Genomic DNA, 57,671 nt, shown 5'->3' with positions numbered 1-57,671 from the left:
GTCGCAGCAAAGATCAGGCCTGGACATCGAGATCGTCGTCGGACAACCGCAGGTGCATCGCGCGGAGGCCATCCGGCTCGGGGACTACCTACTCGGCCTCTACGCCTCCGAGACGTATCTGAACGAACACGGGACGCCACAGGTGCCGGCCGACCTCTCCGCACACCCGTTCATCTATTTCATCGACTCGATGCTGCACGTCGACGATCTCGATCTGGCCCCCAACTTCACCCCGACGATGCGCGAATCGGTCACTTCCACCAACGTGTTCGTTCACGTCGAAGCCACCAGAGCATCAGCGGGCATCGGACTGCTGCCGTGCTTCATGGCAGACCGTCACCCCGACCTCCACCGAATCCTGCCCGACGCCATCGCCGTGAAACTGACCTACTGGCTCGTCACCCGCACCGAAACACTGCGACGACCGGAGGTGTCGGCAGTGGTCGACGCGATCCGCGCGGTCGTCACCGAGCAGCGCTCGGCTCTGTTGGGAGAGAGCTGACAGATGGCCGCGTCATATTTGTGTCATGACTGAATTCGCAGGCGTAAAGGATCCGTAAGGATCGTCTTCGGGCCAGTTTCGACGGCGTAAACATATCGGTGACCGGAGGGTCATAAGCCCTCCGACCAGCGCTGATGAAGCGTTGGACCGCCAGCGCTGAAGATGCGTTGGACCGCACTATGTCGAAGAGGCTTGAACGTTCATGGCTGATTTGGGTTATCTCCTCGTCACGGCCGCGGGGTTCGGTGTGTGTGCACTGATCCTGCGGGCGTTGGCGACCACTGCCACTACGAAGGCGAAGGCGAAATGACGCTCGACGGAACCATCAACGTCGTACTCGTGGTGATCGCCGCCTCGGTGGTCATCTATCTGTTCGTGGCACTGCTCGACCCGGAGAGGTTCTGAGAACATGACCGCAGCTCTGGCAGCATCGCTCCAGATCCTCGTGGTCGTCGTCGTTCTGGCGATCGCGTACGTACCTCTCGGTGACTACATGGCGAAAGTTTTTGCCACCGAACATGATGTCGATACAAGAACAGAGAGCCTCGGTGCCGCAGGGAGTACAGCCACCCTGCAGCGCACCCGCGGCGGCACAACCGTGTGGGCAGATCTTCGTGTCGAAAAGCTGATCTACCGCCTCTGCCGGATCGACCCGCGCTCCCAGCAGACCTGGGTCGGATACGCGCTCTCGCTGCTCGGCTTCTCCGCTGCGAGCGTCCTCTTTCTCTATGTGCTGCAACGCGTTCAGGGCGTGCTCCCGCTGAACGGAGGACTGTCGGGAGTGAGCCCGTCGGTCGCGTTCAACACTGCGATCTCCTTCGTCTCGAACACCAACTGGCAGTCGTACACACCCGAGACGACGATGTCGAACCTGACGCAGCCCTTGGGCTTGGCGGTGCAGAACTTCGTTTCTGCCGCAGTCGGCCTCGCTGTCGCCATCGCCGTCGTGCGAGGTTTCGTGCGCGTGCGGACCGGCGGTGAGATCGGCAACTTCTGGGTCGACCTGGTCCGCGGAATCCTCCGGATCCTGCTACCTCTGTCGTTCGTCATCGCACTGATTCTGCTGAGCCAGGGCGTCATTCAGTCCTTCAGCACAGGTTTCGCCTCGACGGGACTCGATGGGTCGTCGGTCTCGAACGCTTTGGCTCCTGTCGCATCGCAGGAGGCGATCAAGGAACTGGGCACCAACGGTGGCGGGATCCTCGGCGCGAACTCCGCGCACCCGTTCGAGAACCCGACCCCGTTGACCAACGTCGTCGAGATCATCTCGATCCTGCTCATCCCGGTGGCACTGACCCGCACCTTCGGCACAATGGTCGGTGACCGTCGCCAGGGCCTGACCCTGCTCGCGGTCATGGCGGCGCTGTTCGCAGCACTCCTGACGGTCACTGCCGTTGCAGAATCCGGTGCGCGCGGCGTCGCCGCGCAGGCAGCAGGTTCGATGATGGAAGGCAAGGAAGTTCGATTCGGCATTCCCGGATCGACCCTCTTCGCCGTCGCGACGACGGGAACTTCCACCGGCGCAGTCAATTCCGCACACGACAGCATGTCCCCACTCGGCGGCGGAGCCGTCCTGCTCAACATGCTCTTCGGCGAAATCGCTCCGGGTGGTGTCGGAACCGGCCTGTACGGACTGCTCGTGCTCGCGATCATTGCGGTGTTCGTGGGTGGACTCCTCGTCGGCCGTACACCCGAGTACCTCGGCAAGAAGATCGGGCAGCGCCAGATCACCCTCGCTGCACTGTCGGTACTGGTGATGCCCGCATTGGTTCTGATCGGCACCTCGATCACCGTGATCCTGTCCTCCACCACCGGCTTCCAGGGCAATTCGGGTGACCCGGGTACGCCAGGATCGATACACGGATTCACCGAGGTCCTCTACGCCTACGCCTCCGCCTCGAACAACAACGGCAGCGCGTTCGGCGGGTTGACCGTCACCAGCGACTGGTTCCAGACCTCACTGGGTATCGCGATGCTGCTCGGACGCTTCCTGCCGATCATCTTCGTACTGGCACTGGCCGGTTCGCTCGCCACATCCAAGCGCACCGCTCCGAATCCCGGCACTCTCCCCACGACCGGACCGCTGTTCACCGGACTGGTACTCGGAACCGCCGTTCTCGTTGCGGCACTGACATTCTTCCCGGCCCTGGCTTTGGGCCCGATCGCAGAGGCACTGCAATGACCGTCACCTCATCCCGCCTCGTCGACGACGAATCCGACGTCGACGACTCCCCCACCCCTGTCCGATCCGGATATTTCAGCCCCCGACAGATGTGGACGTCACTACCGTCCGCGTTCGCCAAACTCGACCCTCGGCACCTTGCCCGCAACCCGGTCATGTTCGTCGTACTCATCGGCTCCGTCGTCACCACCGTGCTCGCGGTCCTCGATCCTTCGGTGTTCTCCTGGCTCGTAGCGGCGTGGCTGTGGTTCACGTTGTTGTTCGCCAACCTTGCCGAGTCCGTGGCCGAGGGCCGTGGCAAGGCCCAGGCCGCGAGCCTGCGTGCGGTCAAGCGAGACACGGTCGCGCGCCGTCGGACGTCGAACGGGACCATCGAAGAGGTTCCCGGAACCGAATTGAAGGTCGGCGACGAGGTCGTCGTCTCCGCCGGCGAGATCATTCCAGGAGACGGTGATGTCATCGAAGGCATTGCGAGCGTGGACGAGTCGGCCATCACCGGCGAATCCGCGCCGGTCGTCCGCGAATCCGGCGGTGACCGTTCCGCGGTGACCGGCGGCACCGGAGTGCTCTCCGATGAGATCGTCGTACGAATCACCGCCGCTCAGGGCGAGACGTTCGTCGACCGAATGATTGCCCTCGTCGAGGGTGCATCGCGCCAGAAGACCCCGAACGAGATCGCGCTGAACATCCTGTTGGCTTCGCTGACGATCATCTTCATGCTGGCCGTCGTCGCGATCGGACCGATGGGCGCGTACGGCGGCGAGGAGCAAGACCCGATCAAACTGATCGCGCTGCTGGTGTGTCTGATTCCGACGACCATCGGAGCGTTGCTGTCCGCCATCGGAATTGCCGGTATGGACCGACTGGTTCAGCGCAACGTCCTGGCGATGTCGGGCCGCGCCGTCGAGGCAGCGGGCGACATCGACACGCTCCTGATGGACAAGACCGGCACGATCACCTTCGGCAACCGCCGTGCCACCGGGCTTCATCCCGCACCCGGCACGACGGCAGGCGAACTCGCCGCAGCAGCACGGTTGTCCTCCCTCGCCGACGGCACACCCGAAGGCCGCAGCATCGTCGATCTGTGCGGAGTCGAATACTCGTTGCCCCTGCACGCCACGGACACCGAGAAGACCGGCGAATTTGTCGCCTTCACTGCCCAAACCCGCATGAGCGGAATAGATCTCGACGGCACCCAGGTTCGCAAGGGAGCCTCCGATTCGGTGCTGGCATGGGTCCGCAGCAACGGCGGTCCCTCGATCGCCCTGGAGATCGACGACATCTCGAACAGCATCGCCGAAATGGGCGGAACACCACTGGTGGTCGCTACTGCGCCCCAGGGCGGTCCCGCGCGCGCACTGGGTGTCATCGAACTCTCAGACGTCGTCAAGCCCCACATCGCGGAACGATTCGCTCAGTTGCGGGCCATGGGCATCAGGACCGTCATGGTCACCGGTGACAATCCGCGGACGGCGAAAGCCATTGCAGCCGAGGCAGGTGTCGACGACTTCCTCGCCGAGGCCACACCCGAGGACAAGCTTGCGTTGATCCGCAAGGAGCAGGAAGGCGGCCGACTGGTCGCGATGACGGGCGACGGCACCAACGACGCCCCCGCTCTGGCGCAGGCCGATGTCGGTGTCGCGATGAACACCGGCACGTCGGCCGCAAAAGAGGCCGGCAACATGGTGGATCTCGATTCCGATCCGACCAAGTTGATCGAGGTCGTCGAGATCGGTAAGCAGTTGTTGATCACCCGCGGTGCGTTGACGACGTTCTCCCTCGCCAACGACCTCGCAAAGTACTTCGCGATTCTGCCGGCGATGTTCAGCGTCGTCTACCCACAACTCGACGGCCTCAACATCATGCGGCTCGCCACTCCCGAATCGGCGATCCTGTCCGCGGTCATCTTCAACGCTCTTGTGATCATCGGACTGATTCCGCTGGCGCTCAAGGGGGTTCGTTATGTCCCGTCGAGCGCTTCGACACTGCTGCGCCGCAATCTGCTGCTCTACGGAGTGGGCGGCGTCATCACCCCGTTCATCGGGATCTGGCTCATCGACCTCGTCGTTCGTTTCATCCCAGGGATAGGCTGACATGCGTTTCGTACAAAGATTTCTCGGTCAGATCGTGGCAGGACTGTCGGTACTGCTGGCGCTGACGGTCATCGTCGGTATCGGGTATCCAGCGGCGGTATGGGCGGTGAGCCGCATCGGATCCAGCTCTGCCGAGGGGTCGCCGCTGCGTGACGCGAACGGGTGCGTCGTCGGTAGCAGTCTGATCGGGGTCGACCCGCAGGTCGAAGAGGGAGCGCCGGATCCGTTCTTTCACAACCGGGTTACCGGATCCGTCTCCGACGAGGACGCCTTTGCCGTGAGCGACCCGGCCGCGTCGTTGCCGACCAACCAGGGTCCCAGTAGCGAAGCACTGGCGGCATTCATCGAGGAACGCCGTGCAGTCATCGCCGAGCGTGAAGGCGTCGACCCGGCCGCTGTGCCGGTCGACGCGGTCACCGGATCCGGCTCGGGTATCGATCCCGATATCAGCCCCGCCTACGCGGCGATTCAGATTCAACGCGTCGCGCAGGTCAACAACATGAGCGTCGACGCGGTGACGGCTCTGGTGGCCGAACACACCGACGGCAGGCAGCTCGGGTTCCTCGGCAACGAGACAGTGAACGTGCCGGAGCTCAATGTCGCTCTGGGACTGACGGCACCGGGGTGCGGTACGAGCTGAACCTCGACGGTCAAGGGCAGCAGGTAGACGACATGGGAAAAAAGACCGGCAAGCGGGGGTCCGGCGGACTCGATCGCGGTGAACTCCGCATCTATCTCGGCGCCGCGCCGGGGGTCGGTAAGACCTTCGCGATGCTCGGTGAAGCGCACCGCAGGCAAGAACGAGGATGCGACGTGGTCGCGGGCGTGGTGGAAACCCACGGCCGCGCCCGCACCGCCGCACTACTGGACGGCATCGAACTGATTCCTCCGCGGATAGTCCACTACCGCGGATCGATCGCTCAGGAACTCGATGTCGCAGCGATCATCGAGCGTGAACCTTCGCTGGTGCTCGTGGACGAACTCGCCCACACCAACACCCCGGGTAGCGCCCACGAGAAGCGCTGGCAGGACGTCGAGGAATTGCTGGCAGCGGGAATCGATGTGGTCTCGACTCTGAATGTGCAGCATCTGGAAAGCCTCAACGATGTCGTCGAGCAGATCACCGGTGTGCCGCAACGAGAAACCGTCCCGGATTCGGTGGTACGGGCAGCGGAACAGATCGAATTGGTCGACGTGGCTCCAGAAGCGCTGCGTCGCAGACTCTCCCACGGGAACATCTATGCAGCCGAGAAGGTCGACGCAGCACTGAGCAACTACTTCCGTCAAGGCAACCTGACTGCCCTGCGCGAACTGTCGTTGTTGTGGATCGCCGATCAGGTCGACGCTGCGTTGGCGAAATACCGGAGTACACATGACATCACCGACACGTGGGAGGCACGCGAGCGTGTTGTCGTCTCGGTGACCGGTGGACCGGAGTCCGAAACCCTGTTGCGTCGCGCAAGCCGGATCGCCTCCCGATCCAGCGCGGAACTGATGGTGCTGCACGTGATCCGCGGTGACGGCCTCACCGGCGTCTCGGCACCGCAGATGGGGAAGGTCCGCGTACTCGCAGCGAGTCTCGGCGCAAGTATGCACAGTGTCGTCGGTGACGACGTGCCGACCACGCTGCTCGACTTCGCACGAGGGGCCAACGCAACCCAGCTCGTCATCGGAACCTCGCGGCGGTCTCGCTGGGCCCGAATACTGGACGAGGGCATCGGCGCTGCGGTCATTCAGAACTCGGGCAAGATCGACGTGCACATGGTCACACACAACCAGATCAGTCGAGGTTTTCGGCTCGGGCAGCTGATTCCGCCCAACCCGAAGCACCGACGAATTCTGTCCTGGGTTGCCGCGGTGGTCGTACCCGTTGTCTCGGCCCTGGCGATGCTGCTGGTGGATCCGTATCTCGATCTCGGTGGCGAGAGCGCCCTGTTCTTCATGGTCGTGCTTGCCGTTGCGCTCTTGGGCGGCGTTGCGCCCGCGGCGCTGTCTGCGTTGATCGCAGGATTGTTGCTCAACTACTTCTTCGCCGACCCGCGGTACAGCTTCACCATCGCCGAACCCGACAACTTCGTCACCACCGTGGTGCTGCTCATCATGGCGGTGGCAGTGGCATTTCTCGTCGACGCGGCCGCCCGACGCACCCGCGAAGCTCGGCGAGCGTCACAGGAAGCCGAGCTCCTGACACTGTTCGCCGGAACTGTGTTGCGCGGCGGCGACATTCGAACGCTGTTGGAACGAGTCCGCGAGACGTACTCCCAGCGCGCGGTCTCGATCATCAGAGGTGCCGGTGTCATCGTCGAATCTGTCGGTGATTCTCCACCCGCCGTGCCCGATGACGCCGACACCGCGATCGACACCCCCGACGGTTCCTTCACGTTGCTCCTGTCCGGTACCAAGACCGGTGCGCACGATCGACGTGTGCTCAGCGCCGTAGCCAACCAGGCCAGGGGCCTGATCAGGCAGACCGAACTCGCCCAGGAGGCCAGCGCCGCAGCAGGACTGAAGGAAGCGGACCGTCTTCGGCGGGCGCTGCTGTCTGCGGTCAGCCACGACCTACGAACACCGCTCGCCGCGGTCAAGGCTGCGGCGTCGAGTCTGCGTGCAACCGATGTCGAGTTCTCTGCCGAGGACACCGCTGAGCTGTTGGCGACCATCGAGGAATCGACCGACCAGCTGACGGGTCTGGTGGGCAACCTGCTCGATTCATCGCGGTTGGCCGCGGGTGTTATTCAACCGAGCCGGTCCATCGTGTACGTCGAGGATGCTGTGGACGCAGCGCTCGTCGGAACGCACACTGGTCGCGAGCTCGTCATCGTCGATGTCGACGACGTCGCTGTCTCTGCCGACGCGGGTCTGCTCGAGCGCGTGCTGGCGAATCTGATCGACAATGCGCTGCGACACGCACCCGGATCGCCGGTGCGGGTCGGGGCCGCCTACATCGGCGACCGAGCGGTGATCACCGTTGCCGACAGCGGCCCTGGGATCGCTCCCGGAAGCGAAGAGGCTGTGTTCGAGTCCTTCCAACGGTCGGGCGACCGCGACAACACCACGGGCGTCGGGCTCGGACTCTCCGTTGTGCGTGGGTTCGTCGAAGCCATGGGAGGTTCGGTGACGGTGTCCGACACCGCCGGTGGCGGGGTGACCATGACCGTCGAGTTGGCCCGAGCGGAATCGACTGCCAGAGTCGACTTCTCCGAGCAGACCCATGGGTGAATCCCGGTCCGCTATCAAGGTTCTGGTTGTCGACGACGAACCGCAGATCGTGCGCGCATTGCGCATCAACCTCACCGCCCGCGGTTACCACGTCGTCACCGCGGCCACAGGGACCGGCGCGCTACGCGCCATTGCGTCCGAGCACCCCGATGTCGTGATCCTCGACCTCGGACTGCCCGATATCGACGGCCTGGACGTGCTCGCCGGTGTGCGAGGATGGAGCGAGATTCCGGTGATCGTGCTGTCCGCGCGCACCGACAGCGGCGACAAGATCGAAGCCCTCGACGCCGGTGCCGACGACTACATCACCAAACCGTTCGGGATGGACGAATTTCTGGCCCGGCTGCGCGTTGCCGTCCGAAGACGAGCCATCAGAACGTCCCCTACGGACCCGCTCGTGACCACCTCGTCCTTCACGATCGATCTGGCCTCCAAGAGGGTGACCAGGGACGGGGAGATCGTGCATCTCACGCGCACCGAATGGGGAGTCCTCGAGATGCTGGCCCGCAATGCAGGCAAGCTGGTGGGGCAGAAAGAACTACTCCGAACTGTCTGGGGCCCAGGGCACGATCACGGCTCCAATTATCTGAGGATCTACATGTCTCAACTTCGACGCAAGCTGGAAGTCGACCCGGGCAAGCCTCGGCATCTCATCACCGAGACGGGAATGGGGTACCGACTCGTGGAATGAACCGGACCGGAGAAGGCATCTCGGGGAGCAGATCCAGATGGTGGGCTTGTCCGTCGGACAGTGTCAGGACGCTCGGGCAGTCTCCGGGACCGTCGGCGATCGCGAGAACGTCACCGACCCGAACATCCGCCGGGAGCGACACTGTCGAGTCGATCACGCACCGACGCAAAGGATCACTGCCGTCGGCGAGTACGAACAATTCGTCGCCGGCCTGGCTGTGACGGTTGGCGATGACCGCCGCGGCCGGACCGGCCGGGGCGCAACCGGTTCCACCGTCCACCACCACGACGGCTCGTTGCGAATCCGTCCGGTCGATAGACCGGACACGGCACACCGTCACCATGGACGCGTCGGTGATCGACTCCCCGGTCTCGACGGCAAGCTGCGGACGCGGAAAGCGATGCCGAATGCAGCCTTCGTCGACGGCGTCTTCGACGACGTCGGACAGGAGCGCAGTATCGAGTCCCGTCCGGGAGTCGATCCGTAGATGCAGTCGATTGCCGAGCACACCGTGATCTCGGTAGGCCTGAGCCATCACCCCGAGCGACTCGACGATCCGTGCGAACACCCCGTCGAGAGTGGACGCGCTGCATTCGACACCGTCGAATACCGTTGCAGGGCAGTCGACAACCTGAGCGATGACATTCTCCGCGTATTCACGATTGCCATCGGTGCTGACCAGAGTCGACTGTGCGACGGCTACGGTACGGTCCGCATCCGAAATCCGGTGAAGACCTGCGGCGACGACGATTCGGCCCGCTCGCTCACCCACCGGAAGTGACAGAAGGAGATCTGCAGCCTGCGCGCTCTGCGCACGGCCGACGATGTGCGAGGGATCGACACCGAGCTGCCGGGCGGACGACAACGCTGCCATCGACTCGACGACCAGCGTCAAGTGCTGCTCCCCTATCCAGCGCGCCACAACCGGGGCCAGCACACTGCTTGGCCTGTAGAGCATTTCGGCTGTGAACGACCCGAGCGCGATGCGATTGCACCTACCGCGCAGGCTGGTTTCGTCGATCACGCACACCGGCGTCGAGTAACGATCGGCGATGTCGTCGAGGAACATTCCTGCCACCGTCACTCGACCGTGCCGATAGTGCGTCGTACTCGGCCACACGGCATGGTCCAATCGCGACGACAGTGCACCTCTGAGCGACGGCAGATAATCCAACAATGTCATCGAACACATCTCCTCGTCGATCCTGGACCGAGTGCGGGCCTCCAGTCGATCATCGTCCCGATAGGAGGCGAACAGCCCGGCCTTGACGGGAAATTGACGCTGCGGACGATGACCTTGACACCGCGGTAACAGATGCGCCTCGACCATCTGCACCCCGTAAGAATCTCGGTAGGTCGCGTCAAAACTCCGTCAACGAACTGCCCGAGCGGTTCGTGCGGGCGTATATCTGGGTGCATGACACTCTCGCTCGAAGCGACCGATCACTCGACACAACTGCACAATTCGATCCACCTCATGCGTCGGGTCATTCCAGGGGTCGGTTTCGGTATTCGCGCGGCCGAGCTCGGCGACCGAGCTCTCGCCACCTGGGTACGGAACTCCGGTGTCACCGTCCTCGCGCACGATGACGACGAGCTCGATCGTGTGCAGCTCAGCGGGATTCGACCGACCCAAATAGTGTTTCGATGCGGAGCCGGCACCGACGGTATCCGCAGTGCCGTGCACCGCGGGGTGTTCCGTTTCGTCGTCGGTACGGAGCCGCAGATCGCTCGATTGACAGAGTGCGCTCAACGAACGAAATATGTCTACCTCGACAGCGATGCGCCGGCAGCACTCTGCAGTCACCGAGTGGAGGTGGTCGGCCTCCACAGCGACGTCAGCAACTCCGGCGACGCGGACGAGTGGGCCTCGGCGGCCGAAAGACTGCTGCGCCGAGCATCCGAGTCCACGACGTGCGGATCGCCGGTGCACCGGATCATTCTGAGCGGCGGATCGACCGAGGAGTGGATGACCTGTTCCGCCCCGTACCTGACGTCCGTCGTGCGCTCTGTGGACGCTGCACTGGATGAGGGGTGCACCCGATGGAATCTGCCACGGCCTGCCGTCTCGGTGATACCGGCGCAGGCGGCGGCCCACTGATGCTCCGGGAGGCGTATACCGTCGAGTGGACAGAACTTCCGTCCCGAGAAGGAGCGTCCACTCGATGGCCGATATCGATTTCTACTTCGATCCGGTGTGCCCGTTCGCCTGGATGACCAGCAAGTGGGTCCGCAAGGTCCAGGCCCAGCGCGAGTACACCGTCGACTGGCGGTTCATCTCGCTGCGCCTGCTCAACTCCCACATCGACTACAACGCGCACTTTCCACCGGAGTACGAGGCCGGGCATACCGCGGGTCTGCGACTGTTGCGGGCCGCTGCCTCTGTTCGTCGTGAGCATGGGTCGGACGCTGTCGGGCCGCTGTATCAGGCCCTAGGAACCCACATCTTCGACACCGAGATGGTGCCCGACGACGCTGCGAGCCACGGACATCGCGGCACCGCGGCATTCCTCGGACCGATCCTCGAAGAAGTCGGGCTGCCCACCCATCACACTGCAGCACTGGACGATTCGACGATCGACGACGAGATCCGGGCCGAAACCGATCATGCTCTCTCGCTGACCGGCAAGGACGTCGGCACACCCATCATCGCGTTCGAGCCGCCGGACGGTGTCGCGTTCTTCGGTCCGGTGATCAGCCGACTCCCCAGCGACGAGGAGGCAGTAGCACTGTGGGACAACGTGATCGGCCTCGCTCGCTTCCCCGGCTTCGCCGAGATGAAGCGAAGTCTGCGTGAGCTTCCTCAGTTGAAGGCTCTAGGGGTCCAGGAGGACGAGGCAGGAGTGCAACAGGACTGGCACGCAGGTAGCCGACGACAGAAGAAGTGATGTGTCGGCCGGATCAGCCGCCTCGCACGTCGTCCATGTCGCCGACGTCCGGAGTTCCGGCGTCGAGGCCGTAACGCAGGTAGACGGTGCCTTTGCCGCCGACGGCCGGAGGCTCGAGCAGCGTCAGGTTGCTGGGCACGGTGCCGTCGGCAAACACTCTTTTTCCCGCCCCGAGAACGATGGGATGCACCCATAGGTCGAGTCGATCGAAGAGCTTCTCGCGCAACAGAGTCTGAACCAGATCGAGACTTCCGACGACCTTGATGTTGTTGTGTCTCTCTCGGATCTCACGCACAGCATCGGCCAGGTTCGATCCCAGTTGTGTCGAACCGTCCCACCGCAGATCGGGTGTGCCACGCGAGGCCACGTATTTGGGGATCGCGTTGAACAACGTGGCAAACGAATCGTTTTGGTTCGGCCAGTACGCAGCGAAGATGTCGTAGGTGCGTCGACCGAGCAGGAGCGCATCCGTGCCCTCGTATGCGGCGACAACTTGCGCCCCGGAGACCTGGTCGAGCAGAGGAACCTGCCAGCCACCGTAGGGGAAATTCTCTGGATCTTCTTCGGGGCTTCCGGGTGATTGTGCGACGAGGTCGAGGGTGGCGAAAAGCTCCAACGTGATGAGGCCCATGATTACTCCTGGTTCGGTGAGGATTTCCTTGAGACGAAACCTTTTTCAGCCCAATACTTTCCGCAAGCTCTCGGCAAATTCTGTCGGCTTTCCGGTCTGACCGAATTCTCCGCCGAGGAATCCCGAGTGGCCGCCGGGAAAAACGATCGGCTCCGATCCGAGCAGCGCCGCAGTCGAATACGCTGCGCGAGCTGCGATGTGACCGTCCTCGGGACCGCCGGATTCTTCCCCTACGCCGATCACCACAGTGGTGGGTGCTGCACGTAACGCATCGACGTCCGGTGCAAAGTCCACTCCGCCCCCGCGCATGTTGGACATCAGCGCATCGTCGCGGGTTCCGTCGTCCTCGGCCGAGAGACCGAACTGCGCCGGGTCCGGTGCCGGGCGATCGAAGTAGGTGTCGTCGATGGGTCCCGCGTGCATGAGCAGAGACATGAATTCGGCCATTGCCGGCCCGCGGCCGTGAGCGTCGTAGGTGGCCACCATGTTCGCGCACACTGTCGAGATGTTCTCGCGGTCCGGCAAAGCGCCTCCGGCGGGTGGTTCGTGGGCAACCAACGTCCGAACATCGGACGGGTACTTGCTGACGAGCACCAGCGCATTGACCGCACCCCCGCTCGAGGCGAACACATCGACAGGCACGTGGCCGACGGCGGTGAGCACTGCATGCAGGTCGTCGGCATGTTCGCCGAAGGTGACCGCGGCGGTCGTGTCGTCACGTCGACTACGTCCCACATTTCTCGGGTCGTACGTGACGACCACCCGGTCGCCGAAGTGCGATGCCAACGTGCCGAACCCACCCGCATCCATCGGCGAGCCGATGAGCAACAGGGGTGTGACCCCGGGCTCGAGCTCGCCGATCACGTCATAGGTCAAGGTCGCACCGGGAACGGAAACTGTCTGTGTCGTCATGCTCGTGTGGACCTCGGTCCGAGCGAAAACTCACCGGACGGTGTCGCCTAGTCGTAGAGAACCGCCGTGCCCGTCCTTCTCAACTTCTCGAGACCGTCTCGGAAACGCTGCAGGTATTCGGGCGAATGTCCGACCCAGTCGGTCGTCTCCTCGACTATGCGCACCGGTTCTGCGCTGCGATACGAGTGCGTCGGGTTGCCGGGAAACTTCTTGTCCGTCACGTTCGGGTCGTCCTCCACACTGCCGGTCGGCTCCACGATGTAGACCCGCGGATCCCCCTCGCCGACGGCCATCTCCGCCGCGAGCACAGCACCGTCCAGCACCTTGGTCATGTAGATGTAGTTCGAGATGTGCTCGGGGCGGTAGTTCGAGCGATACCCGGGGACCAAGAACTCACCGGCCTCGAGATCGGCCTTGGTGCCATGAAAGTAACTCTGGTCGCTCCGCAGGCTGCGCTCCTGGCAAGCACCGGATTCGTGGACGCGAAATCGCTCCGGTGTGTCAGCCATGTCTGCCATAGAAAACTCCTCCGTGTCGGTAGCCGGAGGATTGTGCACCGCCGACGGGGTCTTGCCGCAAGCCCCCACCCCGGCGATACACTGAAGGCAGCGCAGACGCGTTCGTTTATGGATTCCGCTCTGCCAGGCGAGGGCTCACAGTCCCGACTCGAACCTGGATGTGGCCTCCGCGAACAGCACGAGTCGACAGATCCTGAAGCAATGGCGTCATCGCCGTCCACGGATGAGCCTCGATATCCGACCCACCGAGTCGACACGCAAGCTTCGCCAGCGGGGTCCACACCGCCGCCCGGCCCACGGGCCGCTGCATGTCGACGACAGCCACGACGCCGCCCACTCGCGTAGCCGCGATCATCGCATCGAGGGCCGTCCGCCACGGCGTCATCAGCGAGAGCGCGTAGGTGCTCAGAGCCGCATCGAACGGGGCCTGTTCCCCCAGATCCGCCGACGTCATGGCGGTGGCGTCGGTCGCGATGAGCGTGACGTTGGTCCAACCGGCCCGGTCGGCTCGCCGTCGGGCCTGTTCGAGCATCTGCGGGCTGGCGTCGACCCCGGTGATCGAACCGGTCGTGCCGATCATCCGCTGCAACCCGGCGAAGTTCAGCCCCGTTCCGCAGCCGAGATCCAGAACATGGCTTCCAGCAGGCAGATTCAGCAACTCGAACGCAGCCTCCCGTCCTGCGCGATACACCGGCCATTCGAAGGAGATCACGTCGTACAGGCTCGCCGACGTCGTGTACTTGGTCGGTCGTTTCATCGTCGGGTCCGTTCAAGGGCGGGGCATAGTGGGAGGTATGGGAATCCGTCGTTCGTCTTCGAGTGTGCCCGAGAACCGCGCCGACGTGGTTGTGGTGGGCGGCGGTACCGCAGGCATCGTGGCGGCGAAGACCGCGGCCGGCTTCGGCGTTCGCGTCGTATTGATCGAGCGGGACCGCACCGGCGGCGACTGCCTGTGGACGGGATGCGTGCCGTCCAAAGCACTACTCGCGGCGGCTTCGGTGGCACAGACGGTTCGATCCGCGTCCCGGTTCGGCATCGTCACCCAGCCGCCGAGCGTGGATTTCGCGCTCGTGATGCAGCACGTGCACGGTGCGATTGCCGAGATCGCGCCGATCGATTCACCGGAAGCCCTTACCGAGGCTGGGGTCCATGTGATCAGCGGCGACGCTGTCTTCACCGGTCCGAACACCGTCTCCGTCGGTACGCGGACGCTGCATTTCGGTCAGGCAATCGTGACCACCGGCGCGCATCCGACGGTGCCTTCGATCGACGGCATCGAGCGCGTGGACTACCTGACCAGCGACACCCTCTGGCATTTGAAGCGCTTGCCGGAGCGTCTGCTGATCGTCGGGGCCGGATCGGTGGGTTGCGAAATGGCGCAGGCATTGTCGCGTCTCGGGTCGCACGTGACTCTGGTCGGGCGCTCAGCGACGATTCTGCCCCGCGAGCACCCTGAGGCCTCGTCGATTCTGACGCAGGCACTGACAGACGAGGGTGTGCGGGTGCTGACCTCGACGGCCGTCGTACGCATCGACGACGGCTCGGCCGTGACCGACACGGGCGTCGAGCTCGCTTTCGACCGAGTTCTGATCGCCACCGGACGGACTCCGCGCACCGCGTCCCTCGGCTTGGACACTGCCGGAGTGTCGTTGGACGACAACGGATTCGTGCGGGTCGACGCGCATCTGCGGACCACCAATCCCCGCATCTGGGCGGCCGGAGATCTCACCGGCCACCCGCAGTTCACGCACACCGCCGGTGTGCACGGCAGTCTGGCTGCGAGCAATGCGGGACTCGGTCTGAACCGTAAAGTGAGTACGCAGGGAACCCCGCGGGTGACGTTCACCGATCCCGAGATCGCCTCGGCGGGAATCGATATGCGGACCGCTCGCAGTCGCGGACTACGGCTGCAGACCCTCGACCACCACCACGTCGACCGTGCCGTCACCGAAAGAGCGACGAACGGATCGACAACGCTGGTGCTCGATGCCAAGCGTCGCATCGTCGGGGCCTGTGTGGTGGGACCGCGAGCGGGCGAGACGATCGGGGAGCTGATCATCGCCATCGAGCAGGGGCTGCGTACCCGCGACCTCGCCGGGGCAACGCACCCGTATCCGACGTACAACGACGGGCCGTGGAACGCGGCGATCGCGGACGTGAAGGCGCAGTTGGGTTCTCCGGTGATTTCCCGAGCAACGGCCGCACTGGCGAAGGTGCGCGGCACATGGATTGTCAGGAAAGGGCGCGATACCCGGCGATGATCCGTTGGGTGGAGCTCAACGCGACCACCGCCGCCCAGACCACGGCGATCTGCCACGATATGCCGGGAAGCAGCAGCCAGAGACTGTGCACCGCAATGGTTTCGGCACCCTCGGCCAATCCCCCGAGGAACGACAGCGAGCGGCCGTCGTCGATGGTGCGACCGGTGCGCTCGGCAATCGAGGAGAACGCAAGAAACGCCGTGCCGTTGATGTAATACGCCAACAGCACCAGTAGAAACGGCCACCACGGGGCGTCGTACGCGGCCGAGGCACCCACCGCGACACCCACCACGGTGGTTCCGTACACCACGAAATCGGCTGTGATGTCGAAGAATCCGCCTGCCCCGGCAGTTGTCACCCGCCTGCGCGCCAGCGGCCCGTCCAGACCGTCGGCGCTGCGGGAGACGATCCACAATGCCAACGCGAGCAACCAGAATTGCAGGCCCGCGGCCACTGCACTACCCAGGCCGAGTACGAGTCCTGCGGCGGTGATGCGGTCCGGGGTGATCGCGGGGCGGTCGAGGGCGGAGGCGCAGCGATCGAGCGGGCCTTCGAGGTGCCGGCGCAGAAAGCTGTCGATCATTCGGCAGCTCCGGTCAATCCGAGACGTCGGGCCAACAGCGCCGAGCCGGCCGCGATCGCCAGCACCGCGAGCAGTGCTACGGCGAACGGCCAGGACAGCGGCGAGGTCCCGTAGGCCCCGAGCGCGGTGTACGCGACGGTCGCGGGCACGATCCCGACCATGGTGCCCACCACGTAGTCACGTTGCCCCACGGCACTGACTCCGGCCGCGTAGTTGACCAGGGAAAACGGCAGCGGCACCAGACGCACGAGCAGAACCGACACCAATCCGCGTCGTCCGAGCATGGCGTCGAGCCGGCGGAGCCTGTCCCATTCGGTGCGGGCCACCTGGCCGCGTCCCAGCGCCCGCGCTCCCCAGTACCCGAGATACGCCCCTATCGTGGCGGCGAACACCACGACGGTGGCGCCCACAGCCAATCCGAACAGCAGTCCCGACGCGATGGTCAACGTGCTGGCAGGGAACGGGGTTGCCGACAGGACGGCATAGAGCACGACGAACAGCGCGATGCCCCACGGCCCGGCCGATGCCACTCGGTCACGGATGAACGATGGATCGGGTAGGTCGACGGTCCCGAGCACGATCACCACGGCGATGACGACCACGGCAGCCGCGAGCAATTTCAGGGTGGTGCCGCGGCGACTGCGCGTCGGGCGGTCCTGCGTCACGGTGTGTGCCTCTCGTCCGGCGGTCAGGATCCATTGTGCACACGACCGGTGTGCCCGCGTGTTCAGCGGTTGTCCCATACGACCGATTACGGTGGTGAGGGCAGCGTCGACGACGGCTGCTTCGGCTGATCTGGAGGGCCCACGGTGATTCGATCGGTACGGCGCGCAGTAACGATTGCGGCGAGCGCAGGGCTGCTGCTCACCGCCTGCGCTGCGCCGGATTCGGAAGCACCGATTGCCGAGGCGCAGTCGTGGAGCGAGATCGAACAGCAGGCACAGGGGCAGACCGTCTCGCTGTGGATGTACGGCGGCGACGAGCAGGGCAATGCCTATGTCGACGACGTGCTCACGCCCGCGGCGGCCGAAGCGGGCGTCACGCTGCGCCGCGTGCCGGTGGAATCGACGACCGACGCCGTCAACCGCATCCTGTCCGAGCGGCAGGCCGGGGTCACCGACGGCGAAGTGGACCTGGTGTGGGTCAACGGCGCGAACTTCGGCACCGGTAAGCAGGCCGGGGCGTGGCTGTGCGGCTGGACGCAGAATCTGCCGAACATGGAGCTGACCGATCCCGAGGATCCGCTGTTGCTCGACGACTTCGGCACCCCGGTGGAGAACTGCGAATCACCCTGGCACAAAGCTCAATTCACCCTGGTTTACAACGCGGCAGCGATTCCCGATCCGCCGACGACATTCGACGGCGTGCTCGATTGGGCTCGCGCGAACCCGGGCCGCTTCACCTATCCCGCTCCCCCGGACTTCACCGGCTCGGTGTTCGTGCGTGAGGCGTTGATCAACGCCTCCGGCGGTGTCGACGAGGTTCCCGCGCAGTTCGATCAGGACTCCTACGACCGCCTGGCCCCGGCTATGTTCGATCAGTTGAACGAGCTCGCCCCGTCCCTGTGGCGCGAGGGCACGACGTATCCGCAGTCCTCCTCCGAGCTCGACGCCCTCTACGCCGGTGGCCAGGTCGACATGACCATGACGTACGGCCCCGCAACCCTCCCGAAACTCGTCGCCGACGGCACCTTCCCACCGGAGACCCGCGTCCTGACTCTCGACGAGGGAACCGTCGGGAATGCGAGTTTCCTTGCCATTCCGTCGACGTCGGGGAAGTCGGCCGCGGCGCAGGTGGTTGCCAATCTCGCGTTGTCGCCCGAACAACAACTCGCGACGTCGACGCCGGACGTGTGGGGTCAGTTCACCGTTCTCGATCTCGACAAGGTGCCTGCTGATGTTCGGGCGCGTTTCGACGGTCTGGCACCGTCGGATGTCGTCCCCTCCTACGAAGAGCTCTCGGCCAATGCCCATCCCGAACTCTCGGCGGACTGGGTCTCGCCGCTGGACGAGGGTTGGCGTCGAAGCGTGCTCGCCGGTCAGTGAGCGCGTCCACGAAGAGTTGGCGCGGAACGGCTGCGGTGCTCCCCGCCGTCGTGCTGGTCGTTCTCGTCGTCGGCGGCGGTCTCGGAACCGTGGTGCTGCAGAGCCTGGGTCTGATGCCGTTGGTCGGAACCCCCGAATTATCGGTCGACGCGTACTCCGCTCTGGGCGGCGACCTCTGGCGCTCGGTGGTGCTGACGCTGTCGATTGCCATCGTCTCGACGGCATTGGCCACGGTGATCGGGCTTGCCGCGGCGCTGACGGCTTTGTCGGGTGGACGCGCCGCGTTGGTCGCTGCCGGGTTAACGGTCACGGTGCCGCACCTGATCGGGGCAGCGGCGATGGCCCTGTTGCTAGCGGATTCGGGAATGCTGCCCCGCATCCTCGGCATGACCGACGGCGGCTGGCCGGAGGTGGTCGGCGGGCGGTGGTGGATCGCCGTTGTCGCCGAATACGCCTGGAAGGAATCGGCTTTCGTGGCCGTCGTCGTGGCCGGAACGCTCGCCACCCGGGTAGCTGCGTTCGACGAGACGGCTGCGACCTTGGGTGCCGGTCGGTGGGCTCGGCTCCGTTTGGTCACGCTGCCGTTGGCTCGGCCCGCTCTGATCGCATCGGCGGCCATCGCGTTCGCCTACACGGTCGGATCGTACGAGGTGGCCCGTATTCTGGGTCGCCCGTATCCGGAGCCGTTGTCGGTGATGGCAATTCGACTGTTCACCTCAATCGATCTTCAGACGCGTCCGCAGGCAGCCGCTGCCGCGACGATCGCTACCGCGCTGACGGTGGTCGTGGCCGCAGTGGCACTGCACTATCTGCGCAGATCGGCGGTATGGAAGTGACTCGGGTCTTTCCAGCGTTCGGTCGGGCCGTGCTGGTCCTGTGGTTCCTACTGCCGCTGATTCCGGTTGTCTTGTGGGCCAACAGCAATCGCTGGTCGTTTCCCGGTTCGGTTCCCCAGGAATGGGGATTCGACGGCGTCCGCAGCGCCCTCGATGCCGGGGGCGTCGATGCGTTCGTGCGGTCTACCCTGCTCGCTCTGGCCGTCGCCGCCATCGCAACGCCATTGGGTGCGTTGGCCGCTCGCGTACTCGTGAACGGTACTGTGCGTTTCCCCGCTCTCGTGGCCGGGATCCTCTTCGCTCCGCTGGCCCTGCCCCCGTTTGCCGTGGCCTTGGGACTCGATGTCCTGGTGCTGCGATCACGCATTCCGAGCACGATGGCGGTGATAGCGCTGCTGACCGTTGCGGCCATTCCGTACACGACGTATCTGATGCGAGTGGCGTTCGGCGCGTACGACATCGGCTACGAGGAGGAAGCACGCACTCTCGGTGCGTCGAATGCCATGGTGCTGCGGCGAATTCGCATTCCGCTGCTGGCTCCGGCGTTGGCGGGGGCGGCGTTGCTCGCATTCCTCGTGGCGTGGAGCGACTACGTGATCACCCTGCTGATCGGTGGAGGCAGACTGGTCACCGTGCCCATTCTCGTCGCCTCGTTCGCCGCCGGGACCGGCAACGATTCGGTGGTGGCTGCACTGTCGGTCGCCGCCGTGGTGCCGCCGTTGTTGCTGGTGCTCATGCTGGCCCGGCTGCGTCGTAGGAATGCCCGATGAGCGTCGAACTGTCCGTTCACGGACTCACGAAAGTGCATGCCGGTCAATCGGTTGCGGCTCTGGATTCGTTGGATCTCACCGTGTCACCGGGATCCTGCACGGCGATTCTAGGGCCGTCGGGTTCTGGTAAGAGCACAGCGTTACGGCTCATCGCGGGCCTCGATTCACCGACTGCCGGGACGGTGCGCATCGACGGCCTCGAGGTGAACGGCGTTGCGGCCGAGAACCGCGGGGTGGGGATGGTGTTCCAGCGTCCGATGTTGTTCCCACACATGAGCGTGCTGGACAACATCGGCTTCGCCTACCGCGCTGCCGGGGAGAGTCGAAAGCACTCGCGCGAACATGCCCGGGAGTACCTCGACCTCGTGCATCTGGGCGACATCGGTGATCGAGCAGTGTCCGGGGTATCGGGCGGGCAGGCCCAGCGGGTGGCGTTGGCGCGCTCGCTTGCCGGCTCACCGCGAGTGTTGTTGTTGGACGAGCCCTTCAGTGCGCTGGACCCGGTGTTGCGCACCGAGATGCACGACCTGGTACGCGAATTGCGTTCGACGCTGGATCAGACTCTGCTGCTCGTCACTCACGATCAGCAGGAAGCGGCCGTGCTGGCCGATTCGCTGGCGGTGCTCATCGACGGGCGATTGGAGCATCACTCCGATATCGCGACGGCCTACACGCGCCCGAGCACGCTTGCAGTCTCGCGCCTGATGGGTGGGATGAACGAAATCGAAGGGCAGTGGGATGGGGTTGGGATGCATCGTTCCCAGCTAGGTGAGCTTGAAGTGAACGGTGTAGATCTGCCGGCCGGGCCGGCCGTGTTGCTGTTGCGACATGAGCTGATCACGCTAGATGACAACGGGATTCGTGGGGTTGTTTCGGGTCTGCGGCCTACCGGATTTCGCAGCATTGCCGATGTGACCGTTGGATCCTTGACCGTGAAGGTGGAGTTGGCGGCGGGATCCTCGGTGCGGGTCGGGGATGCGGTGGGATTGAGGATTCCAGGTGGGGCGAGATTTGTTGTTAGATAAGGATCTTTGCACGCCTCTCGACTGGTCGGACCAGCACTCATTCCATCGAGTGAGACTCTGTTGATTGGGCTCCTCTCTACTCCCGGATCATATTTCGATGCATTCACCCCTTCGTCCGTCAAGGAAGTCAGACACTACTTTCGCGACATTAATTTTCGGCCTATCGGTATCGTCTTAGCAAACCTGTCACCGGTTGCAAGACCCGTCACAGTCCCTAGCTCTTCCGGTATGATTTTCGACCACAATTCTTTGGCAGCCCCGATCACATCATCGCGAAAACTACTACCGTTTGCAACGTGGAACGCTATTCCGAGCGCAATACATTCGAACGATGTACTTGAAAATCCCCCTCTGAAAGAATTTTTTCCGTCGTCCCACTTTCGGAATACCGACTCAGACCCAGCTTGGTCGATAGCATCGAAAGTTTGCATGAATGTAGACTCCAACAGTTTCGCGCCTGCCGGGAATTTCTCAGCAAAATCGATGACCCAATTGTCCAATTTGGTTGGAAAGTCTCCAAGACCACCACGCTTTCCTTTGAGTTCTCGATTGTGAAGCATTAGGAAACGTAAAACCAATTCGAGATCAAATTGCTCGTCCAGCAACCGATCCCCCAGCGATAGCGACTGGACAAAACTCTCATGCTGACTCAGTTTATGTATCCAAGTAAGTACATCAGAATTGACCCCAGCAATGAGCGCCGTACGAATTTCTTGCGGAGTAAGCGTTGAGCCGTAGCTATTCAGGCGCTGAAATAGATCAAACTTCGCCTTGGGATCTGAACTGCGCTTGATGACCCTGAGATCCAGTCTGGCCAACCTGATGTCGAGCATCTGCGCATCCGAAAGGCCTCTTTTACCAGCCGCTCCCCAGCTTCTTCCTTCAAGATCAGGGAGGTATGTGGTGGCCGTCAGTTCGAGCGGACCGTTTGGGGTACCCGACGAGGGAAGTAGACCCTGCAGTTGAAGTAAGGTACTGACTCGCTGCAGACCATCCACGAGCTCCCACTTCCCCCCAGAGTCCTGCGCGACGAAAATAGAGGGTATCGGGATTCCGAGCAAAATACTCTCTACCAAACGGCTTTTCTGCTCGGTCGACCATCGAAACAATCGTTGAAACTCTGGCCGGATTATCAGAATCCCCTCCTTGTAGAGATTCGTCAATTCGCTTACAGACATGCTGATCGTATCTGCCGACACCTCGCGGCGCGCCGCCGATACCTGACTCTCAAGATCCGTCATCCAATTTCTTCTTCCGCTATGTCATAAGCTACCTCAGTTAGTCCTGGGTAAGCTGACGCTCGAGACACTCCTAGGAGCTGCAGCTGCGATCGTAAGACTTTCCGCTCGGCCGTCAACGAGATACTTTTCAGAACTCGGCCATCGGTGACGATCTCATCTAACGGCTTTACTGTCTTTCCTCCGACTGTGAACGCGCCATGCTGGGCCGCAATCCGCTCGCTGTTATGAGTGCCATAGATTGCAACCGGAGCGGGGGCGAAAAGAGTTTCGTCGACACCAGGCTCCCAGTTTTCGGATTGCTTATCGCTTGTTGCGAGAATTCCTACAGGCAAGCCGTCGAGCCGTGGGTTAGTCTGATTCAGCAAGACTGGGTCGAGAATCCAGATGTTTGGAGTACAGCTGCCAGTTCCACACTCACAGCGAGTTGGATCGTGTTCTAGAGAAAAGAAAACGGCCATGAGAAGGCTTGTTGTCCAGTCCAGCAACCTAGTGGGAACACCATAGTGCTGCATGGCAAATAAATGCTCCCAGTCGCTCTGAGGGTAACCCGCAGGCCAGTACGGAAGGCTCCGCTGGCGAAATCGGGTGAGCAGCCGCGTTTCGGCATCCAGCACCTGCCTCGCCATGATAGGGGGGTCTACCGCCGATTCAGTAAGTCGACGCCACAGGGAGGGCATAAGATGCCTTGTCGAGCACCCCTGACCTCGAAACCAGAACTGCTTCAGGGGCTCAAGTCCTGTCACGACTCGGACCAGCTCAGGTATGTCCCAGACTGCGGATTCGTCGTTAACCACGACCGCAGCTTACGCGTAACTCAACCTACTACCCAGAAAACAACTTTTCTGTCCGGGTTAACCTTAGGGTTGGATACAACAGTTCAGAGTTGGAGAGCTAGGACCCCAGATTCTCAGCTGCCACAGTACACTCAGCGAAATTCGCCAACCGCGGCCGTCAGCCAACCGATGGGTTGGGGGACTCCCAAATACTCGCGTATACCTCAGACACCAACGGCCACACTTCGTCTAGACCGTCCTCCACGGAGTCGACAGCAGTGGCGAGGTCGCCGAAGATGACGAACTCGTGGGGTATTACACGACGGGCTGAATCGCGACGACCGAGGGGATCTGGAAAGCGCAGCGCGACTTCCCCGCCTTCGCGGCACCATGCGGTCGGCGCGTCTCGGAGGTCTTTGAAGGCGCGTTCGTAGGCTGGCAGCGGATCGATCAGTCCGGCATCGCAAAGAAAGCGAAAGCCCCAGTTCCGGCCCCGGGTGGCCCAGATGAAGCCCTCGGAGTGTGCCACGTTTCCACTCACTTCGGGTTCCTGATGACTTTGCCGTTGACGCCCTGTTCGAGATCTAGCTTGAACTGCGTCAGTGTCGCTCTGAGGTAGTCGTGCTGCGCTCGTGCCTGCTCATTCATCTCCTTGAGTTTCGGTCCTACCAACTGGACTGCTTCTGCCAGGATTGGAAGTGCAAATTTGGCAACCAAGGCTCCCTTGCCTCCCTTAGGCATTTTGGACAAGAACTTCTCGAGCAGTGCGAATTTCTCACCGGTTAAACCTGCTGCCAGCCACTCGGCACCGTCGGCGAGTGAGTCGAGCACCTTGCCTGGGATGTCAAACTTCTCCTGCCATTGCACGCGGCGCTCCAGCGGAAGAAGGGACGCAATTGGAAGGACGAGATCGAGACCGACGCGTTTTGTCAGGTCGATGTCGACCGGCTGCGGATCATCTGATTTGAGCTCGAACTTGGCTGATGAGAGCAGCACGAAGTCTTCGCCGATTGACAGGGCTGCCGGAGCTTCGATGAATCCGGCAACGGTTGATCGAAGGTGTTCGACGTCTTCGGCTGCCTCAAGAATGACCAGATCGCGAAATGTGTCGACGTCCCAGTCTGGCAACAGATCAGCTTTCGACAGGGCCAAGATCCAGATTCGCGGGAACTCTTCGATGGGCCCGTCCTTGAGCAGGTCATCCTTGAGTCGTAGAAGCCCTTGGCGGAAGTTCAACATGAGTGACTTGAGATACAGCTGTTCTTCGCCGCGGTGATCGAGCAGCTTCTGCCCGTCTACCAGCAGAATTGCGACGTCGGACTGAAGAAGAGAACGGAAGGTGTCGGTACGCCGGTCATGTTCTGCCGCGCTGCTGGGCTCCTCCTGGAACCATTCGCCCGGGTAGTCGTGCCACGCGAGCCGGAGGACGTCGAACGGCCTTTTCTTGGCTGCGTCGTTCTCTCCCCCTTTGAGTTTGACCGAGAAATAGTAGGTGGTGTTCTTGAACCGGTCTTGCATCGGCGCAACCGCTTTGTCCCGCATACGGAGGTAATGCCGGTACAGCCCAGCGCCCTGGCCAGCGTCATCAGCGACAAGATCCCAGAGATCGTTCTTGTACGACCCCTCCTGGGTCCGGCCGAAGAACGACGAAAGAAGAACGGTCTTGCCCGACCCGCTCTCGCCGAATACGGCAATGTGCTGCTCTCGAACTTTGGGGAACTTGGCCATGCCAGGACGGTACACAACACAGCCGAAAGCCTCGGTCTCGATAGGAGCACAAGTGGGGCCCCGATCTTTCGCCACCACTTGTTGCCAGTCGGCTGCGCTCGGGGTCGTAAACGATTCGATGGTGATCGAGTGCGGCCGCCGATCCCTGGAAAGGGCGCACGAGTTGACTCGACCATCGTTCGATGGGGCGTCACTGACTCGATATGAGCGATCTGGAGTATCTCGCACCCTGCTCGGCAAATTGGACGCCGAGCTGCAGCTGCTGTCGGACGCCGAGCCCGGTTCCGACGAGCAGAACTCTGCCGTCGATGCCGCCGCGGACGCGGTGTTCCAGCTTCGAGAAAAAGGTCAAAACCGGCCGTACCAGCAAGAAGGCCTACCACCTCGCGGCCTCCGCCGATCCCCTGGGCATTCGGGTCGAAGGCATCTCGGCATTGCACGGCAAGGGGATCCACCAGTTGGTGCGCAACCAGGGGTTGGATGCACACTGACGGCACCGCCGTCCTCGCAGCACTGGATGACGACCAGCTCAGCCGTGGCCGGACGCGCCGTGGCGAGCACGTTTCGCAATGCCCGCGAATACCTCGCTACAGCAACAGGTCTCACCTAGCTCAGAAAGGTGTCGTGCTCGCCGTGCTCATCGACCTACGGCTCGGGCATCATTCGGATATCAACACCCCTACACCCGCCGTTGACGCTGCGATACTGACCCGATGCACGACCTCGGAGTCCAGTTCTTCATCGATCTCGAGTCTCGCGTCTGGGACGCGCTGGCCAACGGCGACGCAGACGCCGATCTCGAACTACTTTCTGCCGACTTCGTCGGGGTGTATCCCACCGGTTTCGCCAATAGGGCAGACCACGCAAACCAACTAGCTGACGGACCCAGCATCGCGTCTTACTCGATCTCGGAAGCGAAACTGATCGAAGTTTCTGGAAATGCAGCGATGCTCTGCTATCGCGCTGACTACCTCCGACCTCATCGCAGCGCGGGCGAGGCGATGTTCATCAGCTCGCTCTGGCTCCAACGAGATGGCCTTTGGCAGAACAAGTTCAGTCAAGACACACCTGCCAACTCCTGACTGAACTGCCAAGCCAACTTGGGCGGGCGTCAGCTACAGCGCCCGCTGATCTCCGAACCCGTCACCGACAACTGCAACGGCTTGCGCAATTGCTGGTCCACTCGCGATACAGAGAATGTCGATACGGTCGGGTGAGCCTCGTCGTTGCTCGAGGAAAAGAGAACCACCCCAAGGAGCTCAGTTCGTGAACGATATCGACAACCCGAACGAGTCACCTGCGCTGCGTCGACCGCGCGTGATCGTCTTCGACGTCAACGAAACGCTGTCCGACATGTCGCCGTTGTCGGAGCGCTTCGCCGACGTGGGAGCTCCCACCGAACTCGCGTCACTGTGGTTCGCGAGTGTTCTGCGTGACGGCTTCGCACTCACCGCGGTCGGCGCGGCGCGGCCCTTCGCTGACGTCGCATCCGGGCTACTTGCAGTGATGCTGCCGCCTGAGGCGCTGAATCGGGAGATCGACGACGCCGTCGAGCACATCATGGGCGGTTTCATGGGTCTGGACGTGCATCCCGACGTAGCAGACGGCATCAGAGCACTAACTGCGCTCGAGATCCGGCTGATCACCCTGAGCAACGGCGCGGTCGGCGTCGCTCAAAAACTGCTCGAAGGGGCCGGAGTACTGGAACACGCAGAGATGTTGCTGTCCGTCGAGGCCGCCGGGGCGTGGAAGCCCGCCGCACAGTCGTACCGATACGCACTCGATCGGTGCGGCGTCGAACCCCACGAGGCCATGCTCGTCGCCGTCCACCCCTGGGACATCGACGGTGCCCACCGTGCCGGACTGTCCACGGCCTGGATCAACCGCACGGGCACCACCTACCCGCAGCACTTCACGGCCCCGGACCTCGAGGCGACCTCACTGCTCCACCTCGAGCAACTACTGCAGCACGCGACCTAGAGTTGTCCCCATGCCCGCCGGACGTTTCGCTCCCAGTCCCTCCGGCGACTTGCATCTCGGCAATTTGCGCACCGGCTTACTAGCCTGGCTCTTCGCCCGCTCCACTGAACGACGTTTCGTGATGCGCGTCGAGGACCTCGATCGTGTGAAGCCCGGCTCCGAACAACGTCAACTCGAAGACCTCGCCGCCATCGGACTCGACTGGGACGGGCCCATCATGCGTCAATCCGAGCGTCGGGAAATATACGACGCCACGATTCGGGCGCTCACCGCAGCGGGGATGACGTACGAATGCTTCTGCACGCGTCGGGAAATCCTCCAGGCCGCATCCGCACCCCACGCTCCCGACGGCGCGTATCCCGGAACCTGTCGAAATCTGTCCGCAGACCAGAGAGCAGCCAAGGACCGCCCACCGGCCATTCGATTACGTTCGCAGGTAACACAATTCACCATCGTCGACCAGCTGCACGGACTCTTCCGAGGCCAGGTGGACGACTTCGTCCTCCGCCGATCCGACGGCGTCCCCGCCTACAACCTCGCCGTCGTCGTCGACGATGGCACACAAGGCGTCGACCAGATCGTGCGCGGTGACGACCTGCTCACCTCCGCGCCTCGGCAGGGCTACCTCGCTCAACTCTTGGGCCTGACCCCCGCGACGTATGTCCACGTGCCCCTCGCTCTGAACATCGAAGGCAAGCGTCTGGCCAAACGGGACGGCGCGGTGACGCTGCGCGAACGACCCGATGCCTGGTCGCTCATCACCGCTTCCCTCGGTGTGCCGGACGTAAAGAACGCCGAGGAACTACTCGAACAGTGGAAGCCGACGCTGGTACCGCGCGAACCGTGGGTGTTCGACCCCTCGATCGCCTGACCACCAACCGATCGAGATCACGTTGCAACGCGACAGGACCCAACTCGGGATCAATCGGACGTACAGTGACCGCGACAACTCATCCCGAGGGAGAAGGACAAAATGACCTCAGGCGGCTACGACCCCGACAAGGATCCACAGAACCCCGGTGGTTATCCCCCGCCGCAGGGCGGCGGCTACCCACCACCCGGCAACTACCCACCACCCGCGCAGGGCAACTACCCGCCACCCGGCAGCTACCCGCCTCCTCCCGGCGATTACCCCCAGCAAGGCGGCTACCCACCACCCGGCGGCTACCCACCTCCCCCACAGGGCAGTTACCCGCCGCCTCCGTCGTTTGGTGACGCACCGATGCCGACGCAGCTGTCTGTGGGAACGGCCATCGGCTACGGCTTCGAGAAGTTCAAGCAGAACGCACTCGTCTGGATCGGCATCGTCCTGATCGCCGCGATCATCCAGGGCGTACTGAACTACGTGTTGAGCTCCAACAGCTTCTTTCTCAGCCTGATCTTCAGTGTCGTCATAGGAGTCGTCGCACTCCTCATCCAGGCGGCACTCGTCCGCGGCGCACTGCACGAGGTCGACGGAATCAAGCCCGCATTCGGGTCCTTTTTCCAGTTCGGCAATGTTGCCGCCGTCATCATCGCCGGCATCCTCGTCGGTATTGCAACCAGCATCGGCTTCGTCCTGCTGATCGTCCCCGGCATCGTCATCACGTTCTTCACGTGGTGGACCTTCCAGTTCGTCATCGATCGCGGCGACGAGCCGATTCCCGCCATCAAGGCCAGCGCTCAGGCCATCGCGTCCAACGGCGGGACCCTCTTCGTCCTCGCCCTCGCCCTGGTCGGCCTCAACATCGTCGGTGCGATCCCCGTCGGTCTCGGTCTGCTGGTGACCATTCCGATCACGATCATCGCCGGAACCTATGCCTACCGCGTCACGGTGCGTGGCCGCGTCGCCTGACCTGTAACTCGCCTCGATGGGCGCGCATCCCTCACCCGGGGATTCGCGCCCATCGTCGTCTCGGTGCTTGGATCCAGGGGTGACTACTACCGAACACACCGCCGCCAACGGCGGCACCGAGTCTGGGCAGGCCACGTTCGCTCACATCAGCAAGGGTTACTACGCCCCCATCGTCGCGCTCTTCGTGGCGACGCTGCTGATCTCGAACGTGGCCGCCAGCAAAGGTGTCGCCTTCTTCGCCTCGTCCGACGTCATGCTCGGACCGTTCCAAATCCTGCCGATCAATACCGACGGCGCATTCTTTCTCTTCCCCCTCGCCTACATCCTCGGTGACGTGCTCAGCGAGGTCTACGGCTTCAAAGCCACGCGCCGCGCGATCTATCTCGGCTTCGGCTCCCTGCTGCTCACCTCCGTGTGCTTCTGGATCGCGATCGAACTCCCCGCCGCCTCGTTCTACGAGAACCAGGCCGCCCTCGAGAGCGTCGTCGGCGTTGTCCCCCGACTGGTCCTGGCCGGTCTCGCCGGCTACACCGTCGGGCAGCTCCTCAACTCCGTCGTCCTGGTCAAGATCAAGGAACGCACCAAGGAAAAGCACCTCTGGGCGCGACTGATCGGCTCGACCATCGTCGGCGAATTCTTCGACACCCTGATCTTCTGCTCGATCGCCGCCGGAGTCATCGGCATCACCACGTGGACCGACTTCATCAATTACGTCATCGTCGGATTCCTGTGGAAGACGCTGGCCGAGGTCATCGTCATGCCCATCACGTACCGCGTCATCTCGTACATCAAGAAGCGCGAGCCGTCGTACCAGGATGGCTAGGACGCGACCCATTCAAGACTGAGGTCGAAGTAACGCTCCCGGGCCGTCTCGAACGTGGCGACGGCCCGGGTGCCCGGCCAGTCTTCCGGCGTCATGGACGGCGGAAGACCAGGGTCGACGTAGGGAATGACGCGCCATTCGTCGAGCAACGGGACGAACGTGACAAACGCGTCGCGGGAATTCCGAGCCGCGGACCCGCCGTCGAAGGCGTCGAGAAATGCCCGGTGACGATCGGCGATGCCGGCCAGATCCCACCACAGCTCGGCACTGTTGCGCAGCGTGGCGGGAGCCGCGATCTCGGACGCGACGAACGTCGTGACGTACTGCGACAGTTCCAACGCCTCGACGATGGCACCGGCCTCGTCCGCGAGATATTCGGGTGCGATCCACAGACCGGGTGAGACTGTGCCGCAGCCTATTCCGGTGAGCCGACGCCTCAGCTGGTGGCGCGCGGCGCGTTGCGTCTCGGGGATGGTGAACGAGATCAACCGAAATGGATCGCCGTTGGCCATCCGCCGAAAGCCGAAGATCCGACCGTCGCCGCGCGCGAACATCGCGTCGGCCTGTTCGGTGATGCGATAGCCGGTGCGACCCTCACGAGTACTCGATTCGACGACGCCCTTCTTCTTCAACCTGGTCACCGCGATGCGCGTGCTCTCCGGTGGCACCCCGAGCGCGTCCAACCATACGACGAAATCGGCAATGGCGAACCACCCTCCGAGCGGGCGAACGTAGGCCCCGAGCACCGTACGCACGAGTGAGGTGGCGCTGCCCGGACGAGAGTCGAAGTCGTCGAGGATGGCCCCGGGGGTGCTAGGCGCGGAGTTCGTCACGGATAGCCACGATCCCCAGATACACCTCGCGGTAGGAAGTGCTGAGAGGGCTCAGCCCCAGTCGAATACCGTGTGGCGCTCGGTAATCCGGGATGACCCCCTGCTCCCACAGACGAGCGGTGATCGCCTTGAACTCGGGATGGTCGATGGTGACGTGCCCGCCGCGTCGATTCGAGTCCTCGGGTGAGGCGATCTCGACCCCGAGCGGAACCAGCATCTCTCGGACGAGCTCGAGGGCGTATTCGGTGAGCGCAACGGACTTCGCGCGTATTGCGTCCATACCCACCTCGGCGATCATCTCGATGGTGTCCTGCATCGCGATCATTCCGAACACCGACGGTGTACCGCTGATGACGCGTCGAACACCCTGTGCCGGAACGTAACCCTGCGCCATCTCGAACGGATCGGCCCGGCCCATCCACCCCCAGATCGGCTGGACGAAATTGTCGAGAAGATCACTGCGCACGTACGCGAAGGCCGGCGATCCCGGACCTCCGTTGAGGTACTTGTAGGTGCACCCGACGGCCAGATCCACTCCCCAGGAATCGAATTCCAACGGTACCGAACCGACGGAATGACACACGTCCAGCAGCATCAGAGCGCCGGCCGCGTGCGCGATCCGCGTTGCCTCGGCAACGTCGACGAGGAAGCCCGACCGGTAAGCGACGTGAGTGATCACCACCAGGGCGGTGTTCTCCCCCACCACCTCGGCGAGTTGTTCGGGCTCGATACCACCGCGGCGGTCCGTCTCGATCCATCGCAGGGTCATATTCAGCTCTGCTGCAATGCCTTCGAGCAGATATCGATCGGTCGGAAAGTTGTCACGGTCAATGACGATCTCGGTGCGGTCCGGGCGCATCGCGATCGCCGCCCGTGCCAGCTTGTACAGCAGTACCGTCGTCGAATCGCCGATGGTGGTCTGCCCCGGCGCTGCCCCCAGGGTGGCGTCGGCCAGGGCGTCGCCGATGGTGACGGGGAGATCGAACCACTGCTCGTCCCAGCCGCGAATCAGGCGCCCTCCCCAGGCCTGCGTCATGAAGGTGTTGATCCGTTCGACGCTTGCCTTGGTGGGCCGGCCCAGCGAATTGCCGTCGAGATACGCGGTGATCGACGGGTCGTCACTACCGAGGAACTTGTCGCGATAGCTGCGGAGAGGATCCTGGGCGTCGAGTTCGAGTGCACGTTCCATCATCGTCCGATTTCCGTTCTCACAGCGAGCAATTCGGGAAAGAAGGTGAGTTCGAGTGCCTTCTGCAGAAATCCGACGCCGCTCGACCCTCCGGTCCCGCTCTTCATTCCGATGGTTCGCAGCACGGTGCGCATGTGACGGAAGCGCCAGAGCTGGAAGTTCTCCTCCAAGTCGACGAGTTCCTCGAATGCCTCGTACACCGCCCAATGTTCGGTGTGGTTTTCGTAGACGAACTTGATCAGCGGCATCAGGTCCTCGTTGAACGTGTATGCCGTCGTGACGTCACGGTCGAGGGCCGATGCCGGTACGTCGTACCCCTGCCGCGCCAGCGACTGCCAGAAGGCGTCGTACAGGCTGGTCTCGTGCAGCAGAGTCGAAAGCTGTTCGTGCGCAGCAGGATCGGACTCGAATACCTTGAGCATGCCCGCATTCTTGTTGCCGAGCACGAACTCCACGGCCCGGTACTGATAGGACTGGAAGCCCGACGAGTTGCCGAGGAAGTCGCGGAACTGGGAGTACTCCGTCGGCGTCAGAGTGGCCAGCACCGACCACTGCTCGGTCAGCGTCTTTTGAATGTGCTTGACCCGGGCCACGCACTTGAGCGCGGTGCCGATGTCGTCGGCATCGAGAGCCGCACGCGCGGCCAGCGTCTCGTGCAGCACCAGCTTGAGCCACAGCTCGGTGGTCTGGTGCTGAATGATGAACAGCAGTTCGTCGTGATGCTCCGGGGTGCTCACCGGCTTCTGGGCGCTGAGCAACGTGTCGAGGTCCAGGTAGGAGCCGTAGCTCATGCGGTCACTGAAGTCGGTGACGACAGTCTTCTCTATCGCGCGAGTATTGGCTTCGACGCTCATCGCTGGTCCTCGAGGTGGTGGGCTGGTGAGTCCACCGTATTACATATCCGTGCCGACCGCTAGGTATTCGTAAGCTATCGAATTCCGCGGATCCGCACTGCGCCGATGAGCGCAGCAATACTGACCAGGGACACCGCGAGGATGTAGTAGCCCGGAGACACCGCTTGTCCGGTCGCGGCAACCAAAGCGGCCGCGATCGTCGGAGTGAATCCACCGAAGATCGCCGTGGTGACGTTGTATCCGAACGACAGTCCGGTGGCCCGCGAATGGACCGGGAACGCGTCGGACATCACCGACGGCAGCGCGCCGAAGTAGAGCGCTTTCAACAAACCCAGAATGGTCATGACGAGAGCGAGCGTGAGGAACGACGGCACCGCGATGAGCCACATGAACAGCGGAACGACGCTCACGCCGATCGCAATTGCCGACGGCAACATGATCTTGATACGGCCGACCTTGTCGGACAGCTGACCGACGAACGGCGTCACCACCGTCAGGATCACACCGGTGATCATCAGTGCGACGAACGACAGCGAGTTGTTCAGTCCCAGTTGCTTGATGCCGAAGGTCGGCAGGTATTGCAGAATGAAGTTGAGCGCGGTGGACACCACCAGCACACCGCCGGCAATGAGGATTCCTCCCCATTGGTTCTTGAACAGATCGCGCACAGGCGATTTCGGCACGTCCGACGTGGCGACCACAGCCGGTGATTCGTCGACGTGCCGGCGAATGAACCATCCCACGGGGCCCACCATGAGCCCGAAGATGAAGGGGACGCGCCAACCCCAGTCCACCATGCTGGCCTCGGACAACACCGCGGTCAGTCCGGCTGCGAACGAGGCCGCCATCAGCGTTGCCAGCCCCTGGCTGGCGAACTGGAAGCTGCCGAAGAATCCGCGACGTTTGCCGTTCTGTTCGACGAGAAAGGATGTGGCCGCTCCGAATTCGCCGCCTGCAGCGAAACCCTGAATCAGGCGCGCCACGATGATTCCGATGGGGGCGAGGATGCCGATGTCGTCGTAGTTGGGCATGAAGGCGATCAACGCGGTTCCGAGCACCATCAGGCGAATGCTCATCACCAGAGCCTTCTTTCGCCCTTTCCGGTCTGCGTAGGACCCGAGGATCAGCCCGCCGAGGGGGCGAATCAGATACGAGACTCCGAAGACTGCGAACGTCTGAACCAGTTGCACGCCGGGGTCGGCCGAGGGAAAGAAGTTCTGTCCGATGTAGATGGCGAACAGCGCATAGATGGCGATGTCGAACCATTCGAGTGCGTTGCCGATAGTGGCGGCCGCGATCGCACGGACCGGATTCTTCACGGACACAACGGCTTCACCCGCGCCGTCACGATCGGGGGTTCGATGGACGTGTGCAGTGGACATGTCGGATTCTCCGGTGATGTTCAGGAGCGCGAGGCGCTGGCGGATTCGAGCGGTGCGTCATGACCACCGGCGACATTGCCGATGTCGTAAAACAGGCCGGCGGCCATCGCAAGACCTTCACGAGCGATGGATGCGAGCATGTGCTCGTCGGGTGCGTGCTGACGGCATCCCGGGTAGGAGTGCGGCATCCAGACCGTCGGAATGCCGAGAGTGTCGGTGAACACATGGTTGGGCAGGGACCCACCGATGTTGGGCAGCACGGTCACCGGAGATCCGACGGTGCGCTCGACCGACCGCGCGACCGTGCGGACCCAGCCATCGTTCGGGTCCGTTCGGCTCGCGGGAAACGAGATGCCGACTTCGACGGCGACCATCGAGTAGCCGTGCGCATCGAGGTGGCGTCGTAGCCGCGCGTCCAGATCGTCGAGGTCGGTACCCACGACGTACCGCAGTTGCAGCCGCGCTCGCGCCTGGCCGGGTATCGCATTGACCGGTTCGGCGATGTTGCCTGCGCTCATGGCGATCACTTCGAGTGTGTTCCACCCGAAAACCCGCTCGGCGGGCGACAATTCGGTGGCCGACCAGCCGGAGTCGACAACCGGATCGCCCGGGGTGCGGCCGACCTCGACGTCTCGCAGAGCCTCGATGATGGACTCCGGAATCTGCTCGGGCACCAGGCTGTCCAACAGAATGCGGCCGTGGCCGTCGACGAGCGTTCCGATGGCACCGGCCAGGGTGGTTGCCGGGTTGCGGAGCAGTCCACCCCAGTTGCCCGAGTGGTAGCCGCGCTCACGCAGGTCGACGACGAGATCGAAGTCCACTCCCCCGCGGGCACCGAGAAACAGTGTCGGCGTGTGGGCATCGAGACGTGGTCCGTCCGAGGCGATCAGCACGTCGGCGGTGAGTTCTTCGCGGTGGTCGGACGCGAATTGTTCGAGTCCGGGTGATCCGATCTCCTCCCCCGTCTCGAACAGGAGCGTCAGATTGAACCCCAAGGAGCCGCGGGCATCGAGAACGGTCCGCAGTGCGGCGAGGTTCACCAGATGCTGGCCCTTGTTGTCGGCGGTTCCTCGGCCGTAGAGCCGGCCGTCCCGTTCGACGAGAGTCCACGGCGACAAACCGTCAGACCAGTCCTCGGCCATACCCAGAACCACATCGGCGTGGCCGTAACAGAGCACGGTCGGCAAGTCAGGGCTCTCGTGACGGGTGGCGATCAGGAAGGGGCCACCGTCCGCGACCGGGTTGGGGTGCGTCTCGACCGCACACCCGAGTGCCTCGAGCCGCGGCACCAGAAGATCCTGCAGATATGCCGACAACGCAACCCGTCCGGCCGCCGACTGACTCTCCGACGGAACGGACACGAGCTCGGACAATTCGCGGTGGAACTGACCCGAATCGTAGAAGTCCTGGGCCTGCGCGATCACATGGTCGCGTTTCATCGAATCTCCCTCGCCGTCGGCCTGGTGTTCGCCTGACAGTAGCGAGCCCGATACCGTCTACACCATTGCCGATTGAGGCCTCCTGCGTTGCCTTCGAAGCAACGCTCGGACCGACAGAGGCTCGGTGACGATCAGGTGTCACCGCTGTGACCGTGCTGTGAAAGAAGGAGCGATCTCGTTGCATTTGATGCCCTCTGCTCTCACGTACTTCTGCGAAGTAGCGCGAACCGGTTCCGTCACCGAGGCGGCTGCGGCACAACATTTGGCTCCGTCGGCGGTCAGTAGGCAGATCGCCAAGCTCGAACGCGACGTCGGAGTGCCGCTCTTCGCACGCCATGCCCGCGGAATGACGCTCACCGAAGCCGGCCATCGCCTCCTCGCCCACGCACGCCGACACGAAGTGGAGTCCTCGACCCTTCTCGCCGAAATACGCAGCGTCGACGCCACCGAGCACGGAACCGTCACCGTTGCCTGTACCGAGGGGTTCTCGCAGTCCGTGGTTCCACGGGCCATGGCGTCGGTCCACCGGACTCACCCGTCCGTCACGTTCACCTTGGACGTGGTGGGGCGAGAGGAGGCCAGTCGACGAGTGGTCGACGCCCGAGCGGACGTCGCGGTCACCTTCTCGCTCGGTCGCCGCACCGACGTGACGGTCGAGCATTCCATCACGGTGCCCATCTGCGCCGTCGTCGCGCCCGGCCACCCTCTGACCGACCGAGACAGTGTCGACCTGACCGACATCTGCGCATATCCCCTTGCGCTGTCGACCACCGGTTCGAGTCAACGTGAACTGTTCGACGCGGGTGTGCGGCTGGAAGGACTGTCGCCGCACGTGGGCCTACAGTGCGAGCGGCTGGCTCCGATTCTGGAGTTCGCACGATCGAGCGATGGCGTCGCACTCGTCAGCGACCTCGGCGGCGATCGTAAACTGGGCCTGACCTACATCCCGCTCGTGCATCCGGTGTTTGCCCAACGTCGGGCCGAGATTCACACCATGCAGGGCCGACCGCCGTCACCGCGCACGGTTGCCTTGATCGACGCGTTGACCGACATTCTCGAGGCCGCGGGATAGTGAAGGGACATCGAACTGGCCTATCCTCGAAGTACCCGACTCGAGTGAGGAATCGCAGTGCGTAGAGCGTCCGGACAGTTGGAGGAGTCGATCCTCGAGTTGCTCGGCGAGCACACGGAATTGTCGGTGGCCCAGGCGCGCGAGCATCTGGGTTCGGAGCTCGCTCACACCACTGTCATGACCGCGCTGGTGCGCTTGCACGGCAAAGGTCTCGTCGATCGCGAGCGTCGCGGGCGTTCCTTCGTCTACACCCTCAATGCCCCGGTCGATGAAATCCCCGCATTGCGGGCCGCGATGCGGATGCGTACCGAACTCGGCGCGAGAGCCGAACGTGCGGACGTACTGGCCAACTTCGTGGCCTCACTCGACCCCGAGGACGAGGCCACGCTGCGAGAGCTACTCGCCAAGTCGGACGCAGCCGAGCAGCATCGATGACCCTGCTCCTGATCGTGGCCGTGCTGCCGTGGGTGCTGTCGCTGCTGCTGGGGTTCGGAGCCGCCCACATCGACCGCCGACTCAACCCGTCGACCGCAGTCGTTCTGCTCCCCATCCTGTCGATGGTCACCGCGTTTGCAGTCGCCGCGTCCCTGGCCGCGCTGGCCGCGGTCCTTCTGGCGTCGGCTCAGGTTGTGTGGGTATCGCTGGGAATTGCACTCTGCGCGTTGATGTTCTGGCGCTCGGTTGAGGTGGCTCGCCATGTTCGACGCGTTGTAATCAGTACGTCCATCGCATCCGAATTCGGTGACGAGGCGCGAGCGACAGGCGGCATCGTCGTGGTCGACTCCGACGTTCCCGACGCCTTCGCCGTCCCCACCGGCGGAGGTGCCGTCGTGATCACGACCGGCCTGGCGGAAGCGCTGTCGAACAACGAATTACGCGCGGTGATCGAACACGAACGCGCTCACCTGCGGCACCGTCACAGCGTGTGGATCCAGATGTGCGAGATCGGAGCCCTGATCGATCCGATTCTCAGGCCGCTGTCCGCCACAGTACGACATGCAGCGGAGCGTCAAGCAGACGAGAGCGCGGCCGCTCTGGGCCGTCGAGATACGTTGTCTGCCATTGCCAGAACTGCTTTGCTGCGGGCCCACCTCGACCATGGAACCCGCACTCTGGCCAGTACCGGGGGCGACGTCGTGCGCCGCGTGCAGGCCCTCAGCGAACCACCACGGCACCGTCCCGACCGCGGAATCCTCGCCGCCGGACTGGTTCTCGTCCTCGCGTTCTCCGTCATCTCGGTGGCATTGTTCGACGTCGTCCAAGATGTGGTGGCACCCGAAACCGGAGAAGCCGCCACCTCGATCTTCCGCTGACCTCAAATACCCGCGACGCCCGCGAGTTGGCCGATCGCATAGGTGACAGCCATCGCGATTGCACCACCGATGACGACCCGGGTCACTGCCGGCCGAGCGGGCGCACCGCCGAGACGCGCGCTGATACTTCCGGTCAGTGCCAAAGCTACCAACACCACGACGAATGTCACCGGGACGCGCAGCGACGCGGAAAACAGCAGGATGGACAGTAGCGGCAGCAGCGCGCCACTGACGAACGACACCGCCGACGACCCGGCCGCCTGCCACGGATTCGTCAGCGCATCCGGGTCGATTCCCAATTCGACGTCCACGTGTGCGGCAAACGGATCGTGTTCGGTGAGTTCGCGAGCGACGGTCTGCGCGGTGTCGGCCGAGAGCCCCTTGGCCTCGTAGAGCGCCGCGAGCTCGGCCAGTTCCTGCTCGGGTTGCTCTTCCAACTCCCGGCGCTCTTTGATCAGCAACGAACGCTCGGCGTCACGTTGTGTGCTCACCGAGACGTACTCACCGAGTGCCATGGATACGGCCCCCGCAACGAGACCCGCGAGACCGGCAGTCAGCAGCGATCCTCGGTCGGTGGTGGCGGCCGCGACACCGACGACCAGACCAGCCGTGGACACGATGCCGTCGTTCGCCCCCAACACCCCGGCTCGTAGCCAGTTCAGGCGACCGGACAGATCTCCGTGCGGTTCGTGCTCGTGCAGGCTCGGCTCGGGCTCACTCATCGACGGCCGTTGCCGATACGTCGTCCCACGCGGCGCGAGCGCCGGACTCTCCGATTCTGTACACCTGGACGATTGTGGTCGCTCCGATCACCACTGCCAAGACCACTACCGCGATCGACTGCCACCGCACGGCCGGGTTGCCGCGACGCTCACGCAGATGCAGGAACACGAGTGCCGCGGCAACGATCACCAAGCCGACGGAGAAGTAGATCATCCAGTCACCGATCTCGGTGTGTTGTTCGACCGCCGCGGTCTCGGGGACGCGCTTCTCGAGCCACTCGCCCGCCTCGGTCGTCAGCGGAGTCAGCACCAGCGTGAACACCGCCAGGGCTGCAATGAGCCAGACGAGCCTGCTGCGCACACCGGACCAGATGCTGGCGGCGATAGCGAGGATCGCGGTGAGCGGTGCCAGGACCACGATGAAGTGAACGAGCAGAATGTGGGCCGGTAGGCCGTTGAAGGTGGACATGCGTTCTCCCGCTGGCTTCGAAGTCGCGTGCACCTCACGCACCGCACATGCTACACACCATGTAGTAGTTGCGTCGACGGTTCTCGTGCTGCCAGAGCTCGCCACACCGAGTGGGGTTCTACGACCATCGCATGCACGATCTGCTCGAGACGCTCCCCCAGTGCGACAACGGTATTCGCGTCGAACAATGCTGTGGGATAGACGATATCGATGTCCGTACAGATAGCCTTCCCTTGGTCGTCCCGCCGTTCGGTGACGTGAAGATGAAGGTCGCACTTGGCGATGTCGATCGGCCGAGGCGTGATCTCGAAGCGCACGTCCCCGACGTCGAAAGTCGAGGCACTGAAGACGTCCAACGACAGCGCCACCTGAAAGATCGGGTGCCGGCCCTTCGTCGAGTCAGCAGCGAGGTCGGCGACGACATCCTCGAACGGAACGGAGGCATGATCGAAGGCCCGTAGTTCGCTCGCACGGGCCAACTGCACGACGTCCTCGACGGTCGTGGCCGCGGCGATCTTCGTTCGAATGGCGACGGTGTTGGTGAAGGTTCCGACGAGCTGCTCGAGTCGCGGGTCGTCGCGACCGGCAACCGGGGTCCCGATGACGATGTCGGTGGATTCCGTCGTCTGGGCGAGCAGAATCAGCAGTGCTGCGCGAAGCACGGTGAATCGTCCAGTCCCGCATCGCTGGGCAAGATCGGTCATTCTCTCGGTGGTGTCTGCGTCGAACCGAAGCGACGTGCGAGCGCCGGAGAAGTCCCAGTCCTGCGTACGAGTGCGGTCCAACCGCAAGCCCCTCGAGCTGGGTATGTCCGCCAATTCCGTGCGCCAGAAGTCGAGATCGGCCGAGACGTCGCGGTCGGCGGCCCAGACGCTGTAATCGGCGTACTGCAAGGGCAATTCGGGCCAGGACGGTGCGGTGCCGGCAATCCTGGCGTGATACGCCAGTACGAAATCCGACGCCAACAGCCCCAGCGACCAACCGTCCGCTGCACTGTGGTGGACAGCGCATGCGAGCACGTGGTGATCGGGCGCTACTGCGAAGAGGCGAGCTTGGATCGGAAACTCGGTGCGCACGTCGAAGGGGTGCTCGAGCGTTTGCACCACCGCGGCGTCATCGAAGTCGACAACGTCCAGGTTCGGTACCGCCCCCGACGAATCGGGCTGGACTATCTGCACCGGAACCCCGTCGATATCCGGGTAGCGCGTTCGCAACGTGCTGTGCCGATCGATCAGGTCGGTCATCGCCTGCACAGCTGCCGCTGAGTGGAACTCCCCAGAAATCGTGACCGTGAACGGCAGGTTGTACAGCGGAAGCCGTGCGCTTCGATCGATGTGGCGTTGCTGTGGAGCGAGCGGAATTGCGGCCACCCCGTCCGACATTCCACGTTCGGGTCGCGAATTCTGCTGCCGCCCAGTAAGTCGACGTTCGTCGATCCGTGCGGCCAAGGCCTGAACGGACGGGGCATCGGCGAGGTCACGCACGCCGATGTCCACCGAGGCCTCGGCTCGCACCGATGCGACGACCCTGGTCGCCGCCAACGAGTCGCCCCCGAGATCGAAGAACGAGGCGGCACAATCGATGCCGTCGATGTCCAGCACGCGCGCGAATACTGCCGCCACCATCTCCTCGGTGGCACCGGACGGTTCGATCGGAGTACCGGTTGTCGGAGTGGTCAGGCTCGGAACAGGAAGTGCGCCGCGGTCGACCTTTCGATTGATCGTAAGCGGGATCTCGTCGAGGATCGTGATGGTCGCCGGCACCATGTGGGCCGGCAATCGCCCGACGAGATCCCTGCGGATATCCTCGGTGTCGAGCACATGTTCGTCGAATGCGGCAACGACGTACCCGTCGATACGCAGGTCCCCAGCTCGATTGCGGCGCAAAGCCGATGATGCCGCAGCGACATCCGGATACGCCCGCAACGCCGCGTCCACCTCGCCCAGTTCGACGCGATTTCCCCGGATCTTGATTTGATCGTCGGTGCGGCCGAGGAACTCGAGCGTCCCGTCGCCGCGCAGACGCGCCCGATCTCCGCTGCGGAACATCCGAGTCCCGTTGCTGCCGAATGGGTTCGCGACGAAGCGTGCCGCTGCATCCGCGGTACGACCGAGATATCCGCGTGCGACACCGGGCGTCTCGATGTAGATCTCGCCGACTGCCCCCGACGGAACGGGCCGCAGCGTGCGATCGAGAAGGTGAATCACCGCCCCCACCATGGCTCGACCGATTCCGTCCGCGCTACCCGGAGTCAGTGGCGCGGTCATCGTGACACTGCAGGTCGTCTCGGTGGGGCCGTAGGCGTTGAGCAGCCGTCGACCCACCGACCAGCGGTCCACCGTGTCCTGCGGTGCCGCCTCACCGCCGATGATGATGGTCCCGACACCCGACAGTGCTGCGGGATCCAGCGTCGCCAGCGCCGAGGGCGTGATGAACAGATGCGTAATTATCTGCTGCGCAATCAGATCCGACAGTTCAGCGCCCGCGTAACTCCCTGCCGGCGCGATCACCACTGCCGCGCCCGCGGTTGCTGCGGCCAGCACCTCGACGATGGCGGTGTCGAATCCGGGCGAGGCGAGGTGACAGACTCGTGAGTCGACGTCGAGGTGGTAGCTGCTCCTGATCTGTTGCACCAACGCGGCGATGCCATCGTGGGTGACGACAACGCCTTTGGGAGTGCCGGTGGAGCCGGAGGTGTAGATGACGTACGCCGCGTGGTGCGGTGCCGTCGGCGCAGCTTCGTCACCCGGGGCACCCTCGACGAGAACGTCATCGAGGTTCAGCCACTCCACGTCGCCGAACTCGCCGCCGCCCGTGCACAGGCCCAACACCGCCCCGCTGTCCCGCACCACGAACTGCACTCTCTCGCGTGGGTGATTCAGGTCGACCGGAACGTACACCGCACCCACTCGTGCGATCGCCCAGAACGCGACGACCCCCTCGAGGGATCGGCCGACGCGCACGGCGACCCGGTCCTCGGTGCAGATTCCTCGGGCACTCAAGGCGGATGCGAGTGCGGAGACTCGTGCGGCCAATTCTCCGTAGGTGATCGAGAAGGCCGCATCCTGGATCGCAATTCGATTGCCGTGCTCCGCGATTGCCGTCGCGAACACATCGTTCAGAGATCCCTGCTCGGTCACGGCCGCGCCCACCGAGGCTGGTGTCGTTCGCGGCTCCTCGGGCAGGAACAGGTCGAGGTCGGCCACGGCCGTATCACCGCAACCGGATTCGGCGAAGCGGTCGAGAAAATGCAGGAACCGAGCATGGTGGCGAGCAAGGTCGCTCGGTGTGTAGGCGGCAGGATTGGCTTCGAAGTCGATGCGAGGACGCGCTCCGCCTCGCCCGGGATAGATGTTGACGGCGAGGTCCGACACCGGTCCCGTGGTCAGAATCTTGATCTCGCCGTCGAAGTCACCGACGGCCACGGTGTTCGCGAACATCATCACGTTGATGGTGGGACCGAAACGCCCTGCGTGCAAGGCACTCCCGCTCTCGGACACCGGCGGTCTGCTGCGCTGGTGTCGGAGGACGGCCCCGATCGCGACCTCGGCCGACTTCACCACGTTGTTCACCGTCGCCGATCCGACGCTCGGCAACCGCAGCGGCACCACATGTGACAACGACGACCCGGCCCCGCGCAGCAGTGCCGTCGGCCGTGCCGAGACCGGCAGCGAGAGATCGACGTCGTCTACATCGTTCATGCGCGCGAGGAAGGCAGCGAATGCCGCGATCACCACGGTCGACGTGGCGCGGCCGGGGGCGGTCACAGAAATCGATCGATCCTCCCCGACGACGATCGGCACCGACGCAGGCTGAGCACTCCGGCCCCACGATGCGCCGTAGCCCAGGTCAGCGGACTCCCAGTGCGCCCGATCGCGCCGCGCACGGGCGGATGCGTGGTAGCGCTCGTCCTCGGCGAGAAGTGCCGCCGGAGTCGTCGGATCGACCCGTGGCGGCTCGACGCCATCCTGCGCCGCGGCGTACAGAGCCGCCGCCCGCTCGAGCACCTTCATCGAGGCATAACCGTCGAGCGCGATGTGGTGTGCTCTGGTGTACCAGAACACGCGATCGTCCCCGACGCGGAGGACGCGCAGTCGCACCAGCTGGCCGTACATCGACAAGGGTGTTCGACAGTCGTCGTTCATCCACTGAGTGGCTATTTCTTCTGGACGGTCGTGTTCACGGAAGTCGAGAATCTCCACCGCCTCGGTCTCCGCGTCCAGGAATCGCTGCACCGGAGTGCCGTCGACCTCTGAAATCCGCATGGTCGACGACGAGAATTCGCGATGCGCCCGGCTACCGCAGATGGCCAACGCGTCGACGTCGACGGCACCGACGATGTCGACGTAGTACGCAATGGTGAAGGGCACGTCGGGCATGAACTGCTGGGCCAGCCAGATGTCGGCCTGAGACGAACTCACAGGTATGGCGTCGTCGAACATAGTGGTCCCCCCACGGCAATCCAGTTACTACACACTCGGTAGTACTAGAGTACGCGCCGGTCCGGCGAGGTGCCGTCGAGAACGTCGTGCACCGCTGTGGGGCCGCGAAACGCACGGATTGCCCTAAGGTGACACCCGTGCCGCAGAGCAACCACTATCACCATCTGATGTTCGGTCCTGCTGCGATTGCGAGGCAGAAGGTCGACGGCAGCTACACCGCCTACGGCTCACAGACCGAACGACCCGACGACGGCCCGACGCCTCTCGACACTCGCGAGAAGGCCATGATTCGTGCGGTGGATCAGTTCCAGATCGCCACGGTCGCCGAGTCGGGTTGGCCCTACATCCAGTATCGAAGCGGCCCGAAGGGGTTCCTGCACGTACTCGACGACCGCACACTCGGCTTCGCCGATTTCACCGGCAATCATCAGTACGTCACGGCCGCCAATCTCGATCACGACGATCGCGTCGCCGTATTCTTGGTCGATTATCCTCTGCGCCAACGCCTCAAGCTCTACGGCCGGGCGCGATCGGTCGAGGCCGCGGATGATCCACAACTACTGGACCGACTGAGAAAGATCGGTGACCTGACCGTCGCCGCCACCTGCGAGCGCAGCGTCGTCATCGACGTCGAGGCCTTCGACTGGAACTGCACCCGCAGCATCATTCCGCGCTACGACGCGGCCTACCTCGCGGACCTGTCCGAGGTGTACCAGCGCAAGGCTGCCGAGCGGGAACAGGAACTGCTACAGCGGATTTCGGAACTCGAAGATCAGCTCACGCAGTCTTCGGCGCATAGAAGCGACCCAGAAACTCCGTCTTGAACTCCGTGAAACGTCCCTGTTCGATCGAGGCGCGGATGTCGTCGACCAGTTTGACCGTGAAGCGCTCGTTGTGGATGGTGCACAGCGTCGATGCGAGCATTTCCTTGGCCTTGAACAGGTGATGGATGTATGCCCTGGTGTAGTGCGCGCAGGTGTAGCAGTCGCAGTTCTCGTCGATCGGGGTGAAATCGCGTCGATGCTTGGCGGTGTTGATGTTGAAGCGGCCCGTCGGCACGTAGATCGCCGCATTACGCGCTACCCGTGAGGGATTGACGCAATCGAAGGTGTCGGCACCGTTCTCGATGGCGGTGAAGAAATCGTCCGGCTCGCTGATCCCGAGCATGTGACGCGGCTTGTGTTCGGGCAGTTCCTCGTTCACCCACCGAGTGATGGTGCCGAGGTTCTGCTTCTCGAGTGCACCGCCGATGCCGTAGCCGTCGAAGCCCCGGCCTGTTTCGCCGGTGATCGTCTCGAGGTCGTGTGCGGCCTTGCGACGTAGATCCTCGTACTGCGCGCCCTGCACCACTCCGAACAACGCCTGGTACGGCTTGTCGGCGCGCTCTACCGTGAGCCGTTCGTGTTCGAGGACGCATCGCTTTGCCCATGCCTGGGTTCTGTCGACCGACATCTCCTGGTAGCCGCGGGTATTCATCAGCGTCGTCAGCTCGTCGAACGCGAACATGATGTCGGCACCGAGCCTGTGCTGAATCTGCATCGACACTTCGGGAGTGAAGCGATGCTTGGAGCCGTCGAGATGGGATTTGAACGTCACGCCGTCGTCGTCGACGTGGGCGAGGCGCTCCTTACCCTCGGCGATGACGTCGTCGGACTGCACGCGCGTGGCATCCATCGAGATGACCTTCTTGAACCCGACGCCGAGCGACATGACCTGGAATCCGCCGCTGTCGGTGAACGTCGGCCCGTCCCAGTTCATGAACTTGCCCAGCCCACCCGCCTCGTCGACGATGTCCGAGCCCGGCTGCAGATACAGGTGGTACGCGTTGGCGAGTACGGCCTGCGCGCCGAGTTCCTTCATGGCCTCCGGCAGCACCGCTTTGACGGTCGCCTTGGTGCCCACCGCGATGAACGCGGGGGTGTTGATGTCACCGTGCGGGGTGTGGATGGTGCCGGTGCGCCCGAGCTCACCGTCGAGCCGGGTGCCGATATCGAAGCCGAAACTGGAGGAACTCACCGCGTCAGTATGCCGCTGCGCGGCAGTGGTGCGGTTAAGTGCCCTCTGAGGCACTTATTCCTGCCACTGCGGTGCCAGCCGCATTGAGGCGGAAGTACGCACCCCTGGCCTCGAGGAGTTCCTCGTGATTGCCCTGCTCCACGATGCTGCCGTTCTCCATCACCACGATCGTGTCCGCGTCGCGGATTGTCGAGAGGCGGTGCGCAATAACAAAACTGGTGCGATCGCTGCGTAGTTTCGCGGTGGCCTTCTGCACCAGCAGCTCGGTTCGAGTGTCGACGGAGCTGGTGGCCTCGTCGAGGATGAGGATCAAAGGCTTGGCCAGGAAGGCGCGGGCGATGGTGATGAGCTGCTTCTCGCCGGCGCTGACGTTGTTTCCCTCCTCGTCGATGATCGTGTCGTAGCCGTCGGGCAGCGAGTGCACGAATCGGTCCACGTAGCTCACCCGCGCGGCCTCGAGGATTTCCTCTTCGCTGGCACTCGGGTCGCCGTAGGCGATGTTGTCGCGAATGGTTCCGCCGAACAACCAGGTGTCCTGCAGCACCATGCCGGTGCGAGCGCGCAGTTCTTCGCGGGTCATCTTCCTGGTGTCGACGCCGTCGAGAGTGATGCGGCCCGAGTCGATCTCGTAGAACCGCATGATGAGGTTGACCAACGTGGTCTTTCCCGCACCGGTAGGACCGACGATCGCGACCAGGTGACCGGGATCGGCCACCAGCGAAAGGTTTTCGATCAGCGGGCGGTCGGCCGAGTAGCCGAAGGAGACATTCTCGAATTCGACGCGTCCCCGTCGCTCGATGGGCCGCACCGCATCAGCCGGATCTGCATCCTCTTCCTCGGCGTCGAGCACCTCGAAGATGCGCTCGGCAGAGGCCACACCGGACTGGATGAGGTTCACCATCGAACCGACCTGAGTGAGCGGCTGAGTGAACTGACGCGAGTACTGGATGAAGGCCTGTACTTCACCGAGGCTGAGCGTGCCGGACGCCACCCGCAGCCCTCCGACGACGGCGATGACCACGTAGTTGATGTTTCCGAGGAACATGATGACGGGCATGATCATGCCGGAGATGAACTGGGCTCGGAAGCTGGACTGGAAGAGCTTCTCGTTCCGATCGCCGAACTCGCGTTCTACGTCTTCCTGTCGACCGAAGGCCTTGACGATCTCGTGGCCGGTGTAGGTCTCCTCGATCTGGGCGTTCAGCTTTCCGGTGTGCTTCCACTGTGCGACGAAGTGCGGCTGCGAACGCTTGGCGATGACGGCGGTCACCGCGAACGACGCCGGAATGGTCAGCACCGCAACGAGAGCCAGCAGTGGCGAGATCCAGATCATCACACCGAGGATGCCGAGCACGGTGAGAATGCCGGTGATCAACTGACTGAGTGTCTGCTGCAGGCTGGTCGAGACGTTGTCGATGTCGTTGGTGACGCGGCTGAGCGTCTCACCGCGCGCATTGTTGTCGAAGTACTTCAGCGGCAGTCGATGCACCTTGGCCTCGACGCTGCCGCGCAACAACAGGATTCGACGCTGCAGCGCGATGTTGAGAATGTAGCCCTGAGCCCAGGCGAGCAGTGACGACAGCACGTACAGCACGAGGACCCACATCAGGACGGTTCCGACAGCACCGAAATCGATACCGGCACCGGGGATGACATTCATGCCCGACAGCAGATCGGCCGTCGAATCGTTCCCGGCTGCCCGAAGCCCGTCGATCGCTTGCTCTTTCGTCTGACCGGGCTCGAGCCCCCTCCCGACGACGCCGTCGAAGATCAGGTCGGTCGCGTGGCCGAGCACGGTCGGCGCGGCAACGGTGAGCACGGTGCTGGCGATACCGAAGGCCAGCATCACCGACAGGAGCACCTTCTCGGGAGCGAGCAGGCCGACCAATCGTTTGAACGAACCCTTGAAGTTGCGGGCCTTGGTTCCCGGCATCACAGTCTTGGCGACGGGGGCGTCGTCCTTCTCTTCCGTCTTCTCCACCTGCGCGGTCACAGTGCACCGGCCACGGCGCGCTGCGAGTCGACGATCTCGGCGTAGGTGGGGCAATCGGCCATCAATTGGTCGTGGGTACCCACACCTACCGGCTTTCCGTCGTCGAGTACGAGTATCTGGTCGGCATCGATGATGGTCGAGACGCGTTGAGCGACAACGATCATGCATGCATCTCGCGTCACCGGCCTCAGTGCCGCGCGCAGATTGGCATCGGTCGTCAGATCCAGTGCGGAGAACGAGTCGTCGAACAGGTAGATGCTGGGTTTGCGCACCAGCGCACGAGCGATGGCCAGGCGTTGACGCTGACCACCGGACACCGTCGTACCACCCTGTGCGACGGGTGTTTCCAGTCCCTCGGGCATCGCGCGAACGAAGTCGGCACCCTGGGCGATCTCGAGTGCCTCCCACAGTTCCGCGTCGGTGGCGTCGGATTTGCCGTATCGCAGATTGCTCGCGATGGTGCCCGAGAACAGGTACGGCTTCTGTGGGATCAACCCGATTTCGGAGCGCAACAGATCCAGATCGAGTTCCCGGATATCGACTCCCCCGACGCGTACCTCGCCGCCGGTGACGTCGATCAGTCGCGGAATGAGGTTGACGAGCGTTGATTTTCCGGAGCCGGTACCGCCGATGATCGCGGTGACCTTGCCTGCCTCGGCCCTCAGGTTCACCCCGCACAGCACCGGATATTCGGCACCGGGGAAGGAGAATTCGGCATTGACCAGCTCGACCACACCCGGCGAGGATGCGAACATCTTGGGCTTGTCCGGCAACACGACCGACGATTCGGTGGCGAGTACCTCGCTGATGCGATCGGCACACACCGACGCGCGGGGCACCATCATCGCGATGAACGAGGCCATCATCACCGACATGAGGATGAGCATGATGTAGCTCAGAAGAGCTGTGAGAGAGCCGATCTGCATGGTTCCCTGATCGATGGCATGGCCACCGAACCAGATGACAGCGACGCTGGTCACGTTGCTGATGAGCATGACCGTCGGGAACATCAAGGCCATCAGCCGCCCGACGCGTAGTGCGGTTTCGGTGAGTGCGGTGTTGGCCGCTCCGAACCGGTCGATCTCGAAGTCCTCTCGGACGAACGCCCGCACCACACGAATTCCGGTGATCTGTTCACGCAGAACACGATTGACGGCGTCGATTCGCTTCTGCATCGAGCGGAAGGCCGGCACCATCTTGATGATGATCAGGCCCATGGAGATCGCCAGCCCCGGTACCGCGATCAACAGGATCCAGGACAGGCCGAGGTCCTCGCGCAGCGACATGATGATGCCACCGACGCACATGATCGGTGCCATCACCACGATGGTGAACCCCATGACGATCACCAGCTGCACCTGCTGAACGTCGTTGGTGTTGCGGGTGATCAACGACGGCGCACCGAACTGGCCTACCTCACGGGCCGAGAACGTGCCCACACGGTGCAGAATCGCACCGCGCAGGTCACGTCCGACGCCCATGGCCGCGCGAGCTCCGATGAACACCGCGGCCACCGAGCTGATGATCTGTACTGCCGATACCAGCAGCATCAGTCCACCAGCGGAGAGGATGTAACCGGTGTCGCCGGTGGTGACGCCCTTGTCGATGATGTCGGCATTGAGGCTGGGCAGGAACAGCGCCGCCAACGTCGCGACGAGTTGTAGCAGGACCAGCGCGACGATCGGCAGCTTGTACGGGGCCAGATACGTGCGCAGCAGCGGAATCAGCATGATGGCCGAAGATTACTCGTACACATGGATGACAGTCTCTCCGTTTTTCGAGTGTTGCGGGCAATCTTCGGCCGACCGGTTGCTGCCCGGGAACTACAGGCCTTTCTCCGGAGCCGTCTTCAACTTGGCACCTTCGATGTCGACGTTGGGCAGGATCTTGTCCAGCCACTTCGGCAGCCACCAGGCCTTGTCGCCCAGTAGAGCCATCACCGACGGAATCAGCACCATGCGCACGACGAACGCGTCGAAGAACACGGCCGCGGCGAGCGCGAAGCCGATGGACTTGATGAACGAGTCCGGCTCGGCGATGAACGCGGCGAACACCGAGATCATGATGACTGCAGCCGAGGTGACCACGCGTGCGCCGTACTTGAAGCCGTTGACGACGGCATCCTTGGCAGCGGCTCCGTGGACGAACTCCTCACGCATGCGCGAGACGAGGAACACCTGGTAGTCCATCGCGAGACCGAACACCACACCGATGAGGAAGATCGGCATGAAGCTGACGATCGGCTGCGGGTTGGAGATCAGGCCCAGCCCACCCTCTTGGAAGATGAACACCGTCGCTCCGAAGGTGGCCAGCACACTGAGCAGGAATCCGACCGTCGCGGTGAGCGGCACCAGGATCGAGCGGAACACCAGCATCAGCAGCACGAACGCCAGTCCGACAACCACAGCCAGGTACGGAATCAGCGCGCTCTGCAACCGCTCCGAGATATCGATCCCGATCGCGGTCTCACCGGTCACGCCGTAGGAAACGCCCGCGCTCTCCTGCAATCCGCTCTCGGCGTCGCGGAGGTTGGTGACGAGCGCCTTCGTCTGGTCACTGTTGGGTGTGCTCGACGGGGTGACGAGTATCTGAGCCGTGTCACCCGCCGGGTTGACGGCGACGATCTGCGCATTCGTGACGTCGGATTGCGCGGTGATCGTCTCGATGACCTTGCCGAAGGACGCAGTGCGATCGGCCTCGGCGACGCCGGACGCATCGGCGATGACGAGCAGCGGACCGTTACGTCCCGGCCCGAAGGCGTTTTCGGTGACGTCGTATGCCTGACGGGCAGGCGTGGACGGGTCCGAGGTGGCGATCGACGGGAGCGCGAGAGACAACCCTGTGGTCGGCCCTGCGATGACGCCGAGGAGCACGATGCCTCCGACGAGTCCGAGGATCGGCCTCTTGACCAGGAATCGAGCCCACCGAAGTCCGTTGGTGGGCTTGGCCTCCGGGTCCTCGGGGTCGGTGGTGTTGACGAACTTGAGCTTGCCCGCGAAAGCCTTGCCCTTGTAGACGCCGAGCATGGCGGGCAGGAACGTCAATGCGATCAGGACGGCAACGAACACCGCGAAACCTGCGGCCAGACCCATCTGGGACAGGAACGGGATGCCGACCACGCGGAGGGCGACGAGGGCGATGAGCACCGTTGCACCTGCGAACACGACGGCGGAGCCCGCGGTTCCGACCGACCGTCCGACTGCTTCCTCGCGGTCGTCGGTGAGCGTGAGCTCGTGCCGGTATCGCGCCAGGATGAACAGCGAATAGTCGATCGCGACTGCGAGACCGATCATGATGGCGAGAATCGGGGTGAACGAGGACAGGCTTGCGAACCCGGAGGCCGTGGTGATGGCCAGACTCGAGATGCCGATGCCGACGATCGCGGTGATCAGCGGCAGGCTGGCAGCGGCGGCCGAGCCGAACATGATGAGAAGAACGATGGCAGCGACGGCCAGACCGACGAGCTCCGAACTTCCACCGGGCGACGGATTCTCCTGCGCGACGGTGCCGCCGAGGATGACGTTCAAGCCTGCATCGCGGGCCGGCTGCGCGGCGGCGTCGAGATCGCTACGAATCTGATCGGTGACGTCGGCAAGATCGACGTTGATCGGCGCGGTGACGGTACCCACGTTGCCGTCGGGGCTCAGCGGCGAGGTGGCGGCCGCATCGGCCGCTATCTGGTCGGCCGGGGTGCCTGCTTCGGTGGCCGCCTTGGTGTACTGCTCGACGATCGACTGGTTGGCCGCGACCGGATTGGCAAGTGGCGGTGCACCTTCTGCTGGCTTAGCCGCGTCGATCTTCTGGATGTCGGCGATGGTGGCGTCGATGGCGGAGGTGTACTGCGGGGTATCGAGTGACTGGCCGTCCGGTGCCTGGAAGACGTACTCGGCGTTGACCGCTTGCAGCGGGTCCTCGGCTCCGCCGAACCGCTCCTTCTGCAGGTCGAGTGCAGCCTGAGCGGGTGTTCCCGGAATGCTGAACGAGTTGACCGTCGGCGCGGACAGCGTCGATGCGCCCACGGCGGCGAGAATCAGAATCGCCAGCCACAGTCCGAGGACGATGCCCTTGCGTCGGTACGCGAATCTTCCGATTCGGTAGAGATAGGTGGCCACTGTCAAGCTCCTCGGTTGTGTTCGGACGAGTCGGGGTGGGGATGTGGATGTGGTTCGGGAAGTCCAGCGCGGAGTTGGTCGAAGGCGTCTTCGATGAGAGCCTTCGGTGTCGACGCACCTGCGGGGTCGGTGATCCAGATGTTCAGTGCAGACGTCACGGCACCACCGACGGCCATCTGCAGCAGGTTCGGGTACAGGTCGGTATCGATGTCCGTTCCGGTGCGCTCGGCGATGGCCTCGCCGAGTTTGCGGGTCAGTGAGTGGTGCATTTCGAGTCTGCGGGCCATCAGGGCGGGGTTGGCCTCGATGAGCCGCGCTGCCGCGAAGGTATCGTCCAGATCCCGGCCGGGGTCCGCGACGAGGTTGATTGCTATGTGCCGCAACGAGTCCCAGATCGGCTCTGTCGACGGCCTGGCGCGCAGGAGCTCGAACCATTCGAGGGCCGAGACCTCGATGTGGTGCAGAACCGCTTCCTCTTTGTTGGAGAAGTAGTTGTGGAACGTGCGGGTGGAGACTCCCGCCTCGTGCGCGATGGCGTCGGCGGTGACCGCGTCGAAGCCGTGCAGCTTTCCCAGACGCACGGCCGCCAGACCGAGAGCGTCGCGGGTAGCGGCCTTCTTCAGATCACGAAGGCCCGTCGGAGAAGTCACGATTACCAACGTACGGAACTTGCACGGTTCTGCAAGTTTGCAGAGACGTGCAATTTTGTCGATCGCACCACACCTGACTGTCGGTGTGACTCAGATCATCGACGAGCCCATGCCGTCGGCTCGCTGACCAGCTCTTTCACGAATCCCGGCAGATCGTCCTCGACGATATCCGCGAGCGACACCGCTTCGAGCACCGCGCGCAAATTGACGCGCACCGCCAGCCACACCCGGGTGAGCGGCTCGGCCGGGCCGGCATACTCGGCGTCCTCGGGCCGTTGACCACGCACCGACGCCAGCGGCCCCTCGACGGACCTGATCACATCGGCAACAGAAATGTCCGACGCCTCCCGCGCCAACCAGTAGCCGCCGTCGGGCCCCCGCCTGCTGCAGACCAGGTCCGCGCGACGCAGATCCGAGAGCACCGACTCGAGAAACTTGTGCGGAATACCTTGCGCGGCGGCCAGCGCCTCGGCTTTCGCGGGGCCCTGCCCGCCGACCGCTGCCAGTTCGATGAGCGTCCGCACCGCATAGTCCGCCCTCGCCGTGATGTGCACCCGTCAATTCCTATCATTTCGGTAGGAAATTAGCGAGCAGTTGCCCGTCAGGAACCTTCCGGTACCACCACGACCACCTCGTTGCGACGCAGTGGTGCCAAGGTCCAGGGCGGATCGTAGAACCAGGTCATCGGCTCACCCAGCATCTCGATGTCGTGTGCGCGCAGCGCTGCGGTCAACGCCGCCATCTGCGGTTCGACGTCGTCGCGGCCGCGCCCACCGCTGAAACGCAGCACGGCCACCGTCTCCGCCGGGACCGACGTCAACGTCACGCGGTCGTCGTCCGGCTTGGGCAGCGTGTCCATCGTCCACTTCGACGGCATGAAGAACCGGACGACCCAGCCGTCGCTGCCGGGCGTGCTCGATACGGGAGCCGTCATCGCGATCTTCTGCGAGCCTGCGGACGACTGGCTGACAGGAGCGGTCATCGCGACCTTCTGCTTACCCCCGTTTCCACCGAAGATGTACCGGGCCAGGCGACGGAAACCCTCCTGGCGTGCCTCTTCCTCGTCTGCGTCGACCGTGGTCTGGGCCGCGATGCGTGGTTCGTAGCGACGGATCTCCACTGCATCGGTCAGTCGCCGACTCGTGTGCGGCGGCTCCTCGGTGCCGACCCGAATTCCGACGACACCCAACGCGGCCTCGCCCACCTGTCCGATCGTGGACGTGATTTTCTCCAACAAGTCCGACTCCGCTCTCTCGGCCGACAGGTGCGCACATTCCACGGTACGAGCTGTGGGAAACCTGGTCCGGCAGCGTTACACTTCCTCCGTAACTGTCACGCGGGAGGTTCGATGGACAACTGGATCGGTTCGGCGTGGAATGCCCTGCCAGAACCGCTGCGCGATCCCGTAGCGCTGGCCATCCCCGCGTTCGCGCTGCTCCTGACGATCGAATGGATCGCCGCTGCGAAGCTCGAAGACGGTGAACGCGGCGGTTACTCGGGCAGGGACGCGCGGGCCAGCCTGAGCATGGGCTTGGTATCGATCGCGACCACCACGGCGTGGAAGGCGCTCGCGTTGGTCGGCTACACGGCCATCTATGTCTACGTCGCACCGTGGCACCTCCCCGCAGACGCCTGGTACACCTGGGTGATTCTGATCCTGGGCGTCGACCTGCTGTTCTACGGCTATCACCGCATCGCGCATCGAACGCGACTCATCTGGGCGACGCATCAGGCCCACCATTCGAGCGAGTACTTCAACTTCGCCGCGGCGCTGCGACAGAAGTGGAACAACAGCGGCGAGGTCATCATGTGGCTGCCACTCCCCCTGTTGGGAATGCCGCCGTGGATGGTGTTCGTCGGATTCTCGATCAACCTCGTCTATCAGTTCTGGGTGCACACCGAGCGCATCGACCGGTTGCCACGCCCGTTCGAGTACGTCTTCAACACACCCTCGCATCACCGCGTCCATCACGGCCGCGATCCGCAGTACCTCGACAAGAACTACGGCGGAATCCTCATCATCTGGGATCGGTTGTTCGGAAGCTATGCCGAGGAGGTGGAGCGGCCGAACTACGGATTGACCAAGCCTGTCGACACGTTCAACATCTGGACGCTCCAGACACACGAATACCGCAACATCGCACGGGATGTTGCGGCATCGCGGTCATGGAAGGAACGCGTCGGATACCTCGTGGGACCGCCGGGATGGACGCCGCAGGCCCCACGAGAACGAGCTACTGCCGACTCAGATTGATCAGGAAGTCGACGGTGCCCGAATCCTCGACTGTGACGAAGCCGAGCGACGGCGGTTCGACGCCGTAATCGGCCCACGTCGTCGGAATGGCACCCGATGCGATGAGCGTGTCACCGGATTGCAGTACCTGCATCTCCACCGAGATGGGGCGCGTCTGGTCCTTGAGCGTCAATGTGCCCTCGGCCGTGACGGTCTCGGTGGTTCCGTCCTTGGGAAGGCCGGACAGATCGATCGGTGAGTCGATCGTGAACGTCGCCGTCGGATACGTCGCGGTGTCGAAGATGTTGCCGCGGAACTGGCCGTCTCGACGATCGCTGTCGGTGGTGATCGAATTGGTCTGCACCACAACCTCACCGGCGGTCAACGAGTTGTCTGCGATGGTGACCGAGCCGCTGACCTCGGACGTCGACCCGACAACGGTCACGTCCGAGCCGTTGAGAACCTCGTCGACGGTGTAGCCCGCCGCGGTGGTGTTCGACGCGTCGCCCGGGGTGACCGTCCATGTTCCGTTCAGATCCTCGGTCGTCGCGGCCTGCGCGCCCGAGGTGTCGACGGACGCCGCCGGCGCGGCATCTTCTTGGAACGACGCGTAGATCTTGGGCCCGAAGTACAGCCCGAGCGCCACGAGCACAACGACAACCACGCCTACGATCCACCATTTCTTGGTCATGACCGCCGATGATAGTTGCAGCTTCAAGCCCATGGGAGATGAGAGACCTGGCAACTCCCTGAGAGTTTTGTCCGTTTACCCCGTGAACACGTGTCGGCACCGACAGGCACAATGGACCGCATGGATCCGGTGGACGCACTTCGAGAGATCGGGTACTGGCTCGAGCGCTCACGCTCGGACACACACCGCGTCAAGGCCTATCGGCGAGCCGCAGATGTCGTCGAATCTCTCGGTCCTGCACAACGATCCGAGCACGAGAAGGCCGACAGCTGGTCCTCACTGGCCGGCATCGGAGCCAAGACCTCGCTGATCATCCGTCAAGCTCTGACGCAGGACGTCCCGGATTATCTGGCCGAACAACGAAACGCTGCCGAACCCATCGGCAACAACGCCCTCCGCGCCGCGCTCAAGGGTGATCTGCACACCCATTCCAACTGGTCCGACGGCGGTAGCCCCATCGAGGAGATGATGCGCACCGCGGCCAGGCTCGGCCACGAGTACTGCGCGCTGACCGATCATTCCCCGCGCCTGAAGGTCGCGAACGGCCTCACCGCCGAGCGTCTGCGCGCCCAACTCGACATCGTCGCCGAACTCAACGAACGGCTCGCACCGTTCCGCATCCTCACCGGGATAGAGGTCGACATCCTGGACGACGGGTCACTCGACCAGGACGAAGGCCTGCTCGCCGAGCTGGACGTGGTGGTGGCGAGCGTGCACTCCAACCTGCGAGCCGACTCCAAGACAATGACCAAACGCATGGTCACCGCCATTGCGAACCCGCACGTCGACGTCCTCGGCCACTGCACCGGACGGCTCGTCGAGGGCGGTCGCGGCACCAGGCCCGAATCGACGTTCGACGCACCCGTGGTGTTCGAGGGCTGCCGCCAGTTCGGCACCGCAGTGGAGATCAACGCCCGACCCGAACGACAAGATCCACCCGAGCGCCTCATCGACATCGCCCTCGAACGCGAGTGCCTGTTCTCCATCGACACCGATGCGCACGCACCCGGCCAGCTCGACTGGCAGGGGTACGGCTGTATTCGCGCCGAGGCCCGCGGTGTGCCCGCGGAGCGAGTGATCAACACCTGGCCGCTCGACGACCTGCTCGATTGGACGGCACAGCGCGCGTGAACCGTCGCCACTTCCTCTCCGGCCTGCTCGCGGTGGCGCTGGTCGGCTGCAGCTCCACCGACACCGATTCCTCACCGAGTACGGCCGAGACGTATTCGGCTGCGCTGCAACCGGTCTCGGGCCCTGTTGGCGACCCTGTCCGATTGAAGTACGGATACGATCCGGACAACATCGGCGATCTCTACCTCCCCGACAACAACGCCACCTCACTACCGGTGGTGGTGATGATTCACGGAGGCGGATGGCAGGAGGATCTCGACCTGTCGTACTTCGAGCAGATGTCGGCGGCCATCGCCGACGAGGGCATCGCCGTCTGGAACGTCGAATATCGGCGCGGGCCGAACAACTGGGCCAACACCCTCTCCGACGTCGACGACGCCACCGAGGCATTGGCAACCGTCGTACAGGACGCAGCAGGCGGAAGGCTCGATCTCGATCGCGTCCACGTCGCCGGACACTCGGCCGGCGGGCAGCTGGCCGCATGGGTGGCCGCTCGACACCTGATGCCCGTCGACGCACCGGGAGCGGAACCGAGAATCAAGCCGCGTAGCGCCACCATCATGGCCGGCGTGTTCGACATGAAGCGGGCGGCCACACTCGGAAACGACAAGTTCGTGCCGGTCTTCCTCGGCGGCATGCCGAACGAGGTACCGGGCCGCTACAAGATCGCGTCGCCCATCGAATATCTCCCCCTCGACGTTCCGCTGACTGCGCTGCACGGTGACGCCGATCAGACGGTGTCGGTCAATCAGAGCCGCGTCTACGTCGATGCAGCGACCAAGGCGGGCAGCACCGACACCGAACTCGTCGTACTTCCCGGAGCCGGACACGGTGCGTTTCTCGACCCGAAGAACCGGGCCTGGTCGACGGCATTGAGCACCATCACCGGACGGGCCCAGACCCTGCTCTGACGTCGGTGGTGCTGCCGGGGTGGTACACAGTTGCGATGAACGGAAAAATCGCGACCGGATTGCTCGGGCTGATCGTGGCAGTCTCGATTGCCGGATGCAGCGACGATGCGTCGACCGAGGCCGCGTCGACCACTCCCGCCGCGACGAGCACAACGACGTCTGCCGCGGCCTCCACGACAGTTCCCGCCAGCACCACGCTCGACGCCCCGGCACCCGCGGACACTTCTGAGTCCGAGGCACCTGCTGCCGAACCCGCCGCCCCCACCGATCCAACCTCGGGCGTCACCGGCGAAGCGCTGTACCAGCAGACCTGTACCCAGTTTCTGCCGTCCATCGATGCACTGGAACAAACCGGAATCTCCGATCGCGCCAAGTCGGTCGAGGGTCTGCGCAACGAAATGACCACCGCGCCGAGCTGGAACACCGTGCCACCCAGTGATCAGGAACAAATTCTGCGTGGACTCGACGCCGCGGGTACGGGGCAATGCTGAGCGTCTGAGTCGCTGGAGTTCGGCAGCCCCGGCGATCCCGGCCCCGGTGATCCCGCCCGGTGATCCCGCAAACGCGCGCGCATTTGCGAAGTGCCCCTCTTTGCCAAGCTTCTGGTGAGTCATTCGAGAAGCTATGGAGGGTTATCGCATGTTGAGTGCTGAGTTCACGGGGGAGCAGATTCGGGAGATGGTG

Annotated in this window: 54 protein-coding genes (1 of these 54 running past the window's edge); 28 read left to right on the top strand and 26 right to left on the bottom strand. The window is 63.5% G+C overall.

The annotated features are described in order from the left end of the window. The 7 genes from CH305_RS11335 to CH305_RS11305 all read left to right on the top strand — a co-directional run. Nucleotides 1-502: the 3' portion of a LysR family transcriptional regulator gene (locus tag CH305_RS11335; RefSeq protein ID WP_094609263.1), read on the top strand. It extends 407 nt beyond the left edge of the window; only the last 502 of its 909 coding nucleotides appear in the window; its start codon lies off the left edge, out of view; it ends in the stop codon at nt 500-502. A 306-nt stretch (nt 503-808) separates the two neighbouring features. Further along, the gene (gene kdpF, locus CH305_RS11330) at nt 809-907 is read left to right on the top strand and encodes a K(+)-transporting ATPase subunit F (protein ID WP_094703752.1); all 99 of its coding nucleotides are present in this window, start codon (nt 809-811) and stop codon (nt 905-907) included. A 4-nt stretch (nt 908-911) separates the two neighbouring features. Beyond that, the gene (gene kdpA, locus CH305_RS11325; RefSeq protein WP_094703751.1) at nt 912-2,684 is read left to right on the top strand and encodes a potassium-transporting ATPase subunit KdpA; all 1,773 of its coding nucleotides are present in this window, start codon (nt 912-914) and stop codon (nt 2,682-2,684) included. Next, on the top strand, nt 2,681-4,777 hold the full coding sequence (gene kdpB / locus CH305_RS11320; RefSeq protein ID WP_037154655.1) for a potassium-transporting ATPase subunit KdpB: 2,097 nt from the start codon (nt 2,681-2,683) through the stop codon (nt 4,775-4,777). Before kdpA ends, kdpB begins: the two co-directional genes overlap by 4 nt. 1 nt (nt 4,778) lies before the next feature. Beyond that, nucleotides 4,779-5,417 carry a potassium-transporting ATPase subunit C gene (locus CH305_RS11315; protein WP_094703750.1) on the top strand — a complete coding sequence of 213 codons (639 nt, stop codon included), beginning with the start codon at nt 4,779-4,781 and terminating at the stop codon, nt 5,415-5,417. 32 nt (nt 5,418-5,449) lie between these two features. After that, on the top strand, nt 5,450-7,996 hold the full coding sequence (locus CH305_RS11310) for a sensor histidine kinase KdpD (protein ID WP_094703760.1): 2,547 nt from the start codon (nt 5,450-5,452) through the stop codon (nt 7,994-7,996). Next, on the top strand, nt 7,989-8,687 hold the full coding sequence (locus tag CH305_RS11305) for a response regulator (protein ID WP_094703749.1): 699 nt from the start codon (nt 7,989-7,991) through the stop codon (nt 8,685-8,687). The genes CH305_RS11310 and CH305_RS11305 overlap by 8 nt, the downstream gene beginning before the upstream one ends. On the opposite strand, the gene CH305_RS11300 is transcribed toward CH305_RS11305, so the two are convergent. Then, nucleotides 8,650-9,870: a diaminopimelate decarboxylase gene (locus tag CH305_RS11300; RefSeq protein ID WP_143545275.1), complete on the bottom strand. Its 1,221-nt coding sequence runs from the start codon at nt 9,868-9,870 to the stop codon at nt 8,650-8,652. The genes CH305_RS11305 and CH305_RS11300 overlap by 38 nt on opposite strands. A 234-nt stretch (nt 9,871-10,104) precedes the next feature. On the opposite strand from CH305_RS11300, the gene CH305_RS11295 reads away from it, so the two are divergent. Beyond that, nucleotides 10,105-10,788, top strand: a complete 684-nt coding sequence (locus tag CH305_RS11295) for a hypothetical protein (RefSeq protein ID WP_094703747.1) — start codon at nt 10,105-10,107, stop codon at nt 10,786-10,788. Nucleotides 10,789-10,852: 64 nt separating this feature from the next. Further along, a complete protein-coding gene (locus tag CH305_RS11290; protein WP_094703746.1) occupies nt 10,853-11,575 on the top strand; it encodes a hypothetical protein in 723 nt (240 codons plus the stop codon). A gap of 13 nt (nt 11,576-11,588) precedes the next feature. Here the strand turns inward: CH305_RS11290 and CH305_RS11285 are convergent, their stop codons facing one another. The 4 genes from CH305_RS11285 to CH305_RS11270 form a co-directional block, all read right to left on the bottom strand. Then, a complete protein-coding gene (locus CH305_RS11285) occupies nt 11,589-12,206 on the bottom strand; it encodes a dihydrofolate reductase family protein (RefSeq protein ID WP_094703745.1) in 618 nt (205 codons plus the stop codon). A 45-nt stretch (nt 12,207-12,251) separates the two neighbouring features. Further along, entirely contained in the window at nt 12,252-13,118 is an 867-nt protein-coding gene (locus tag CH305_RS11280) for an alpha/beta fold hydrolase (protein ID WP_094703744.1), read from the bottom strand. Between the two features lie 47 nt (nt 13,119-13,165). Further along, complete coding sequence (arr, locus tag CH305_RS11275; protein WP_094703759.1) at nt 13,166-13,627, bottom strand: NAD(+)--rifampin ADP-ribosyltransferase; 462 nt, start codon at nt 13,625-13,627, stop codon at nt 13,166-13,168. Nucleotides 13,628-13,742: 115 nt separating this feature from the next. Beyond that, nucleotides 13,743-14,393: a class I SAM-dependent methyltransferase gene (locus CH305_RS11270; protein WP_094703743.1), complete on the bottom strand. Its 651-nt coding sequence runs from the start codon at nt 14,391-14,393 to the stop codon at nt 13,743-13,745. A gap of 37 nt (nt 14,394-14,430) precedes the next feature. Between CH305_RS11270 and CH305_RS11265 the strand changes: the two genes are divergently transcribed. Continuing rightward, nucleotides 14,431-15,897 carry an NAD(P)/FAD-dependent oxidoreductase gene (locus CH305_RS11265; RefSeq protein ID WP_094703742.1) on the top strand — a complete coding sequence of 489 codons (1,467 nt, stop codon included), beginning with the start codon at nt 14,431-14,433 and terminating at the stop codon, nt 15,895-15,897. Here CH305_RS11265 and CH305_RS11260 read toward each other — a convergent pair. Together CH305_RS11260 and CH305_RS11255 are read right to left on the bottom strand one after the other, a co-directional pair. Further along, complete coding sequence (locus CH305_RS11260; RefSeq protein ID WP_094703741.1) at nt 15,869-16,480, bottom strand: CDP-alcohol phosphatidyltransferase family protein; 612 nt, start codon at nt 16,478-16,480, stop codon at nt 15,869-15,871. The two genes, CH305_RS11265 and CH305_RS11260, sit on opposite strands and share 29 nt — an antisense overlap. Continuing rightward, nucleotides 16,477-17,145, bottom strand: coding sequence for a TVP38/TMEM64 family protein (locus CH305_RS11255; protein ID WP_256983687.1), 669 nt, complete (start codon nt 17,143-17,145; stop codon nt 16,477-16,479). Before CH305_RS11255 ends, CH305_RS11260 begins: the two co-directional genes overlap by 4 nt. Nucleotides 17,146-17,289: 144 nt before the next feature. On the opposite strand from CH305_RS11255, the gene CH305_RS11250 reads away from it, so the two are divergent. From CH305_RS11250 to CH305_RS11235, 4 genes are read left to right on the top strand one after another with little or no spacing between them, the layout of a single operon-like run. Continuing rightward, nucleotides 17,290-18,525 (top strand): ABC transporter substrate-binding protein, encoded by a 1,236-nt coding sequence (locus CH305_RS11250; protein ID WP_094703740.1) that lies wholly within the window; start codon nt 17,290-17,292, stop codon nt 18,523-18,525. After that, the gene (locus tag CH305_RS11245) at nt 18,522-19,361 is read left to right on the top strand and encodes an ABC transporter permease (RefSeq protein WP_094703739.1); all 840 of its coding nucleotides are present in this window, start codon (nt 18,522-18,524) and stop codon (nt 19,359-19,361) included. Before CH305_RS11250 ends, CH305_RS11245 begins: the two co-directional genes overlap by 4 nt. Then, nucleotides 19,352-20,131: an ABC transporter permease gene (locus CH305_RS11240; protein ID WP_094703738.1), complete on the top strand. Its 780-nt coding sequence runs from the start codon at nt 19,352-19,354 to the stop codon at nt 20,129-20,131. The genes CH305_RS11245 and CH305_RS11240 overlap by 10 nt, the downstream gene beginning before the upstream one ends. After that, nucleotides 20,128-21,156, top strand: coding sequence for an ABC transporter ATP-binding protein (locus CH305_RS11235; RefSeq protein WP_094703737.1), 1,029 nt, complete (start codon nt 20,128-20,130; stop codon nt 21,154-21,156). The genes CH305_RS11240 and CH305_RS11235 overlap by 4 nt, the downstream gene beginning before the upstream one ends. A 134-nt stretch (nt 21,157-21,290) precedes the next feature. Here the strand turns inward: CH305_RS11235 and CH305_RS11230 are convergent, their stop codons facing one another. From CH305_RS11230 to CH305_RS11215, 3 genes are all read right to left on the bottom strand, one after another. After that, nucleotides 21,291-22,397: a DUF262 domain-containing protein gene (locus CH305_RS11230; protein WP_094703736.1), complete on the bottom strand. Its 1,107-nt coding sequence runs from the start codon at nt 22,395-22,397 to the stop codon at nt 21,291-21,293. After that, nucleotides 22,394-23,140 (bottom strand): FRG domain-containing protein, encoded by a 747-nt coding sequence (locus CH305_RS29740; RefSeq protein ID WP_373454553.1) that lies wholly within the window; start codon nt 23,138-23,140, stop codon nt 22,394-22,396. Before CH305_RS29740 ends, CH305_RS11230 begins: the two co-directional genes overlap by 4 nt. A gap of 567 nt (nt 23,141-23,707) precedes the next feature. After that, nucleotides 23,708-24,898, bottom strand: a complete 1,191-nt coding sequence (locus tag CH305_RS11215; protein ID WP_094703733.1) for an ATP/GTP-binding protein — start codon at nt 24,896-24,898, stop codon at nt 23,708-23,710. A 308-nt stretch (nt 24,899-25,206) separates the two neighbouring features. On the opposite strand from CH305_RS11215, the gene CH305_RS29435 reads away from it, so the two are divergent. The 6 genes from CH305_RS29435 to CH305_RS11185 all read left to right on the top strand — a co-directional run bounded on the left by CH305_RS29435 (nt 25,207) and on the right by CH305_RS11185 (nt 29,535). Then, nucleotides 25,207-25,389, top strand: a complete 183-nt coding sequence (locus tag CH305_RS29435; RefSeq protein ID WP_256983685.1) for a hypothetical protein — start codon at nt 25,207-25,209, stop codon at nt 25,387-25,389. A gap of 222 nt (nt 25,390-25,611) precedes the next feature. Beyond that, nucleotides 25,612-25,980: a nuclear transport factor 2 family protein gene (locus tag CH305_RS11205; protein WP_094703732.1), complete on the top strand. Its 369-nt coding sequence runs from the start codon at nt 25,612-25,614 to the stop codon at nt 25,978-25,980. Nucleotides 25,981-26,164: 184 nt separating this feature from the next. Beyond that, nucleotides 26,165-26,878, top strand: coding sequence for a haloacid dehalogenase type II (locus CH305_RS11200; RefSeq protein ID WP_256983683.1), 714 nt, complete (start codon nt 26,165-26,167; stop codon nt 26,876-26,878). A 10-nt stretch (nt 26,879-26,888) separates the two neighbouring features. Further along, nucleotides 26,889-27,749, top strand: coding sequence for a tRNA glutamyl-Q(34) synthetase GluQRS (gene gluQRS, locus CH305_RS11195; protein WP_094703730.1), 861 nt, complete (start codon nt 26,889-26,891; stop codon nt 27,747-27,749). A 102-nt stretch (nt 27,750-27,851) separates the two neighbouring features. Then, nucleotides 27,852-28,712: a hypothetical protein gene (locus tag CH305_RS11190; protein WP_094703729.1), complete on the top strand. Its 861-nt coding sequence runs from the start codon at nt 27,852-27,854 to the stop codon at nt 28,710-28,712. Between the two features lie 79 nt (nt 28,713-28,791). Continuing rightward, nucleotides 28,792-29,535, top strand: a complete 744-nt coding sequence (locus CH305_RS11185; RefSeq protein WP_094703728.1) for a queuosine precursor transporter — start codon at nt 28,792-28,794, stop codon at nt 29,533-29,535. On the opposite strand, the gene CH305_RS11180 is transcribed toward CH305_RS11185, so the two are convergent. The 5 genes from CH305_RS11180 to CH305_RS11160 all read right to left on the bottom strand — a co-directional run bounded on the left by CH305_RS11180 (nt 29,532) and on the right by CH305_RS11160 (nt 35,232). Then, complete coding sequence (locus CH305_RS11180) at nt 29,532-30,368, bottom strand: PaaX family transcriptional regulator C-terminal domain-containing protein (protein WP_094703727.1); 837 nt, start codon at nt 30,366-30,368, stop codon at nt 29,532-29,534. The genes CH305_RS11185 and CH305_RS11180 overlap by 4 nt on opposite strands. Next, on the bottom strand, nt 30,349-31,557 hold the full coding sequence (kynU, locus tag CH305_RS11175; protein WP_094703757.1) for a kynureninase: 1,209 nt from the start codon (nt 31,555-31,557) through the stop codon (nt 30,349-30,351). Before kynU ends, CH305_RS11180 begins: the two co-directional genes overlap by 20 nt. After that, complete coding sequence (locus CH305_RS11170) at nt 31,557-32,411, bottom strand: tryptophan 2,3-dioxygenase (RefSeq protein WP_094703726.1); 855 nt, start codon at nt 32,409-32,411, stop codon at nt 31,557-31,559. The genes kynU and CH305_RS11170 overlap by 1 nt, the downstream gene beginning before the upstream one ends. Nucleotides 32,412-32,485: 74 nt before the next feature. Continuing rightward, nucleotides 32,486-33,793 carry an MFS transporter gene (locus CH305_RS11165; RefSeq protein ID WP_094703725.1) on the bottom strand — a complete coding sequence of 436 codons (1,308 nt, stop codon included), beginning with the start codon at nt 33,791-33,793 and terminating at the stop codon, nt 32,486-32,488. Nucleotides 33,794-33,813: 20 nt separating this feature from the next. Beyond that, on the bottom strand, nt 33,814-35,232 hold the full coding sequence (locus CH305_RS11160) for a M20 family metallopeptidase (protein ID WP_094703724.1): 1,419 nt from the start codon (nt 35,230-35,232) through the stop codon (nt 33,814-33,816). A 187-nt stretch (nt 35,233-35,419) separates the two neighbouring features. On the opposite strand from CH305_RS11160, the gene CH305_RS11155 reads away from it, so the two are divergent. The 3 genes from CH305_RS11155 to CH305_RS11145 are packed head-to-tail and all read left to right on the top strand — an operon-like array spanning nt 35,420 to nt 37,617. Further along, the gene (locus CH305_RS11155; protein ID WP_141216494.1) at nt 35,420-36,304 is read left to right on the top strand and encodes a LysR family transcriptional regulator; all 885 of its coding nucleotides are present in this window, start codon (nt 35,420-35,422) and stop codon (nt 36,302-36,304) included. Nucleotides 36,305-36,361: 57 nt separating this feature from the next. Beyond that, nucleotides 36,362-36,739: a BlaI/MecI/CopY family transcriptional regulator gene (locus tag CH305_RS11150; RefSeq protein ID WP_094609243.1), complete on the top strand. Its 378-nt coding sequence runs from the start codon at nt 36,362-36,364 to the stop codon at nt 36,737-36,739. Beyond that, on the top strand, nt 36,736-37,617 hold the full coding sequence (locus CH305_RS11145) for a M56 family metallopeptidase (protein ID WP_094703722.1): 882 nt from the start codon (nt 36,736-36,738) through the stop codon (nt 37,615-37,617). Before CH305_RS11150 ends, CH305_RS11145 begins: the two co-directional genes overlap by 4 nt. Before the next feature lie 2 nt (nt 37,618-37,619). On the opposite strand, the gene CH305_RS11140 is transcribed toward CH305_RS11145, so the two are convergent. The 3 genes from CH305_RS11140 to CH305_RS11130 are packed head-to-tail and all read right to left on the bottom strand — an operon-like array spanning nt 37,620 to nt 43,229. After that, complete coding sequence (locus CH305_RS11140; RefSeq protein ID WP_037154698.1) at nt 37,620-38,339, bottom strand: VIT family protein; 720 nt, start codon at nt 38,337-38,339, stop codon at nt 37,620-37,622. Next, complete coding sequence (locus CH305_RS11135; protein ID WP_037154700.1) at nt 38,332-38,808, bottom strand: DUF2231 domain-containing protein; 477 nt, start codon at nt 38,806-38,808, stop codon at nt 38,332-38,334. Before CH305_RS11135 ends, CH305_RS11140 begins: the two co-directional genes overlap by 8 nt. A gap of 50 nt (nt 38,809-38,858) precedes the next feature. Next, nucleotides 38,859-43,229: an amino acid adenylation domain-containing protein gene (locus tag CH305_RS11130; protein ID WP_256983682.1), complete on the bottom strand. Its 4,371-nt coding sequence runs from the start codon at nt 43,227-43,229 to the stop codon at nt 38,859-38,861. A gap of 188 nt (nt 43,230-43,417) precedes the next feature. Between CH305_RS11130 and CH305_RS11125 the strand changes: the two genes are divergently transcribed. Further along, a complete protein-coding gene (locus tag CH305_RS11125) occupies nt 43,418-44,074 on the top strand; it encodes a pyridoxamine 5'-phosphate oxidase family protein (RefSeq protein ID WP_094703756.1) in 657 nt (218 codons plus the stop codon). Here the strand turns inward: CH305_RS11125 and tgt are convergent. From tgt to CH305_RS11090, 7 genes are all read right to left on the bottom strand, one after another. Beyond that, nucleotides 44,028-45,266, bottom strand: a complete 1,239-nt coding sequence (tgt, locus tag CH305_RS11120; protein WP_037154708.1) for a tRNA guanosine(34) transglycosylase Tgt — start codon at nt 45,264-45,266, stop codon at nt 44,028-44,030. The genes CH305_RS11125 and tgt overlap by 47 nt on opposite strands. 34 nt (nt 45,267-45,300) lie before the next feature. After that, entirely contained in the window at nt 45,301-47,199 is a 1,899-nt protein-coding gene (locus CH305_RS11115; RefSeq protein ID WP_179278264.1) for an ABC transporter ATP-binding protein, read from the bottom strand. 56 nt (nt 47,200-47,255) lie between these two features. Continuing rightward, nucleotides 47,256-48,989, bottom strand: coding sequence for an ABC transporter ATP-binding protein (locus CH305_RS11110; RefSeq protein WP_094703719.1), 1,734 nt, complete (start codon nt 48,987-48,989; stop codon nt 47,256-47,258). 93 nt (nt 48,990-49,082) lie between these two features. Further along, the gene (locus CH305_RS11105) at nt 49,083-51,371 is read right to left on the bottom strand and encodes an MMPL family transporter (RefSeq protein ID WP_037154714.1); all 2,289 of its coding nucleotides are present in this window, start codon (nt 51,369-51,371) and stop codon (nt 49,083-49,085) included. A gap of 2 nt (nt 51,372-51,373) precedes the next feature. After that, a complete protein-coding gene (locus CH305_RS11100) occupies nt 51,374-52,030 on the bottom strand; it encodes a TetR family transcriptional regulator (protein WP_094703718.1) in 657 nt (218 codons plus the stop codon). An 86-nt stretch (nt 52,031-52,116) separates the two neighbouring features. Then, a complete protein-coding gene (locus tag CH305_RS11095; protein WP_094703717.1) occupies nt 52,117-52,575 on the bottom strand; it encodes an Rrf2 family transcriptional regulator in 459 nt (152 codons plus the stop codon). Between the two features lie 47 nt (nt 52,576-52,622). Beyond that, nucleotides 52,623-53,258: a heme-binding protein gene (locus tag CH305_RS11090; RefSeq protein ID WP_094703755.1), complete on the bottom strand. Its 636-nt coding sequence runs from the start codon at nt 53,256-53,258 to the stop codon at nt 52,623-52,625. Between the two features lie 111 nt (nt 53,259-53,369). On the opposite strand from CH305_RS11090, the gene CH305_RS11085 reads away from it, so the two are divergent. Next, nucleotides 53,370-54,275, top strand: coding sequence for a sterol desaturase family protein (locus CH305_RS11085; RefSeq protein ID WP_094703716.1), 906 nt, complete (start codon nt 53,370-53,372; stop codon nt 54,273-54,275). Here CH305_RS11085 and CH305_RS11080 read toward each other — a convergent pair. Next, nucleotides 54,256-54,945 (bottom strand): YceI family protein, encoded by a 690-nt coding sequence (locus CH305_RS11080; RefSeq protein WP_032404492.1) that lies wholly within the window; start codon nt 54,943-54,945, stop codon nt 54,256-54,258. The genes CH305_RS11085 and CH305_RS11080 overlap by 20 nt on opposite strands. Nucleotides 54,946-55,065: 120 nt before the next feature. Here CH305_RS11080 and CH305_RS11075 point away from each other — a divergent pair, with 120 nt between their 5' ends. Genes CH305_RS11075 through CH305_RS11065 form a run of 3 tightly spaced genes read left to right on the top strand, consistent with a single transcriptional unit; the run spans nt 55,066 to nt 57,478 of the window. Next, nucleotides 55,066-56,076: a PHP domain-containing protein gene (locus CH305_RS11075; protein WP_094703754.1), complete on the top strand. Its 1,011-nt coding sequence runs from the start codon at nt 55,066-55,068 to the stop codon at nt 56,074-56,076. Then, nucleotides 56,073-56,987 (top strand): S9 family peptidase, encoded by a 915-nt coding sequence (locus CH305_RS11070; protein ID WP_032404491.1) that lies wholly within the window; start codon nt 56,073-56,075, stop codon nt 56,985-56,987. Before CH305_RS11075 ends, CH305_RS11070 begins: the two co-directional genes overlap by 4 nt. 35 nt (nt 56,988-57,022) lie before the next feature. After that, complete coding sequence (locus CH305_RS11065; RefSeq protein WP_094703715.1) at nt 57,023-57,478, top strand: hypothetical protein; 456 nt, start codon at nt 57,023-57,025, stop codon at nt 57,476-57,478. Nucleotides 57,479-57,671 lie beyond the last annotated feature (193 nt).

The sequence above is a fragment of the Rhodococcus sp. 15-649-2-2 genome, from assembly GCF_002258645.1.
Lineage (GTDB): Bacteria > Actinomycetota > Actinomycetes > Mycobacteriales > Mycobacteriaceae > Rhodococcoides.
This window is presented reverse-complemented; position numbering and strand designations above follow the sequence as displayed.

Coding starts and splice junctions, on each gene's coding strand:
- CH305_RS11265 (WP_094703742.1), top strand. CDS start 14,431: ATGGGAATCCGTCGTTCGTCTTCGAGTGTGCCCGAGAACCGCGCCGAC.
- arr (WP_094703759.1), bottom strand. CDS start 13,627: ATGGCTGACACACCGGAGCGATTTCGCGTCCACGAATCCGGTGCTTGC.
- CH305_RS11260 (WP_094703741.1), bottom strand. CDS start 16,480: ATGATCGACAGCTTTCTGCGCCGGCACCTCGAAGGCCCGCTCGATCGC.
- CH305_RS11310 (WP_094703760.1), top strand. CDS start 5,450: ATGGGAAAAAAGACCGGCAAGCGGGGGTCCGGCGGACTCGATCGCGGT.
- kdpA (WP_094703751.1), top strand. CDS start 912: ATGACCGCAGCTCTGGCAGCATCGCTCCAGATCCTCGTGGTCGTCGTC.
- kdpB (WP_037154655.1), top strand. CDS start 2,681: ATGACCGTCACCTCATCCCGCCTCGTCGACGACGAATCCGACGTCGAC.
- CH305_RS11115 (WP_179278264.1), bottom strand. CDS start 47,199: ATGCCGGGAACCAAGGCCCGCAACTTCAAGGGTTCGTTCAAACGATTG.
- CH305_RS11145 (WP_094703722.1), top strand. CDS start 36,736: ATGACCCTGCTCCTGATCGTGGCCGTGCTGCCGTGGGTGCTGTCGCTG.
- CH305_RS11290 (WP_094703746.1), top strand. CDS start 10,853: ATGGCCGATATCGATTTCTACTTCGATCCGGTGTGCCCGTTCGCCTGG.
- CH305_RS11280 (WP_094703744.1), bottom strand. CDS start 13,118: ATGACGACACAGACAGTTTCCGTTCCCGGTGCGACCTTGACCTATGAC.
- CH305_RS11155 (WP_141216494.1), top strand. CDS start 35,420: ATGCCCTCTGCTCTCACGTACTTCTGCGAAGTAGCGCGAACCGGTTCC.
- CH305_RS11125 (WP_094703756.1), top strand. CDS start 43,418: ATGTTCGGTCCTGCTGCGATTGCGAGGCAGAAGGTCGACGGCAGCTAC.
- CH305_RS11240 (WP_094703738.1), top strand. CDS start 19,352: ATGGAAGTGACTCGGGTCTTTCCAGCGTTCGGTCGGGCCGTGCTGGTC.
- kynU (WP_094703757.1), bottom strand. CDS start 31,557: ATGGAACGTGCACTCGAACTCGACGCCCAGGATCCTCTCCGCAGCTAT.
- CH305_RS11230 (WP_094703736.1), bottom strand. CDS start 22,397: ATGACGGATCTTGAGAGTCAGGTATCGGCGGCGCGCCGCGAGGTGTCG.
- CH305_RS29435 (WP_256983685.1), top strand. CDS start 25,207: ATGCCGCCGCGGACGCGGTGTTCCAGCTTCGAGAAAAAGGTCAAAACC.
- CH305_RS11305 (WP_094703749.1), top strand. CDS start 7,989: ATGGGTGAATCCCGGTCCGCTATCAAGGTTCTGGTTGTCGACGACGAA.
- CH305_RS11135 (WP_037154700.1), bottom strand. CDS start 38,808: ATGTCCACCTTCAACGGCCTACCGGCCCACATTCTGCTCGTTCACTTC.
- CH305_RS11285 (WP_094703745.1), bottom strand. CDS start 12,206: ATGGGCCTCATCACGTTGGAGCTTTTCGCCACCCTCGACCTCGTCGCA.
- CH305_RS11235 (WP_094703737.1), top strand. CDS start 20,128: ATGAGCGTCGAACTGTCCGTTCACGGACTCACGAAAGTGCATGCCGGT.
- kdpF (WP_094703752.1), top strand. CDS start 809: ATGACGCTCGACGGAACCATCAACGTCGTACTCGTGGTGATCGCCGCC.
- CH305_RS11190 (WP_094703729.1), top strand. CDS start 27,852: ATGACCTCAGGCGGCTACGACCCCGACAAGGATCCACAGAACCCCGGT.
- CH305_RS11205 (WP_094703732.1), top strand. CDS start 25,612: ATGCACGACCTCGGAGTCCAGTTCTTCATCGATCTCGAGTCTCGCGTC.
- CH305_RS11160 (WP_094703724.1), bottom strand. CDS start 35,232: ATGAAACGCGACCATGTGATCGCGCAGGCCCAGGACTTCTACGATTCG.
- CH305_RS11075 (WP_094703754.1), top strand. CDS start 55,066: ATGGATCCGGTGGACGCACTTCGAGAGATCGGGTACTGGCTCGAGCGC.
- CH305_RS11295 (WP_094703747.1), top strand. CDS start 10,105: ATGACACTCTCGCTCGAAGCGACCGATCACTCGACACAACTGCACAAT.
- CH305_RS11065 (WP_094703715.1), top strand. CDS start 57,023: ATGAACGGAAAAATCGCGACCGGATTGCTCGGGCTGATCGTGGCAGTC.
- gluQRS (WP_094703730.1), top strand. CDS start 26,889: ATGCCCGCCGGACGTTTCGCTCCCAGTCCCTCCGGCGACTTGCATCTC.
- CH305_RS11140 (WP_037154698.1), bottom strand. CDS start 38,339: ATGAGTGAGCCCGAGCCGAGCCTGCACGAGCACGAACCGCACGGAGAT.
- CH305_RS11270 (WP_094703743.1), bottom strand. CDS start 14,393: ATGAAACGACCGACCAAGTACACGACGTCGGCGAGCCTGTACGACGTG.
- CH305_RS11085 (WP_094703716.1), top strand. CDS start 53,370: ATGGACAACTGGATCGGTTCGGCGTGGAATGCCCTGCCAGAACCGCTG.
- CH305_RS11300 (WP_143545275.1), bottom strand. CDS start 9,870: ATGACATTGTTGGATTATCTGCCGTCGCTCAGAGGTGCACTGTCGTCG.
- CH305_RS11165 (WP_094703725.1), bottom strand. CDS start 33,793: ATGTCCACTGCACACGTCCATCGAACCCCCGATCGTGACGGCGCGGGT.
- CH305_RS11170 (WP_094703726.1), bottom strand. CDS start 32,411: ATGAGCGTCGAAGCCAATACTCGCGCGATAGAGAAGACTGTCGTCACC.
- CH305_RS11080 (WP_032404492.1), bottom strand. CDS start 54,945: ATGACCAAGAAATGGTGGATCGTAGGCGTGGTTGTCGTTGTGCTCGTG.
- CH305_RS11215 (WP_094703733.1), bottom strand. CDS start 24,898: ATGGCCAAGTTCCCCAAAGTTCGAGAGCAGCACATTGCCGTATTCGGC.
- CH305_RS11315 (WP_094703750.1), top strand. CDS start 4,779: ATGCGTTTCGTACAAAGATTTCTCGGTCAGATCGTGGCAGGACTGTCG.
- CH305_RS11110 (WP_094703719.1), bottom strand. CDS start 48,989: ATGCTGATTCCGCTGCTGCGCACGTATCTGGCCCCGTACAAGCTGCCG.